Annotated in this window: 53 protein-coding genes (1 of these 53 running past the window's edge); 33 read left to right on the top strand and 20 right to left on the bottom strand. The window is 62.0% G+C overall.

What is annotated here, in order from left to right; translation table 11 throughout:
• Positions 1–68, bottom strand: the 5' portion of a protein-coding gene (locus FH061_RS05755; RefSeq protein WP_151633852.1) for a haloacid dehalogenase type II. 616 nt of this gene lie to the left of the window's left edge; the window shows 68 of its 684 coding nt (coding positions 1–68); the start codon lies at positions 66–68; its stop codon lies off the left edge, out of view.
• Positions 69–274: 206 nt separating this feature from the next.
• Between FH061_RS05755 and FH061_RS05750 the strand changes: the two genes are divergently transcribed.
• The 3 genes from FH061_RS05750 to FH061_RS05740 all read left to right on the top strand — a co-directional run bounded on the left by FH061_RS05750 (position 275) and on the right by FH061_RS05740 (position 2,336).
• Positions 275–1,144 (top strand): PhzF family phenazine biosynthesis protein, encoded by an 870-nt coding sequence (locus FH061_RS05750; protein ID WP_151633850.1) that lies wholly within the window; start codon positions 275–277, stop codon positions 1,142–1,144.
• A 159-nt stretch (positions 1,145–1,303) separates the two neighbouring features.
• Entirely contained in the window at positions 1,304–1,891 is a 588-nt protein-coding gene (locus tag FH061_RS05745; protein ID WP_151633848.1) for a hypothetical protein, read from the top strand.
• A gap of 19 nt (positions 1,892–1,910) precedes the next feature.
• The gene (locus tag FH061_RS05740; protein ID WP_151633846.1) at positions 1,911–2,336 is read left to right on the top strand and encodes a DUF7684 family protein; all 426 of its coding nucleotides are present in this window, start codon (positions 1,911–1,913) and stop codon (positions 2,334–2,336) included.
• Positions 2,337–2,477: 141 nt separating this feature from the next.
• Here the strand turns inward: FH061_RS05740 and FH061_RS05735 are convergent, their stop codons facing one another.
• Positions 2,478–3,440 (bottom strand): fasciclin domain-containing protein, encoded by a 963-nt coding sequence (locus FH061_RS05735; RefSeq protein WP_151633844.1) that lies wholly within the window; start codon positions 3,438–3,440, stop codon positions 2,478–2,480.
• Positions 3,441–3,781: 341 nt separating this feature from the next.
• Here FH061_RS05735 and FH061_RS05730 point away from each other — a divergent pair, with 341 nt between their 5' ends.
• Entirely contained in the window at positions 3,782–4,366 is a 585-nt protein-coding gene (locus FH061_RS05730; protein WP_151633842.1) for a hypothetical protein, read from the top strand.
• 158 nt (positions 4,367–4,524) lie between these two features.
• Here the strand turns inward: FH061_RS05730 and FH061_RS05725 are convergent, their stop codons facing one another.
• Entirely contained in the window at positions 4,525–5,088 is a 564-nt protein-coding gene (locus FH061_RS05725; protein ID WP_151633841.1) for a DedA family protein, read from the bottom strand.
• 358 nt (positions 5,089–5,446) lie between these two features.
• On the opposite strand from FH061_RS05725, the gene FH061_RS05720 reads away from it, so the two are divergent.
• From FH061_RS05720 to FH061_RS05685, 8 genes are all read left to right on the top strand, one after another.
• Positions 5,447–6,220, top strand: coding sequence for an ABC transporter ATP-binding protein (locus FH061_RS05720; RefSeq protein ID WP_151633839.1), 774 nt, complete (start codon positions 5,447–5,449; stop codon positions 6,218–6,220).
• A 2-nt stretch (positions 6,221–6,222) separates the two neighbouring features.
• Complete coding sequence (locus FH061_RS05715; protein ID WP_404822425.1) at positions 6,223–7,212, top strand: ABC transporter substrate-binding protein; 990 nt, start codon at positions 6,223–6,225, stop codon at positions 7,210–7,212.
• An 81-nt stretch (positions 7,213–7,293) separates the two neighbouring features.
• Positions 7,294–8,067: an ABC transporter permease gene (locus FH061_RS05710; protein WP_151633835.1), complete on the top strand. Its 774-nt coding sequence runs from the start codon at positions 7,294–7,296 to the stop codon at positions 8,065–8,067.
• Positions 8,068–8,083: 16 nt separating this feature from the next.
• The gene (locus FH061_RS05705; RefSeq protein WP_151633833.1) at positions 8,084–8,929 is read left to right on the top strand and encodes a type 2 periplasmic-binding domain-containing protein; all 846 of its coding nucleotides are present in this window, start codon (positions 8,084–8,086) and stop codon (positions 8,927–8,929) included.
• A 213-nt stretch (positions 8,930–9,142) separates the two neighbouring features.
• Positions 9,143–10,300 (top strand): AI-2E family transporter, encoded by a 1,158-nt coding sequence (locus FH061_RS05700; RefSeq protein WP_151633831.1) that lies wholly within the window; start codon positions 9,143–9,145, stop codon positions 10,298–10,300.
• Positions 10,301–10,536: 236 nt separating this feature from the next.
• A complete protein-coding gene (locus tag FH061_RS05695) occupies positions 10,537–10,854 on the top strand; it encodes a hypothetical protein (protein WP_151633829.1) in 318 nt (105 codons plus the stop codon).
• Positions 10,855–10,940: 86 nt separating this feature from the next.
• Entirely contained in the window at positions 10,941–11,294 is a 354-nt protein-coding gene (locus FH061_RS05690) for a CZB domain-containing protein (protein WP_192804928.1), read from the top strand.
• 132 nt (positions 11,295–11,426) lie between these two features.
• Entirely contained in the window at positions 11,427–12,335 is a 909-nt protein-coding gene (locus tag FH061_RS05685) for a queuosine salvage family protein (protein ID WP_151633826.1), read from the top strand.
• Positions 12,336–12,438: 103 nt separating this feature from the next.
• On the opposite strand, the gene FH061_RS05680 is transcribed toward FH061_RS05685, so the two are convergent.
• Positions 12,439–13,221 carry an Ntn hydrolase family protein gene (locus FH061_RS05680; RefSeq protein ID WP_151633824.1) on the bottom strand — a complete coding sequence of 261 codons (783 nt, stop codon included), beginning with the start codon at positions 13,219–13,221 and terminating at the stop codon, positions 12,439–12,441.
• A gap of 503 nt (positions 13,222–13,724) precedes the next feature.
• On the opposite strand from FH061_RS05680, the gene FH061_RS30315 reads away from it, so the two are divergent.
• The 4 genes from FH061_RS30315 to FH061_RS05665 all read left to right on the top strand — a co-directional run bounded on the left by FH061_RS30315 (position 13,725) and on the right by FH061_RS05665 (position 16,899).
• Entirely contained in the window at positions 13,725–13,895 is a 171-nt protein-coding gene (locus FH061_RS30315) for a hypothetical protein (RefSeq protein ID WP_192804927.1), read from the top strand.
• A 176-nt stretch (positions 13,896–14,071) separates the two neighbouring features.
• Entirely contained in the window at positions 14,072–14,800 is a 729-nt protein-coding gene (locus FH061_RS05675; RefSeq protein ID WP_151633822.1) for a Crp/Fnr family transcriptional regulator, read from the top strand.
• A gap of 615 nt (positions 14,801–15,415) precedes the next feature.
• Entirely contained in the window at positions 15,416–16,135 is a 720-nt protein-coding gene (locus FH061_RS05670) for an esterase/lipase family protein (protein WP_225984497.1), read from the top strand.
• Between the two features lie 464 nt (positions 16,136–16,599).
• Positions 16,600–16,899 (top strand): hypothetical protein, encoded by a 300-nt coding sequence (locus tag FH061_RS05665; protein ID WP_151633820.1) that lies wholly within the window; start codon positions 16,600–16,602, stop codon positions 16,897–16,899.
• 65 nt (positions 16,900–16,964) lie between these two features.
• Here FH061_RS05665 and FH061_RS05660 read toward each other — a convergent pair whose 3' ends face one another.
• Entirely contained in the window at positions 16,965–17,852 is an 888-nt protein-coding gene (locus tag FH061_RS05660; protein WP_151633818.1) for an apurinic/apyrimidinic endonuclease family protein, read from the bottom strand.
• A gap of 191 nt (positions 17,853–18,043) precedes the next feature.
• Here FH061_RS05660 and FH061_RS05655 point away from each other — a divergent pair, with 191 nt between their 5' ends.
• Entirely contained in the window at positions 18,044–20,746 is a 2,703-nt protein-coding gene (locus FH061_RS05655; protein WP_192804926.1) for a bifunctional diguanylate cyclase/phosphodiesterase, read from the top strand.
• A 42-nt stretch (positions 20,747–20,788) separates the two neighbouring features.
• Here the strand turns inward: FH061_RS05655 and FH061_RS05650 are convergent, their stop codons facing one another.
• From FH061_RS05650 to FH061_RS05640, 3 genes are all read right to left on the bottom strand, one after another.
• Positions 20,789–22,108, bottom strand: coding sequence for a hybrid sensor histidine kinase/response regulator (locus FH061_RS05650; RefSeq protein WP_151633814.1), 1,320 nt, complete (start codon positions 22,106–22,108; stop codon positions 20,789–20,791).
• Positions 22,109–22,234: 126 nt separating this feature from the next.
• Positions 22,235–23,656 carry an ATPase domain-containing protein gene (locus tag FH061_RS05645; protein WP_151633812.1) on the bottom strand — a complete coding sequence of 474 codons (1,422 nt, stop codon included), beginning with the start codon at positions 23,654–23,656 and terminating at the stop codon, positions 22,235–22,237.
• Positions 23,646–24,080, bottom strand: coding sequence for a hypothetical protein (locus FH061_RS05640; RefSeq protein WP_151633810.1), 435 nt, complete (start codon positions 24,078–24,080; stop codon positions 23,646–23,648). Before FH061_RS05640 ends, FH061_RS05645 begins: the two co-directional genes overlap by 11 nt.
• Positions 24,081–24,550: 470 nt before the next feature.
• On the opposite strand from FH061_RS05640, the gene FH061_RS05635 reads away from it, so the two are divergent.
• From FH061_RS05635 to FH061_RS05625, 3 genes are all read left to right on the top strand, one after another.
• Entirely contained in the window at positions 24,551–24,775 is a 225-nt protein-coding gene (locus tag FH061_RS05635; RefSeq protein ID WP_151633808.1) for a hypothetical protein, read from the top strand.
• A gap of 241 nt (positions 24,776–25,016) precedes the next feature.
• On the top strand, positions 25,017–25,877 hold the full coding sequence (locus FH061_RS05630) for a polyprenyl synthetase family protein (protein ID WP_151633806.1): 861 nt from the start codon (positions 25,017–25,019) through the stop codon (positions 25,875–25,877).
• A gap of 101 nt (positions 25,878–25,978) precedes the next feature.
• The gene (locus FH061_RS05625) at positions 25,979–27,223 is read left to right on the top strand and encodes a glycoside hydrolase family 1 protein (RefSeq protein WP_225984496.1); all 1,245 of its coding nucleotides are present in this window, start codon (positions 25,979–25,981) and stop codon (positions 27,221–27,223) included.
• A gap of 41 nt (positions 27,224–27,264) precedes the next feature.
• Here FH061_RS05625 and FH061_RS05620 read toward each other — a convergent pair whose 3' ends face one another.
• The 8 genes from FH061_RS05620 to FH061_RS05585 form a co-directional block, all read right to left on the bottom strand.
• Positions 27,265–28,077: a DUF1206 domain-containing protein gene (locus FH061_RS05620; RefSeq protein ID WP_151633804.1), complete on the bottom strand. Its 813-nt coding sequence runs from the start codon at positions 28,075–28,077 to the stop codon at positions 27,265–27,267.
• A 535-nt stretch (positions 28,078–28,612) separates the two neighbouring features.
• Complete coding sequence (locus FH061_RS05615; protein ID WP_151633802.1) at positions 28,613–29,557, bottom strand: phytoene/squalene synthase family protein; 945 nt, start codon at positions 29,555–29,557, stop codon at positions 28,613–28,615.
• Entirely contained in the window at positions 29,557–31,071 is a 1,515-nt protein-coding gene (locus FH061_RS05610) for a phytoene desaturase (RefSeq protein WP_151633800.1), read from the bottom strand. The genes FH061_RS05615 and FH061_RS05610 overlap by 1 nt, the downstream gene beginning before the upstream one ends.
• On the bottom strand, positions 31,032–32,201 hold the full coding sequence (crtY, locus tag FH061_RS05605; RefSeq protein ID WP_151633798.1) for a lycopene beta-cyclase CrtY: 1,170 nt from the start codon (positions 32,199–32,201) through the stop codon (positions 31,032–31,034). Before crtY ends, FH061_RS05610 begins: the two co-directional genes overlap by 40 nt.
• Positions 32,194–33,516, bottom strand: a complete 1,323-nt coding sequence (locus FH061_RS05600) for a glycosyltransferase (RefSeq protein ID WP_151633796.1) — start codon at positions 33,514–33,516, stop codon at positions 32,194–32,196. Before FH061_RS05600 ends, crtY begins: the two co-directional genes overlap by 8 nt.
• Positions 33,513–34,238 carry a fatty acid desaturase gene (locus FH061_RS05595; protein WP_151633794.1) on the bottom strand — a complete coding sequence of 242 codons (726 nt, stop codon included), beginning with the start codon at positions 34,236–34,238 and terminating at the stop codon, positions 33,513–33,515. The genes FH061_RS05600 and FH061_RS05595 overlap by 4 nt, the downstream gene beginning before the upstream one ends.
• Positions 34,235–34,705, bottom strand: a complete 471-nt coding sequence (locus FH061_RS05590; protein ID WP_151633792.1) for a sterol desaturase family protein — start codon at positions 34,703–34,705, stop codon at positions 34,235–34,237. The genes FH061_RS05595 and FH061_RS05590 overlap by 4 nt, the downstream gene beginning before the upstream one ends.
• A 361-nt stretch (positions 34,706–35,066) precedes the next feature.
• Complete coding sequence (locus tag FH061_RS05585; RefSeq protein ID WP_151633790.1) at positions 35,067–35,537, bottom strand: host attachment protein; 471 nt, start codon at positions 35,535–35,537, stop codon at positions 35,067–35,069.
• 286 nt (positions 35,538–35,823) lie between these two features.
• On the opposite strand from FH061_RS05585, the gene FH061_RS05580 reads away from it, so the two are divergent.
• Positions 35,824–36,549 (top strand): SDR family oxidoreductase, encoded by a 726-nt coding sequence (locus FH061_RS05580; RefSeq protein WP_151633788.1) that lies wholly within the window; start codon positions 35,824–35,826, stop codon positions 36,547–36,549.
• A gap of 219 nt (positions 36,550–36,768) precedes the next feature.
• Positions 36,769–37,530, top strand: a complete 762-nt coding sequence (locus FH061_RS05575; RefSeq protein WP_151633786.1) for a hypothetical protein — start codon at positions 36,769–36,771, stop codon at positions 37,528–37,530.
• A gap of 136 nt (positions 37,531–37,666) precedes the next feature.
• On the opposite strand, the gene FH061_RS05570 is transcribed toward FH061_RS05575, so the two are convergent.
• The 3 genes from FH061_RS05570 to FH061_RS05560 form a co-directional block, all read right to left on the bottom strand.
• Complete coding sequence (locus FH061_RS05570; RefSeq protein WP_151633784.1) at positions 37,667–39,193, bottom strand: M48 family metallopeptidase; 1,527 nt, start codon at positions 39,191–39,193, stop codon at positions 37,667–37,669.
• Positions 39,194–39,328: 135 nt separating this feature from the next.
• Positions 39,329–40,318, bottom strand: coding sequence for a CvpA family protein (locus FH061_RS05565; protein ID WP_151633782.1), 990 nt, complete (start codon positions 40,316–40,318; stop codon positions 39,329–39,331).
• Positions 40,319–40,357: 39 nt separating this feature from the next.
• Entirely contained in the window at positions 40,358–41,020 is a 663-nt protein-coding gene (locus FH061_RS05560; protein WP_151633984.1) for a GntR family transcriptional regulator, read from the bottom strand.
• Positions 41,021–41,308: 288 nt separating this feature from the next.
• Between FH061_RS05560 and FH061_RS05555 the strand changes: the two genes are divergently transcribed.
• The 9 genes from FH061_RS05555 to FH061_RS05515 all read left to right on the top strand — a co-directional run bounded on the left by FH061_RS05555 (position 41,309) and on the right by FH061_RS05515 (position 51,231).
• Entirely contained in the window at positions 41,309–42,283 is a 975-nt protein-coding gene (locus tag FH061_RS05555) for a Bug family tripartite tricarboxylate transporter substrate binding protein (RefSeq protein WP_404822424.1), read from the top strand.
• 27 nt (positions 42,284–42,310) lie between these two features.
• Positions 42,311–43,978, top strand: coding sequence for a malonate decarboxylase subunit alpha (mdcA, locus tag FH061_RS05550; protein ID WP_151633778.1), 1,668 nt, complete (start codon positions 42,311–42,313; stop codon positions 43,976–43,978).
• Between the two features lie 201 nt (positions 43,979–44,179).
• Positions 44,180–44,494, top strand: a complete 315-nt coding sequence (gene mdcC / locus FH061_RS05545; protein WP_151633776.1) for a malonate decarboxylase acyl carrier protein — start codon at positions 44,180–44,182, stop codon at positions 44,492–44,494.
• Positions 44,491–45,390 carry a biotin-independent malonate decarboxylase subunit beta gene (locus FH061_RS05540; protein ID WP_151633774.1) on the top strand — a complete coding sequence of 300 codons (900 nt, stop codon included), beginning with the start codon at positions 44,491–44,493 and terminating at the stop codon, positions 45,388–45,390. Before mdcC ends, FH061_RS05540 begins: the two co-directional genes overlap by 4 nt.
• Before the next feature lie 8 nt (positions 45,391–45,398).
• Complete coding sequence (gene mdcE / locus FH061_RS05535) at positions 45,399–46,115, top strand: biotin-independent malonate decarboxylase subunit gamma (RefSeq protein ID WP_151633982.1); 717 nt, start codon at positions 45,399–45,401, stop codon at positions 46,113–46,115.
• The gene (mdcG, locus tag FH061_RS05530; RefSeq protein WP_151633772.1) at positions 46,099–46,767 is read left to right on the top strand and encodes a malonate decarboxylase holo-[acyl-carrier-protein] synthase; all 669 of its coding nucleotides are present in this window, start codon (positions 46,099–46,101) and stop codon (positions 46,765–46,767) included. The genes mdcE and mdcG overlap by 17 nt, the downstream gene beginning before the upstream one ends.
• Before the next feature lie 14 nt (positions 46,768–46,781).
• Positions 46,782–47,711, top strand: coding sequence for a triphosphoribosyl-dephospho-CoA synthase MdcB (mdcB, locus tag FH061_RS05525; RefSeq protein WP_151633980.1), 930 nt, complete (start codon positions 46,782–46,784; stop codon positions 47,709–47,711).
• Positions 47,708–48,643, top strand: a complete 936-nt coding sequence (locus FH061_RS05520; RefSeq protein WP_151633770.1) for an ACP S-malonyltransferase — start codon at positions 47,708–47,710, stop codon at positions 48,641–48,643. The genes mdcB and FH061_RS05520 overlap by 4 nt, the downstream gene beginning before the upstream one ends.
• 722 nt (positions 48,644–49,365) lie before the next feature.
• Positions 49,366–51,231, top strand: a complete 1,866-nt coding sequence (locus tag FH061_RS05515; protein WP_151633768.1) for a hypothetical protein — start codon at positions 49,366–49,368, stop codon at positions 51,229–51,231.
• A 685-nt stretch (positions 51,232–51,916) separates the two neighbouring features.
• On the opposite strand, the gene FH061_RS05510 is transcribed toward FH061_RS05515, so the two are convergent.
• On the bottom strand, positions 51,917–52,816 hold the full coding sequence (locus tag FH061_RS05510; protein ID WP_151633766.1) for an alpha/beta hydrolase: 900 nt from the start codon (positions 52,814–52,816) through the stop codon (positions 51,917–51,919).
• 541 nt (positions 52,817–53,357) lie between these two features.
• On the opposite strand from FH061_RS05510, the gene FH061_RS05505 reads away from it, so the two are divergent.
• On the top strand, positions 53,358–55,736 hold the full coding sequence (locus tag FH061_RS05505) for a BACON domain-containing protein (RefSeq protein WP_151633764.1): 2,379 nt from the start codon (positions 53,358–53,360) through the stop codon (positions 55,734–55,736).
• A gap of 303 nt (positions 55,737–56,039) precedes the next feature.
• A complete protein-coding gene (locus FH061_RS05500) occupies positions 56,040–56,240 on the top strand; it encodes a hypothetical protein (protein WP_151633762.1) in 201 nt (66 codons plus the stop codon).
• Positions 56,241–56,623 lie beyond the last annotated feature (383 nt).

The raw sequence follows: 56,623 nt of genomic DNA, 5'->3' as shown, positions 1-56,623 counted from the left end.
AGTGCGCTGATCGAATAGACGTCGAACAGCGTGCCGTAGGCGTCGAACAGGATCGCTTGAATGGGCATGGAGTGGCAGTGTGTTAAATGGAAGTAAGGAAAGTGTATTTGTTATTAAAAGCGATAGGTGAAGGGAAAAGTGAATTCATTTTTGCGTTTTGGTTAAAAGTGATCTCATCTCTTCGTCTGAGGGAGGCCGGGGCGAGGGAGCCGGCCCAACCTATTTTCGGCCGGATCTTTAGAATGACGCCTTCCCGTTGTCTCTTGCCAGCCTCATGTCCACTTACGCCTACCGCCTGCTGAACGTCTTCGCCGAGTCCACCTTCGGCGGCAATCCCCTGTGCGTGTTTGAAGATGCGCGCGGCATGGATGCGGCAACAATGCAGGCGCTCGCGCGGCAATTCAACCTGTCCGAGACCACCTTTCTCCTGCCTCCCGACAATGCCGAGGAGGCGGCGGCCCGGGTCCGCATTTTCACGCCGGGCGGTGAAATGCGGTTTGCCGGGCATCCGGCGCTCGGCAGCGCCCATGTCGTGCGGGAACTGCTGGGCGCGGGCGACGATTTCCGCCTCGAATTCAAGGCCGGCGGCGTTCCGCTGTCCGCGCACGGCGATGTGTGGACCTTTGCCGCGCCCCATGCCGGGAAGCCGAAAACATCCGCGGTCGATCTGCCGGCCTCGGATCTCTGCGCATTGCTTGGCTTGCAGGACGCCGATCTGCTTGCCGCGCCGGCATGGGTCGATACCGGCGCCGATCAGCTGCTGGTGCCCCTGCGAACCACGGAGGCGGTGCGCCGCGCCCGGCCCGATGGCGGACGGATCGCGCAGTGGCCGGCCAACAGCGTGGGACGCAAGTCCGCTTATGTCTTCGCCTTCGATCCGGCGCGCGCCGGCGGCGTCCTCGCAAGGCAATTCTTTGTGGGAGCGGGCGGCGGCATCGCCGAAGACCCCGGCACAGGCTCCGCCTGCGCCAATTTCGGCGGATGGCTGATCGCCAACGCTTATCCGCTGCCGGCATCGCACATGATCAGTCAAGGCGAGGCAGTCGATCGACCCTGCAGGCTGCAGCTGTCGGTTTCCATCGATGGCGTCATCCGTGTCGGCGGCAGGGTTATCGAGATTGGCAGGGGCACGGTGAGCATCTGACCGCCTTGTCCGCAGGACCCGCCCTTGAAGAGAGGCAGTCCGGTGAAACCAGAAGATCGACGTCAGGGTGTTCCATCGGTCCCTTGCATGATTGCCGCGCAGTATGGCAACAGCCCTCATGTCCGCGCAATGCGGACGGGCAGGAATGGCTGGCGCAACATGTTGTCGAACCGGAATGCGAATTTTCCGGCCCTGTATCTGGCCTTCCAGCAAATGAAGCGCCTCACCGTACGCGGTAGACTTGCCTACGACCTGCCCCCGAGACGTTCCAGCAAGCCCTATGACAAGCGCTCGCTGGTAGCAACGTTGCCGGAAGACGATCTCGACCTGCTGTACCAGTGGTTCATTGAACGCCGCTACGGCCAGGCCCTGCGGCTGAACCGCCCGATCTTCGGCACGCATGTCACCATCGTGCGGCACGAGGAACATGTGCCGAACATGCAGTTGTGGGGAAAGTACGAGGGCGTCGAAGTGGATATCGCCTATGACGTCGAGGTGCGCCGGCACTTTGGCTTCTGGTCATTGCCGGTCTACAGCGAGGAGTTCCAGCAGATACGCGCCGAGCTCGGCCTGCCGCCGGAGCCGGACTTTCATATCACCATCGGCCGGCAGTTCGACTGGCAGCCGATTCCGCCGGCAGCGCGGCGTTACGCGCACCAGCTCCGCAAGGAGAGGGAGGAACGCGAGCGCGGTACAATCTCGTCGCCATCCCCGCAATTCCCGCAATTCCCGCAACCCGTTCGATGAATCACGCGAGCCACGTGTCATGCACAATCCGTCTCCCCATTATCTTCGCCTGCCGCCCGACGGCGACTTGCCGCCGCTGGAAAACAAGCCGCCGTTCAAGGCCATCCTCATCGTCGACGACGAGATTTCCGAGATGTGGCAATGGGAAGCGAGCCGCTGGCTGGTCGAGGCGGGCTGCCGCTATCTGATGGCCTGGGGCAGGGAATGCGAAGCGTGGAAGGAGTCGGTCGAGGATGCCTGCCTTGAAGCCTTCGATTATGGAGACGTGCCGGAAGACAAGCTTGTAATGGCCTCATCGCATGAAGATGAGGACTTGTCCGACGTGTTCTGGTTTTCCAAGCACCGCGCCCACCACCCGGCGCATGAATTGAAGCCGGTATGGCTACTGCATGTGGCAGCCGAGGCGAGGCAGGAGGAATTGCTCGGGGAGTACGAGGACGCATAGCGCCTGCCATGCGTCCATGGCAAACCGATTTTCCGGTCTCCCCGCGTCCAGCGGGACCGGAGCGTTCAGAGAGCGCTCCGGTTAGTCTGCCATGGCGTTGAGGTTGTCGCCATGGCAGCGTCGCGCTATCGCCGGCACATGCTACAGCGCCGGTATCAGCACCTTGTCGATCAGGTGAATCACGCCGTTGCTGGCGCGCACATTGGTTGCGGTGATGCGTGCCGGCGTCGATGTGGTATCGGTAATCGTCGGCGGCGTGCCCGCATTGAACGTGATTGCCTGGTTGGCCGCGGTGCCGATGGGCGTGCCGAACGGAATCTGCGACGCCAGCACTTGCGTGCCGAGCACATGATAGGTCAGCACGGTGGAGAGTTGCTGCGTACTCAGGCCGGAGGGCGCGGCGGCGAAAGCGGCGTTGGTGGGCGCAAACACGGTGAACGGGCCGGCACCCGACAGCGTGCCCTGCAGATTGGCGCGCGTGACAGCGCCAACCAGCGAAGACAGCTCCGGATTAAGCTGCGCCATCTGAACGATGTTCAGTACCCCCGGCGGCACCAGTACCTTGTCGATCGCATGGATGACGCCATTGCTGGCGGCGACATCGGTGGCGACGACATTGGCGTTGGTCAGGACGGCATCCCCCACTTTTACGCCGCCCGCAGTATTGACCGCGACCGACGCCGGCTGCCCTTCGAAGCTGTACAGCGTGGCCTGGTTCGACTGCGCGGCGGCGGTGAGTTGGGCGGCCGGTTTGTTGCCGGGCAGGACGTGATAGCTCAGAATGTTTTTCAGCGTCGCCGCCGGCAGGGCATTGACCATGGCGGTCGCGTTGGCAAATCCCAGCGCGGTGGCAAGATTGTTGAAGGCGGCGTCGGTGGGCGCCAGCACGGTGAGCTGTGCATTGGCATCCGACAGGGCCGATCCGAGTTCGGCCTTGGTCGCCGCGGCCAGCAGCGCGCCAAAGCCGCGATCCTGGGCCACCTTGTCGATGGTGGTCGCTGCCGCCGTCGTTGTCGTCACCGGCAAGTCATCGTTATCACTGCCGCCGCAAGCGGTAAGAAATGCAGTCGCCATCACCGCAAGCAGGTATGTTGCGCGTCTCATGTCACTCTCCTTGAACGTTAAAGCAGCGTCGATCGCGGCTGCCATGCTCGAATGATAGGAAGGTGCGCTTTGCTGCACTTGATGTCTGTCAAATGAAAATGTTATTTGTCCTAGACAAATGATGGTTGTTTTTCACGAGAATGGCGTTGTTATTGAATTACTTGCCGTATTTTCAAGCGGCTTGTAAAAAGTTGACTAAGACGAAACCGGCGATTTTCTGTCATGGACCGCACTTGCTTGAGTTTTCAGGCAATGAAAATGGACCAGCCGCCCGCAGGTGGGGAAATGGCACGGAGCTTGCTGCCGGCCTTGGCTTTGATGAATTTCCCGAGGAGGATCTCATGAGACTGAAACTGACATTGATCGCTGCATCCTTGAGCATGTCGTGCGCCGGCCTGGCATTTGCACAGCAGGGCCAGCAACAGCAGAAAGACGGCACGGAACAGCAGTACAAGGTGGCAATGGAGAAATGCGACAAGCTTCAAGACAACGCCAAGGCAATCTGCAAGGCCGAAGCGGAAGGGCAGAAGACGATTGCCCAGGCCCAAGCGAAGGTGAGCGAAAGAGATACGCCGAAAGCCCGGCTTGACATGGAGAAATCAAAAGCCGAGGCGCAATACAACATAGCCAAGGCCAAATGCGGCGACCAGGTCGGCGACGCGAAAAAGGCGTGCGAAAAGGAAGCCAAGGCCAGTCACGATCTCGCCGTCGCCCAGGCGGAACGGCGCTCGCTGGCACAGTCGTCGGGCGCAGGCACATCCGGCGCATCGACATCGGGCGCATCCGCCTCAGGCGGTTCCCCGGCGACGCAGCCGGCGCCTGCTCCGTCCGCGGCCACACCCTCACAGCCGCCGCAAGCGCAGCCGGGCGCCCAGCCTCCGCTTCAAGCGCCTGTCGAGGCCCAGCCGGCGCAGACGACGCAATAAGCTTATCTTCGCCATGCGCATATCCGGCTGCCATGGGGCATCCCATGGCATGAGCGGCATTTAAAGATCTTGCCGCATCATGGCCGACATCAACTGCCAGTTAATTAAATCCCTTAATTAACTGGCAGTGAAGGATAAGCCGTAAAGGAAGCAACCGATTACTGGTCGGGATCGTTTTTGCGCCGCTGCAAAACGACATAGGCAATGGTGCAGCTCAACAGTACGGTCGCTACGACAATGATCTGGGTGACATCCGAACTGGCGCCCAGAAGATGGATGCCATGTCCGGTCGCATAGCCGATGAATGCAAAGGCAACGGCCCAGACCAGGGCGCTGAACATGTTGAGCAGCTGAAAGGGAACAACGCCTATGCCGCTCATGCCTATCATGACCAGGCCGACGATGCGCAAGCCGTAGAGAAACCTGAGCGAGGGAACCAGCAGGACATGATGCCGCGCGATCAAATCATCGATGCGGTCCTTGCGTGTGCACAGGGAGGGAAAGCGCAACAGCAACGAAGGGCCGTAAAGACGGCCCGCGTAGAAGTAAGGCTGGTCCCCGAGAAAGCTTGCCGTTGCCGCAATTACAATAACTAAAGGTAATGCAAGATGGCCGTGATAGGCCGCCAGCCCGGCCGCAATGACAACGGCCTCGCCTTCCAGGAAGGCGCCGAGGGCAAGCGCAAAATATCCATACTGCTGAATGAAACCGGCTAGTGTCATCGGGTCCAATACCTTATTAATCAGGCTACATAGAGCATCGGCTGCGGGATTTAGTTGCAGACATTACTGCAATCGGTAAAGTTCGCATTGAGATAGGTCGTTGCATATTCGGAAATACTTCGATTGTTTTGATTGCTTATGACTTCAGCGCATAAGCAAAGCAGTTAAAAATTGTTGTCGTGTTTCGCTGTGGCTAATAGAGTAGCAATAGAAAAAAGCAATTAGAATGCACAACCGCATAATGCCTCGGACCTTAAACCCTTGACGTTTGTCTATCAGGTCTTTGCGAGCAGGTCTTCGTATCATCCAGGCGCTCTTCAACCAAGATGCAAGCGGTCCGAACGGGAAAAGTATTTCGATGAAACTCAACTTTGACAATATTTCCAAGCAGTACGGCGATCTGCATGTGATCGAGAATTTCAGCCGTGAATTCGAAGAGGGCCAGCTGGTTGCCCTGGTCGGCCCGTCGGGCTGCGGCAAATCGACGCTGCTGCACATCGCAGCCGGCCTGGAGAAGCCCAGCGGCGGCAATATCCTTGCGAACGGCCAGCCCGTGCGCGGCCCGCATCCCGAGCGCACGCTGATGTTCCAGGAAAATGCCCTTTATCCATGGCTGACGCTGGCACAGAACGTGGCGCTCGCGCTGGAATTCCAGAAGGTCGACAAGAAGGTCGCGCGGGAACAGGCATTCCAATGGCTCGACAAGGTCAACCTCAAGGGTTTTGAGGATTATTATCCGCACCAGGTGTCCGGCGGCATGCGTCAGCGCGCCGCGCTGGCCCGCGCCTTCATTTCCCATCCCAAGGTGCTGTTGCTGGACGAGCCTTTCGGTGCGCTCGATGCGCTGACCCGGATGACCTTGCAGGACTCCCTGCGCGACCTGATTCGCGAAGCGCGGCCAACCGTGTTGCTGGTGACGCATGATGTCGACGAAGCATTGTTCCTTGCCGACCGCATCCTGGTGTTCAGCAACCGCCCGGCCACGGTCTTGAAGGAGTTCAATCTGTCGCATCATGAAAAGACGCACGACCTCTCGGAGTTCGCTGCGATGCGCCGTCAGATTCTGGGCCTGCTCGGCATCCACGCCGAGCAGGACGATGTGGCCAAGTTACTCGAAGGAGCGGAAGTATGAAAATGACGAAAATGATAGGCGCCACCCTGGTCGCCTTTGCCCTCGCAAGCCAGGTGCAGGCAGCCGAGAAATTCAAGGTCGGCTATCTGCGCGTGATGGATGACGCACAAGCCATCGTGGCGCAGGAAGCCGGCTACTACAAGAAACAGGGCCTGGACGTGGAACTGGTCGAGTTCAAGTCCGGCACCGACCTGATCAAGGCGATCGTCGGCGGCCAGCTCGACTCGGGCGTGCTCGGTTTCACCAATGCCGTCGCCTGGGCATCCAAGGGCGCCGACCTGAAAGTGGTCGGCGGCGCGCAGCATGGCTACCATGCGATCCTGGCGCGCGAGGATGCCGGCATCGCCAAGGTGTCCGATCTGAAAGGCAAGACGCTGGCATCGCAGGCCGAAGGCAGCACCGCCGACACGGTGCTCAAGGGCGTGGTGCTGAGGGACGCGGGCCTCAAGGCCGATGACGTCAACGTGATGGGCGTCAGCCCGCAGGTGGCGGTGCAGTCGCTCGTTGGCAAGCGCGTCGATGCCGCCTTCCTGTTCGAGCCGCAGGCCAGCATTGCGCAGCTGATCGCGCCGGTCAAGCAGATCTACGAGATCGGCGAAGTCTGGCCCTTCCCCTGCATGGTGGTGATCACCTCCGGCGACACCCTCAAGAAGCGCAAGGACGCGGTCTGGAAGTCGCTCGATGCGCAGCGCGAAGCCATCGACCTGCTGCAGAAGAAACCCAATGACGCCGCCAAGCTGATTGCCGGTTACTTCATCTCCGAGCCGACGCTCAAGACCCTGAAGAAGGGCGAGATCCCGCGCGAGACCGTGATTACCGATGCCATCAAGAGCCAGACCTTCAGCCCGGTGCTGACGCAGAAGGAACAGGCGCGCATGCAGGAAATCGCCAACATCCTGCAGGAGCAAGGTTCGCTGAAGACGCGCGACGGCAAGCCTTTCGATGTCAACAGCGTGCTGGACCTGAGCTGGCAGAAAGACCGCAAGCTTTGATGCCGAAGCTTGCGCAATAACCCCTGACGAAGCACCCATAACGATGGCCGGATGTTCCGGCCATCTTCATTCAAAGCAATAATGAGCAATCGCACCCGCATCTCCGGTTACCGCAAGAAAGTCGCCTTCGTACTCGCGGTCGTATTCATCCTGTTCGGATGGCAGGTCGCCGCATGGTTCCTGCCCGATTTCCTGATGCCGGACGTGCCGACCGTCATCCTGCGGCTGTGGCAGGACATCCAGCAGGAAAATTTCCGCGCCGCGCTTTGGGGCAGCCTTGCCCGCCTCGGCGTGGGTTATGGTTCCGCGCTTCTCCTCGGCATCGGCTTCGGTCTCATCGGCGCGGTACTGTTCTTCTTCCGCGAAGTGCTGAAGTCGGCCATCATCATCCTGCAGTCGATTCCTTCGATTGCCTGGGTGCCGCTGCTGCTCATCGTGATGGGATTCGGCAGTCTGCCCATCATCGTGGTCGTGGCGATTGCCGCCTTCTTCCCGGCGGCGCTGTCGGTGATGAACGCCACCGAAAGCGTGCAGCATGTGCATGTCTCGGCCGCCCGCGTGATGGGCGCGTCGCGCTGGGATCTGCTCAAGCGGGTCTACCTTCCCGCGGTGATGCCGGAGCTCATTACCGGTGCGCAGCTCGCGTTCGGCAATGCCTGGCGTGCGCTGATCTCGGCGGAAATGCTGGTCGGCTTCGGCAAGGGCCTCGGCCGCTCGCTGTCGTATGCGGGAGAGACCGCCGACATGGTCGGCGTGATGACCAATATCCTGGCGATCGCCATCCTCGCGCCGCTGATTGACCAGCTGCTGCTGGAAAATCTGAAGCACCGCGTGCTGCGTTACCAGTACGTTTGAACAGGCGGACCTGACCATGACTGCACGCCGTCCGCTTCCGAACATGAGTTCCGCGCGCAAGCTCTGCGTTCTGGCGGCGGCAGGCCTGTTCCTGAATACGGCCCATGCAGGCAACCATACGGGAAGCGGGCTGGACGCCGCGATGCAGCGCAAGCAGCTCAATGCCGGCATCCGCTACGTGGAGCCGGAGTATAAGGGCGGAATGAAATTCCGCACGCCGGACGCCATCGATGGCGCGCTGGTGCAGGAGCTTGGCAAACGGCTGCGCCTGCCGGTGTCGATCACCCGAGCGGCGCCGGATGCCCAGGCGGCCGCGCTGGCGGCCGGCAAGGCGGATGTCATCCTCGCCGCCGTGCCCGACGATGCGCCGATCCGCAAGTCGGCCACGGTGATTCCGCTGGGTTACGCGGTGGGGCCGATGGCGATCATGCGTTCCGATACCGATATCAGGAGCTGGCCGCAGCTGAAAGGGCGCAAGGTATGCCTGTCCGAAGGCGGCCTGTATGCCGGCACTCTCGCCGCGCAATACGGCGCCATTGAAATGCTCAAGCGGGCGCCGGCCGATTCGCTGCTGGCCGTGCGTACCGGCGAATGCGATGCCGCCGTCCATGACAACACCATGCTCGAAGAGTTGATCAAGCTGCCCGAATGGAAAAAGTTTTCAGCGCGCCTCCCCGTAGTGGCGCCGCGCGCCAGCCTTGCCTTCATTGTGCCCGCGGGCGACGACAGATCGGCGGCAACCCTGACCCGCATCGCAAAGGAATGGTCGGCCAGCCGTTATCCCGATCATCTCGTCGCCAAGGCGGTCAGGCATATTGCGTTCGAGGTCTACCTGGACCAGGACGCGCCGGACTGCCATTAGAGCGGGTTTGCGCGATCCGTGCACTGACCTGCAACCCGTTCTAGTCTGTCGAAAATCCATCGATCTCATTCAGTACCTGAGGATCCGGGATCGGTACAAGACCTGGCCTTGATGAGCGCCATGCCATTGAGCTAATGCAAAGCCTGACTTTGCAGCGAGAAACAATTGCCCCGCTCGATGTCCAAGCTTGCATGCAAAGGCAGTGCATGAGCCATGTCACGCAAGGAGCCCATCATCGCAGCGTCAACCGAGGATTCCAGAACGAACGAGCCGGACTTGCCGGATCTCCCCGACGCCCGTCGCGCCAAGCCGCAGCAGCAGAGCAGGGAAGACCGGAGTTTCATGCATCGCACCGTGCTGTTCGATACCGTCAGCCTGCTGTTCGTCGCCATCGCGGGCATCGTCTGGTATGCGGCCGATGTGCTGATGCTGGTGTTCGCCTGCATCCTGTTCGCCATTCTGCTGTACGACATGAGCCGCCGCGTCAGGCAATGGCTTCATCTGCCGCACTGGCTGGCGCTTGGCGCGGTCGTGCTCCTGCTGCTCGTGGTCTTCGTCGGCGCCGGCTGGCTGATGGCGCCGCAGATTTCGGAGCAGGCGGGCGAACTGGCAAAGACAGTGCCGCAGGCGCTGAAGGATCTGCAGAAGCAGATGTCGCAATATCCCATGCTGGCGCAGCTGATGAACGGCATGCCGCCGGCGGAAGAACTGGCCGGCAAGCTGGGCGCCATGCTGCCGCAAGCCGGGCTGTTCTTTTCCGGCCTGCTCGGCGTGGTGGGCAACATTGCGATCATTGCATTCGTGGGTATTTATCTCGCATACCAGCCCGGCGTCTACATCAACGGCATCGTCACCCTGGTGCCGCCGCGCAAGCGTGAGCGCATTCGTGAAGTGTTCGATGAACTCGGGCGCACGCTTGGCCAGTGGCTGGCCGGCAAGGCGGTTTCCATGCTGGTGGTCGGCGTGGCGACCACCGCCGGACTGGCGCTGCTGGATATCCCGCTTGCGCTGGTGCTCGGCATTATCGCCGGGCTGCTCGACTTCATTCCCTATGTCGGTCCCATCATGGCCGGCGTGCCGGCGGTGCTGATCGCCCTCACGGAGGATCCCGTGCGTGCGGGCTATGTCGCGCTGCTTTTCCTGGTCATCCAGCTGGCCGAGGGCTATCTGCTGATGCCGCTGATCGAAAAGAAAACCGTGTCCCTGCCGCCGGCCCTGACGATCGCCATGCAGGTGCTGCTGGGGGCATTGCTCGGCATGGCCGGCGTCGCGCTGGCGACCCCGCTTGCGGCGGTGGCCGCGGTGCTGATCACCATGCTGTATGTGCAGGATGTGCTCGGCGATCGCGTCAAGACGCCGAGCGAAAAATGACATCCCTGTCATGTTGCCGCGCAGGCAAGCTGCCTGCCGGCTTCTTCCAGATCTTCCCCGTCTTCCATGTCCAGTATTCGGCCGCAAAAATCCAGCCGATATGGTCAATCGCGCATTGAATCCGCGCGCCAAATCTGCCATTATCGGAATTGCCCTTCAGAAATAGTGTCGCAGGCGACTGCGCAACCCACCTGAACGCGGCCCCGCAAGGGCGAAATGCAATGGTTTGATCAGGAATGAAAGACAGTTATATGGCACCCGCAGATACTCAGGCAATCACACTCAATACCCCGGTAAAGACCGCGGCCGAACTCGGCCTGACCGGAATCGAATTTCCGGGCGACTTCGTCGCACGCTTCATGGCGATGGATGCCAGCGGCTGCTGGTATGCGTTCGACGCCCGTCCCGTCTTCGAATATGAAGAATGGAAAGTCAGCGGCGGCAAATGGTACGAAATCGGTAATGACGACAAGGATGGCACGGTCCGCACTCCCGGTTTTGCCAGGGGCATGGCGGCGCAGGACGCGTTGTTTGAAATCGCATCGGCACAGTAAGCCCGATCCGCATTCAGACCCATCGGCATGCCGCCTTGACGATGCGGGGGCCGATGGTCAACCTTCAATGCTCAACGGAGGATGACGTGAATCTCGAAGAAGCGTTGGCGAAAGACGCCGAGATGAAGCCCAAGCTTCTCGCCGCCATCAACGGCAAATATGAACTCGACGCCAAGGGTGTCGCCAAGCTCGATGCCTGCATGCTTGGCAACTGGCTGCACGGCGAAGGCGAGCGGCGCTTCCGTTTCCTGAAGCATTACCGGCCGTGCATCGATGCCCATGCCGCCTTTCATGCGGAACTGGAAAAGGTCGTACGGCAGATCAATCTCGGCGAGTATGAACAGGCGCAAGGGATGCTGGCCAACGGCACGCCATGCACCAAGGCTTTCGTCGCACTTGTCGGCGCGGTGAGGCAACTGAAAGCGGAAGCAAGGCTGTAGAGCTGCAGACAAGAAAAGCATGGCGTCGCGCCGTGCCGGAGTCGGCAGCTGGTAGTCAGTAGTCATAATTGCGGCGCCGAGCATCGGCCGGTTAATGCTTCATTGATTTTTCATTGACGTTTTCGGATCAGGATGACAGACCAGCACAGCGCCAAGGAACGTCTCATCGCCCAAGCCCGGCTCGATTATCGGCCCGAGCTGGTTGCCATCGATCCGCAGGCCATCGAGCGCCTGCCGGTACGCGCCGACCGCTTCAGCCAGATGTCGATGGGACTTTCCGGCCGTGCGGCCGGCAGAACTGCCGCCGGGGCCGCCGCCTACAGCATCGCCTTCAACAGTCTCAACTTCATGTTCTGGACGCCGACGCCCCAAGGCATGTCGCGCTATCACTGGCGCGGCCAAAGCGGCACCAACGGCCTCAAGGCAGCGTTCGAGCATGCCTGGGGCGAGGAAACGACAGCCGCAGGCTTGCGCAGGCGTCTCTGCTCCGGCGATCCGGAGGCGGTCATTGAGCTGTTCGGCGACATCTCGCTGCCGAAGCGCAGGGCCCACTTCCTCCGGGAGGTGCTGTCGGAAGATCGCCTCGAGCAGGCGGCCGCAGACCTGGTGTCAGCCTCGGGCAGGCTCGGCGTCGACCATGCGCAGCAGCTTGCGCGACGCTTTCCTGTCGCATTCGGCCAGGACGCCTATCTCACGCGGGCACAGCTGGCAATCATGTGGTTCGCCGGCTATCTGGCCGAGCAGGACCGTGCCATTGAATGCGATGTCTGCGTCGCGGCCAATTACCAGATGCCGCGCATCATGCGCTCCATCAAGGCCTTGCGGTTCTCTGCGGAACTGGCCGCGAAGGTCGATGCCCATACTCTTCTTCTGCGCGACAGCACCGAAGAGCGTGCGATCCGCGCGGCGACGGTGCTGGGCGTGCAGATGATGGCACGGCACCTGGGCGTCTCCGAGTCCGCCATGGTCAATGTGCTGTGGGAGAACCGGGATGCCTGCGGCGCGATGCCGCATCATTTGACCATCACCACGGATTATTGAACGCATGAAAGCGGATTGCGGATGATGCGGCAAGCGGCTCGCCGGCAGACGCCGTGAACCAGGCTGTGTCTGACAAGCTACCGCGCGGTGGGCACGTCGGCGCTTACTCCCTGCGCTGTATCCACTGAAATCCTTCGTGCTTGCTGATGGCCGCGATCTCGATCGGGCCGCCCACTACCTTGGGACGCGATACCGAAAATTTGACGAAACCGATGGTCGTTTCGACGAGATAGCGTGCAAGGTCGATCGCATCCTGCATGGGCATGGCCTCGATGAACAAGAGTTCATAGAGCTCGGGAACGATGTTCTCCCGCAGCGCGGCGGCGGCTTCCGCATCCATGCCATGCTTGACCGCAAATTCGTTGAACCGGGTGCCCAGTCCGAACACCAGCCTGTCGAGCGCTTCGTATTCGCCATCCCAGCGCAGTCCGAACTCCTGTTCATGTTGTATGCAAGCCGGCGGCGGGCACACCTCGCCCATCATGTTGACCTCCCAGATCTCCGGCAGGGGACGGCCGCTGGAATAGCCGCATACCCGTACCTTGGTCCAGGTGGTCGCGCCATGCGGCACGGCCTTCTCCTCGAACAGGAATTGCCTCAACCGCACTGCAATGCGTTCGATATCGTAGTCGTTCGGATCGAGTATCCAATCCTGATGCGTGGGGGTGGCCCCGGCGAAGCGCCGCCCGAGATCCTTGAGCAGCGTCGCTACCGATTCATTGCCGATGCCGCCCGCGCCGGTCATCATTGCCGCAACCGGAATATCTTCATGCAGCTGGACGATCTTGCGCGAACTGTTGTAGACCATCCCGCTGGCAAAGGAACTCGCGCTGTCCGTGGCCATCACCACGCCGTCGTTGATTTTTACCGACACAAGCACCGTCATTGCCAATCCCTTTCTGTCAGGCTTGCGTACCCCTGAAACATCGCTGCCGCGACCGGCCACGGAATATTCGTGCAAAAGCCGCTATGCGTCTGCGATCATTGCCAGTGAGACCTTGCGTGCATGTTTCGGTTCTTTTATCCGTCTTCGCTGCGGGAACATGCTTGCGCTCGACCAGACCAGGCTGCCTTCGGGCATCGTGGGATCGCAATAACCGTCCCGCCAGGTCTTTGTCGAAGTCGGCTAGCCAGCTGCTGTCTCCGCATGCCATGTGATGCCGCTCCCTGCCCTGGTCGGTTAACGTTTCCCCGCGGCCGTCCCTTGGACAAAAGGCGCCTCGTGGGGCGAGGTAGAAGCGCATTTCTGTGTGCGCTTGCGCACAGACCGCGCGTTGCGCTGCTGCCATGTTAGCGAGGCGGATGGTTTTAATGCATTCGCACCCGGTTCTGCGGCAATCATGCCGCGCCAGTCGATCTGCTTCCAGATCCATTCAAAGGAATTTCCTCATGAGCGCTTCACATCAGCAGTCAGGTCCCGCGACGCAAGATAAGACATGGAAGCTCATGAGCAAACGGGAAAAAACCATTTTTTCCGTGAAGCTCGGCATTATGTTCGCCAGTTTCGGCTGGGTCTTCGGCAATACGCTGACGCCTGATCCCGTCAAGGTGGCCAAATAGCGCAGACGGTAAATTTGCCCGGCTTAGCGGGCAAGGCTGGCTCCATTATTCACCGGTAAATGCCGGCGGGTGTGCGGCAGTTGAAGGCAGTTGAAAAAAGGCAAGTGCAAGCGGAGGTTTCGTGTATGCTGACCAGGTGAATCCCGGAACATTCCCGGGCGCCTACAGGAACCCGCTTGCTCCTTCCAGCCAGCCCCGCGCAAAATCAATTGCTGGCCGCCTTGCCTGCCAATGTCGGCAGCCGCCTGCTGCCTCAGCTGGAACACGTTCCCATGGAGCTGGGCAAGGTGCTCTGCGAATCGGGAAGCCGCCCGCAGCATGTCTATTTTCCGACCACATGCATTGTTTCGCTGCTTCACAGCATGAAGAATGGCGCATCATTGGAAAGCGCCATTGTCGGCAACGACGGCATGATCGGCATTGCCCTCGTCATGGGCGGAAACACGACACCCGACCGTGCAGTCGTGCGAAGCGCCGGCCACGGATATCGCTTGAAGGCGCAGCATGTCAAGGATGAATTCGACCGGGCGGGTCCGTTCATGCATCTTCTGCTGCGATATACGCAGGCGCTGCTCACGCAGATAACCCAAAGCGCTGCATGCAACCGGCATCATTCCGTGAACCAGCAATTGTGCCGCTGGCTCCTCCTCAGCCTCGACCGCCTGCCGGCACGCGACATGGCCATTACCCAGGAAGCGATTGCCAACATGCTCGGCGTCCGGCGCGAGGGCGTCACCGAGGCGGCGGGCAATCTGCAGCATGCGGGTTTGATCTCCTGCCGCCGGGGGCATATCTCGGTTCTTGACCGACCGGGCCTGGAAGCACGTTCTTGCGAATGCTACGCCGTTGTGAAGCGGGAATCCGACCGTCTTCTTTCCATATCCGCGTCAGTCGGAATGGCATGAACATCTTTCCGTGATGCATGCCCAACCTGTTATGCGCCTGGGCATACGCTGCGGTTATCCGATATGCCGACCGGCGTGGCAACGGAAGTGAGATTGAAGATAATCGCACTTCTTGCTTTCCGCGATGCATCCCCGGGGCGCCAACCCGCCAAGAGGCTGGCGATAGCTTTAATCAATGGCGCAATGCACAAAACCATGGAACGCAGCCCGCTTGAAGCGACTCCTATTCGCAGCGATGGCAATTCTGCAATGATCCGACCCGAAGGAGCGCAAAGGAAAAACCCTGACGGGCATGATGCCCGACACCGCAGCCCTGTGGCGCAGAGACACAGGGAAGTGCCAGACCGGCGGATGACTTCAAGTCGTTTGCTGATCACGGCGCGCCGGCGATCCCGTGAAGGCTGACCTGATCAGAATTGCCGGTCGCGATTCAATTCCTGTCATTGAAGCCATGACGATTCGCCGTCGAAGGAGTGGTTCAGGCAACATCCGCAATCCAGGGCCAGTCATGAAGCTGGTCTCGGGGCGGAAAGAATAAAACACGGCGGTGATGCTATTCGCTTCGGTGGAGTCTTTCATGCCTTTGGCAAGATCCGAGCTTGCTGCCGGACAGGAATGGCATCAACAAAGTTAATCCATTGTTCAAGAACCAATATGATTTATCCAAACTCTGCATCGGTCTCACCGTTACTCTTTGCCCTCGAACCTTATCAGGCATTTTGCAATTATCTGGCGGGGCAGATGAATCTTCCTGACACGGTAGTCCATGGAGATGGTCATCCGGTTCTGGTGATACCAGGTCTTGCGGCCAGCGGCATGGCCACTGTCGACATGCGTATTCGATTGCAGGATCTGGGTTATGCCGCCTATGACTGGAAGCATGGCATCAACGGCGGCCATGGCATTGATCTGGACGGATGGTTGCGGGTGCTGGGCAAGCAGGTGCAGGAGCTGTATGAAAGGCATGACTCGCCCATCTCGATTATCGGCTGGAGCCTTGGCGGCATGTATGCGAGGGAGCTCGGCCTGCTTCATCCGGCGCTGGTCCGCCAGGTGATTACGCTTGCGACACCGTTCGGGATATTGGGTGAATCTCCGCGCCCTTGCGCCGGCGCTGAAGGGGGATCGGTGCGATACACCTCCATTTATTCGCAGACGGACGGCATCGTCAGCTGGGAAAAATGCATCGGGCCGGAGACAAGCCAACACCGGAATATCGAAGTCAACGGCGTCAGCCACTTCGGCATGGTGCACCATCCGGACGTGCTCAATGTCATCGCATCCCTGCTGCAGGAGCCCCTCATTACTGATCACCCCCATCGTTACAGGAGCTGAGGTACGGCCATTGCATGGCCTGCCGGCGTTTGCATGCAGGACGGAAAGCTCTACGGGGGCCAGCAAGAGCGAGTCACCTGTTTGCCGGAAAGTTGCTTTGCGCCTGTGATGCTCGGCGCACCTTCCTGGGCGTGCGCTCGCGCGCCTCAACACAATGCAAATTCGAACCGCTGTGATGCTTGTCAGACACGGCCCAATGTCGTTTGCCCGGATATCCCGCAGATATCCATCGCCGAGCTGCCGGACTGTCTTTGCATGCGCCAGCACACGTTCCGGGAATGAAGTTTTTCATCCATGAAACAAGTTGGCCAAAGCTGTTGCGCGCATGCCGCAGCTGAGTATAAAACATGTCGTCGCGCCTTCAACGCATGCGACGCGCATCGCGAAATAAGGCATGATCTTTTCGTAAGGAGGACGGTGCGATGGATACGGTTAGCACGAAAAGTCTCGCCGAGCATCTGACGATGCTGGCGACCATGTTGAGCGCGGATGCCATGAAACTGAGTGCCCTGGGCGTGGAATCGCGCCGTGATCTGGCGAAGGAAGCGGCGGCATTGAAATTACTGGCCGAACGATTGTGGCTGACGGCGGGTGAAGTGCCACTGGCCAGTATCGAGCCGAAAAATGAATTGCGCCTGGGAAGAGATCGCCGCACTCCGCCAAGAGATCGTGCTTTCAGCCCACAATTGCCTTCCGCGGGGGACGGCATCAATAGCGCTTCGGAACACAAGGTGCAGTGTTATCAGATTGTCGCCAGGGGTTGATGCGCACGGCTTGACTTGCGCTCCCGGCCATACTCCGAACCTCTCGCGAGGCTTCTCAAACACCACTAGAGCCGCGCCGGATTCGCCTGGCGGATTTTTTGAATCGCCAGTTCCTTGAACTTGGCTTCGATTTCTATCCATGGTGCCTGGGCATAGGACGAAGGCAGCACGTCGATCAGGTCGGAATGGTTGCGATCGTTGAAGGCCGTGCGGCCATTCGAGATATGCACCAGCTGCTGCGCCGGGTCGGGCCAGGTTTCGCGCGCCCTGAGTAGCATTGCCTCCACGCTCGGGTCTTCGTAGCTGGTCAGGCCTTCCTTGATGACATGATGATGCGCATCGAACACCATCGGCACGCCGCTGGCCATGCAGATTTCGTAGATCTCCTGCGCGCCATACGCGTATTCGTCATTCTCGAGGCCGAGGCGCAGCCGTATGGCGTCCGGCAATCTGCCGATGCGCTCGATCAACGCTTCTCCCCGCGCCGATTTGCCGCCATGGACTTCGAGCAATGCCCACGGCGAACGCGGCTGGTTGAGCAGATCCATGATGTCGGCATGCATCTGCAGAATCTTGATGCTGTTCTCCACCACATTGGCGGAGTCTGAACTGAGCACCACGAACTGATCCGGATGCATGACGAGCCGGATGCTGTTGCGGGTCGCCCATTCCCCGACGCGCCCAACCACCCCGGCCAGCCTGGCAAGCACTTCGCGACCGACATCTTCATCCGAGAATGGAAACAGGGAGGAAGGCATCCGGTACAGCCGTATGCTTTCCTGCACGCAGTAGCGCAGTGCGGTATCGAGCCGCTGAAGATTGTCGCGGTAAATTTCCTCCAGCAATTTCTGCTGTACCTCATGGGATTGCTGCAGCAGGCGCTTGCGCGTGATGGTGCGATAGCGCACGTCTTGCGAGTGGGTAATGCATACCAGACCGAGATGCGAAGACATAGTCATGACCGGAAGAAATTTGACATGGTTAGATGAAAGCGGGCGCCACATGTTCCGGCCGCATTGGTGCTGGTTGCACTATCTGAACGCTTTTCTGCAGCTCTGTGGAAAATCAAGTGATGGCGCTAATACATAACCGTGACCTAAAGGCGCTGGTAAGGTTAGGCTTCCGGTTCAGTGGAGTGCTGCCCATGGCATTTTCCGGCTTGCTCGAAACCACCGCCGCACGCTTGAAGGATGTGTTCGGCGATCTTCGTTTCGTCAAACGAAAACGCGGGCTGCTGCTGTTCTGGCCGATCAAGTCCTGCATCCTTGCGGTGATCGGATGGACCATGCTCTTCGGCTATCTTGAACGGGAGCAGGCGAGGATGGAGCTGAATGCCGTCAATGAAGCCGGCATCCTCGGCCGGGCTTATGCCAATCACCTGTTCCGCGCGCTGGAAGCGGTCGACCAGCTCACCCTCTATGTCAAGTACGGATGGGAAACCTCGAACGGAAATTTCCTGCCCGGCAATTTCAGGCATCCGCGCCTGCAGTCGGTGGAGTCAGGCTTTTACATCAGCCTTATCGACCGCGACGGCAATCTGCTGACCAGCACCATTCCATCGGCCGCGCGCGTCAATATCGCGGAAGAGCCTTATTTCCGCGCGCACCAGGAAACCAGCGACCTGTTTTATATCGGTACGGCCCGTGTAGGCAATTTTTCGGGGACGCCGGTGGTGCCCTTCTCGCGCCGCCTGTCCGGAGAAGATGGCAGCTTCAAGGGCATAGTCCTGGTATCCGTCACGCCTGACTATTTCACTTCCGCTTACGACGAGATCACGCTGAAGACGCGCGGCTTCTTCGCCATCCTGAGCGCGGACAAGAAGGTCAGGCTGGCGCGCATCGGCGAGACCATCTTTCTGCCGGACGAAGAAAGTCAGGCCATGCTCCGGCAGCCCGATCTGGAGAAATGGAACGACGGCCGGCGTCTTGAGGGAAAGGAATGGTTCGTCGACGGCCGCAGCCGCTATGTCGGCTGGCAGGCGACCTCCGATTACGGGATGATCACGATGGCCGGCCTGGATCAGGAAGCCGTGCTGGCGCCGTACCACGAATGGCGCCGGACCGCCATCAGGAATGCGGCCGCAGGCACCGGGTTGCTGGCCTTGATCACTCTCGTTGCGATGGGCGTGTCGCTGCATCTTGCGTGGCGCAAGTACCAGGTGGAAATGGTCCAGGCAACCTACCGGACCGCGACCGAAGTCGGCAATGAAGGCTTCGTCATCGCCCGGCCGGTTTATGACGAACAGATGCGGCTCGCGGATTTTCAGATCATCGATTGCAACGACAGGGCTGCAAGGCTGTTCGATGTCAGCCGCAGCGTCTTGCTGGGCGCGAGGATTTCCAGGCTCTATCCGGGCGAAGCCACCGAGCGGGCGATGAAAATCATGACCCGGGCCATGAAGCAGCGTTTTTATGAAAGCGATGTTAACCTGCATGCGCTGCGGCTGAACGGTCCCCAGTGGATCAACATCCGGGTGTCGCGCCCGGACAATGACCTTGCGATCACCATGCGCGATATCAGTGAAATGAAGGCGCATGTGGCCGAACTGGAGAAGCGGGGCAATGAAGATGCGCTCACCGGCCTGCCCAACCGCCATTGGCTCAATGTTTTCCTTCCCGAAGCGGTGCAACGTGCGGAGCGGGAACAATCGATGCTCGCCTTGCTGTTCCTGGACCTCGACGGTTTCAAGACGGTCAACGACACCATGGGACACGACGCGGGCGACGAAATCCTGCGCAATGTGGCGCGCCGGCTTGAGGACGCCGTGCGTCCTCAGGACAGGGTTGCCCGTATCGGCGGCGACGAGTTCCTGGTCATCCTCGAATCGCTCGACCATGCAAACGATGCGGCACAGGTGGCCGAGCGCATTCTTGACTCATTCCGCTCCGCGTTCAGGATTGCCAAGGGCGTGTACGGTGTTGGCGTGTCGATCGGCATCAGCGTTTTTCCCAAGGATGGCGTCGACGCCACCGTCCTGCTCAACAATGCCGACATGGCGATGTATTCGGTCAAGACCTCGGGGAAACGAAATTATTGTTTTTTCGATGCCGAATTCTCGGAGCGGCTGCGCTCGCGCCATCAACGCGAAATGGAATTGAGGCATGCGATCGAGCATGATCAGCTGGTGATGCATTACCAGCCGCGCGTGTCGATGGCCAGCGGCATCACCACCAGCATGGAAGCCCTGGTGCGGTGGCATCATCCGACCCGCGGCCTGATTGAGCCGAATGAATTCATTACCCTTGCCGAAGAGGCCGGTCTCATCGCCAGGCTGGGAGAGCAGGTCATCGACAAGGTTTGCGCGCAGCTGGCATTCTGGACCAGGCACGGCAGGCAGGCGGTGCCGGTATCGGTCAATATATCCGCGATCCATTTTCACAACGCCGATCCGGTGCAGGCGCTCGCCTCCTGCATTGCCCGGCACGGCATCGATCCCCGACTGATCGAAGTCGAGCTGACGGAATCGTCGATGATGGGCGACAGCGAAAGCGTGTCGGCTGCCATTCGCTCGATCCGCGACATGGGCATCACGCTGCTGGTGGATGATTTCGGGACCGGCTATTCTTCGCTGTCGCAATTGCAGCGCATGGACTTCGACGTGCTCAAGGTCGACCGGGCCTTTACCGCGCAACTTGAACAGTCCAGGGAGGGCACCGTGTTCTATACCGCCATCATCACCATGGCGCATTCGCTTGGCATGAAAGTGGTGGCCGAAGGCGTGGAGTCGATCGAGCAGGCCAGGACGCTCAAGGCGCTGGATTGCGATGAAATCCAGGGCTTTTTCGTCTCAAGGCCCCTGCCGCCGTCCGAGATCCAGCCGATTGCGCCGAGGGTGTCGTTCGCATAGAGCGCTTTTGTCCTGACCAGACAGGCTGTGCTTGATAAGCGGTCACGCCATTCCGCCCTGAGCGGCAATCAGCCCGAGCACGGTTTCCGTTTTCACCGGCTTGACCAGGTATTCATTGAATCCGGCGCTGAGCGCGCGCGCCCGGTCTTCCGGCTGGCCGTAGCCGGAGATGGCGATGGCATAGGGCTGGCGTCCTCCGTCATGCTGGCGGATCTGGGCGATCACGCCATAACCGTTCAGTCCGGGCAATCCGATATCGCAGAGGACGATATCGTAGCTGTTGCTCTTGGCCAGCGCCGCGCCGCTCAAGCCATCGAGCGCGACGGTGACCCGATGGCCGCTCAGTTCCAGGAGCAGCTGCAGCGTGGCGCTGGTATCCGGATTGTCTTCGATCAGGAGAATGCGGCAGCAGGCGGCCGGCGCGATGAGCGGCGGCGCGCCCGATTCGGCGGCGTCCTGCGGACTTGGATGCGCGACCGGCAACAGGATCTCGAACTCGCTGCCCATGCCGCGGCCCATGCTGCGGGCAATGATCCTGCCGCCATGCATCTCCACCAGCGCCTTCGCCACCGACAGTCCGATGCCGAGCCCGCCCTCGGTACGGGCCAGCGTCCGCGGGCCTTGCCTGAACAATTCGAATATATGGGGCAGCAATTCCGGCTCGATGCCGATGCCGCTGTCCTGCACCACCAGATGCACGGTGTCGCCCTGCTGTTTCAGGCACACGGTGACGGTACCGGCTTCCGGCGTGAACTTGGAGGCATTGACGAGGATATTGCTCATGGCCTGCGACAGGCGGATCAGATCGCCTTCGACGATCACATCGTTTTCCAATGGCTCGGCCACCAGATGCTGGCGGCGCTGATCGATCGTGGCGCGCACCACTTCCAGCGACCGGCTCAGGATGTCATTTACCGTGATCCTGGATTTTTCCAGGCTGACCTTGCCGCTGGTGATGCGCGAGGCATCGAGCAGGTCGTCGATCAGCCGCGCCATATGGGCGACCTGCCGGCTGATGACGCCCTGAATCTTCGGCAGGAGGGGATGGGCGGAAGTGATCTTTTCAAGCAGGCTGGCGGCATTGCCGATCGGCGAAATCGGATTGCGCAGCTCATGCGCCAGCATGGCCAGAAATTCGTTCTGCTGACGATTGCGCGCTTCCGCCGTCTCCTGCAGGACTTGTGCCTTGACGGCGGCGAGCACCAGATGCTGGTTCGCCTCCCGCAACTGCGATACCAGAGTGACGAGATCCTGTATTTCCTCGCTGCCGCTTTGTCCGGCGCGAATGGCTTGCACGACGCTGTCGATGGCGTGCCTGACGCGTTCGTCATCCTGCGAACTCGAATTCAATGCTGTGTTCATTGCCTATCCGCTGTGTGGCTTCATTTTTTGGGAACCCGATACGGCGCGGTGCTTCGCCTTCCTTGCCTGCAGAGTGCTACCGATTGCAAGCCATGGAAGAGCTTGCAATCGGGGTTGTGATTGGTATCAGATGGGATCTCCCAGTTCGATGCCGTTCTCCAGGGTCTTGAACCGGCGCACTTCGTCGCTATGGCGACTGCCGCGCAGCTTGGGAACGGAAATGAGCTTGATCAGCTTGTGATTGATCTCGGTATAGCGCATCGAGATGATCGCATCCACGATGAAATCGCCCTGGGTAAACCCGGTGTCCGACATCGATGCGATATGCCTGATCATCATCACGGTCACGCCGCGCGCATGCAGATGCGACAGCATGCGGTAAAGCGATTCGAACATGTGAGGCCTGTATTGTGGCGCAATCGCCAGTTCCAGCGCCGACAGCGAATCGATCACGATGCGGGTTGCCCCGGTGCGTTCCACCGCGTCGAGCATGGCGCCGACCAGTTCCTCGACCGACAGGTCCAGCGAGGTCAGAACGATTTCGGTGACGCTGCCCTGGTCGATCAAGGCCTTGAGCGGCGTGTTGAACGAGGGCGACAGGATATGTTCGAACGAAACGATGATGCCGTGTTCGCCGTTCCCGGCCCCGGCATTCAGGAAGGAAACTCCCAGCACGGTCTTGCCCGCGCCTGGCGGGCCCGTGACCACTGCGGAACAGTTGGCCGGCAGGCCGCCGTCCAGCATGGAGTCAAGACCCGCGCAACCGGTGGACAGGCGCCTCGGTGCGCCGGAAGACGCCGCGAATGAAGTGACCGGCATGACGCGACCGGAAGGAACCGCCCTGCCGAGCAGGCGCGGGAAAACATGCAGGCCGTCCCCGGTGATCCGGAAGCGATGCAGGCCGGTCAGATGCGCGGTGCCGCGCATCTTGACCACGCTGATCTTGCGCACCATTTCATCCTGTTCGAAGGTCTGGCTCAGGTGAATGATGCCGTCGGCAACGGTGAAGATGGGATTTTCCTCTTGCGCCGCCTCGGCGTATTCGCCCAGCAGGAAAGTGGTGGCCTGCCAGGTGGCAAGATGGACGCCCAGCCTCTGCACGAAGTATTGCAGGCTGGCCGTGCTTTGCACGATGTCCTTGGTCGCCTGCACTACCGATTTGAAGGAATCGACGAAGATCAGCTCCGGCCCGAAATCGCGGACTTCCTTCAGGATGCGCTCGAGCACGCCATCGAAGCCTTCCCGCTGCAGGTCGTCCGCCAGGTTCAGATAGCGGATGGAAGAGCCGACCTTGCCGAGGTCGAAGAAGGAATACTGCTGCTGATAGCGCAGCATCTTGAGCGGCGGCTCGCCCATCACGGTAAAGAACAGTGCCTTGCGGCCGGGGTTGGCCAGGGCGAACATGATCTGGTGCGCCAGCGTTGTCTTGCCGCTGCCCGGCGCGCCGGTGATCACGTTGAATGAATACCGGGCGACACCGCCATCCAGCAGGGCATCCAGTCCGGGCACTCCGGTCGGCAATTTCTCGAGCGTTACTTTATTTGTCATTCTGAAACTCCCTAGTGCCGCGCTGGGCGCTGTATTCGTCCCAGGCGCACTGTAGGATATGTCCCACCAATGCTTCACCGATCATTGCCGCGACCAGTTCGATGAACCGGGTCAGCAAGGCAGTGTTGCACCGTTCCGCAATGTCATACTCCAGACCGAGAAGGTCCTGTCTGAGTTTCTGAAGGAAGTCTATTTCCTGTCCGAACTCGAAGGCGGGTAGGCCCCGACACTCCGACTGCGAAAAATGAACGGCGCGAGCATACAAGGATTCAAATCCCATCTGTCCGATAAGCGGTGTTAATTGATTTGCCAATCTTTCCCAAAGCCAGACGGCCCGGTCCGTGACGGCACTCGTGTTACCTGTTGCCGGCGAATCTAGGGCCAGTAGCTGGGAGATAAGCTTCGTACGGTCGTCAGTCGTCATCAGCAGTGTTGTTTTGCATTAGTTGAAAGCGATTGTGATAAATAAACAATAGCCATGCAATGTCGATAAGAAACATTGCAATGCTTGCAATGCATTGTTTTACTGGATTACGAACAGATCTGAAGTGGCCGCGATTTCACGGCTTCCGGCCAAGGCAGCGGGTTTGGGCTTGTATGGCTGGAATAGATCACAGGTGCGGTTCAGCCGGGATTATAGACATCCGCCAGTCGTCGTGCTCATGTTGCGCAACAAATAATTCCCTTGCGCCCTCGTATTTTTCGATGATTTTTGTCCAATGTTTGTCATGAACAAAAAACCTTTTGGATAAGCGGTGTCTAAGTTTCAAGTGTCGCGCACCGCATCCGGTTATCCGTTCCTGCCGACGGTTTCAACCGCCTGCATCGCGCCGCCACGAAAAACAGCCGGCATCGGCGGCAGCTGTCGCCGGCATGACCATGAGGAAGAACCCAATGCAGACCAATGACAGCCAGAACGGCCAGCAGAAGCAGGATGCCAAGCAAGCGGTGACCCCGCCGTTGCCCCCGGAACAGGAATCGAGCGGCCGCGGCACCGGTACCGGCAATGCCACCGGCTTCGTCGATCCGGCCCATGCCACCGAGGTGGAAAAGAACCGCGATGCGCGCAACAGCGGCGATCCGAACGATCTTGGCGCGGCCGGCGATTACAGCCGCTGACCGGAAGCCGCTGCGCCCGCAGCGGCTGAATCCGCGCAGCGTCCCCGCGCGTACAAGAATGAGCGGGGCGCTTGCCGCGCTTCGCGGACACCGAAAAAGTTTTTGCCAGGAACGCCTCTTATCAGGCGTCAACGATTGATTGAGTGCTTGCGACAGGGTGAAGGCCTGCAGCTATGATTTTCGACAGGGACGACAGGAGGGAAACCGGTATGCCCATTATTGACAAGCGGATTCCGCATTCATGCTAGCCAGCGACATTGCTGTCAGCGCCGAGCACGATTGGGTGACGGAGACCCGGCTGCTGATCAATTCCCATCTTGACGACCTGCTCACCTCGTCTCATCCCTCGCCCGTGAATGCCGCAATGCGCTACAGCGTGCTGGCCCCCGGCAAGCGCATCCGGCCATTGCTGACCCTGGCGGTCACCGACTTTCTCGGCGGCGCGCACGATGCGGCGATGCCGGTGGCCTGCTCGATCGAAATGATCCACTGCGCCTCCCTGATCCTGGATGACCTGCCCTGCATGGACGACGACCGCGAGCGCCGCAGCCGCCTGTGCACCCATATCGAATACGGGGAGAGCCTGACGATACTGGCGGCGGTGTCGCTGCTGACCCAGAGCCAGTGCATCGTTGCCTCGCATGACATGCTGGCCGGCGATCTGCGGCTCAAGCTGATTCAGCTGCTGTGCACCACGGTCGGGCCGAACGGCCTGTCGCTCGGCCAGTACATCGACCTGAAATCGAAGGGCGACATTCCGAATCCCGCCGCCATTGCCGACATGCATCAGCTCAAGACCGGCATCCTGTTCCAGGCCGCGGCGAAAGCCGGTTGCCTGGTCAGCCATGCCACGCCGGAGCAGGAAGACAAGGTAATGCGCTTCACCACCAATCTCGGGCTCGCCTTTCAAATGCTCGACGATATCAAGGATGCGAATGACGACGGCACCAATATCGTCGCCCGCATCGGCGTGCGCAGCGCACGCCGCAAGGTGCAGGATTATTTGCAGGCCGCCCATGCGGCCATCAATGGCGAAGCCAATGCGTCAGTGCTGCAGAACCTGGCGCATACGTTCTTTCGCGGCGTGACGGCCGCCGTCTAGATCGATTCCGCCTGTGCTGGCCGTGCAGGCATTGCAGGCACTGCAGCAACTTAAGCCGTCAATCGGGGTCATTGCTATTCCACCTCGTGCAGGAGCCATTCATGGCCAAGCATCCCGGCATCTTTCCCACCTTCTTCATGTCGGGCTTCGAATGCTCGACCTTCCTGTGGAAGGACCGCAAGCGCCGCAATCTGGTCGCGGAAACCCGGCATGACCTGCATGCAATGCAGGACTACCGCCTGCTGCACGACTTCGGCATTGCCGTGGCCAGGGAAGGCATTCCATGGCCGCTCGTCGATCGGCATGGCCAGCTCGATTTTTCCGTGGTGGATCCGTTCATCCAGGCAATGCAGGCCAACAAGGTGGTCGCGATCTGGGACCTGTGTCATTACGGCTATCCGGATGATCTCGATCCTTTTTCGCCGGCATTCACCGAACGCTTCGCCGCGTATTGCCGGGCCGCCGCCGAATATGTCGTGCCCAAACTGCCCGGCCCGCATTTCTTCACGCCGATCAACGAGATCACCTTCTTTTCCTTCTGCGGCGGCGAGTGGGGCTGGGTGGCGCCGTATCGCAATAGCCGGGAGGACCGGATGCAATTGCGTGTCGCCCTCTGCCGTGCGGCCATCGCCGGCGCCAAGGCCATTCGCGAGGTGGACCCTCAGGCGCGCATGGTCAACATCGACCCGCTGGTGCACGTGGTGGCTCCGCGCGACCGGCCCGATCTCATCGATGCCGCCCGTCATGAAACCCAGGTCGATACCTATCTCGCCTGGGATATTCTTTGCGGCCGGGAGCATCCGGAACTGGGCGGGTCGCCGGAGATTCTCGATATCGTCGGCGCCAACAATTATTCATTCGGCCAGATGGAATACCGCGAGCACGGCCCGCATGCCGCGCTCGATCCCCACGACGACCGCATCGTGCCGCTCTGCGAACTGCTCGGCAACGTATGGCAGCGCTATCGGCATCCGATGATCATCGGCGAAACCAGCGGCATGGGGCAAGGCCGTTCGGAGTGGCTCAAGGATGTGATGGAGGAGGGACTGGCCGCGGTGGCGCGCGGCATGGATCTGCAAGGCATCTGCCTGTTCCCCGCGGTCGACATGCCCGACTGGCATACCGGGGAATGGCTGCACAACGGGATATGCGATCTGGTGGAAGAGGGCGGCGAGCTGCGAAGAGTGCCGGACGCGCCCTACGTTCAGGAGCTGCGCCGCTGGCAAAAGGAACTCAATCGCGTCGTCGCGCTTGATGAAGATCCGTTCAGCGACCCGGTCGAGTTGCAGGATGTGGTTGACGCCGCGCATCGGCTCGACAAGAAGCCGGATGACAATTGGTCATGAACGCCGCTCCGCATTGGCTGCGAGCGGCGCCGCAACGACTGTCATCGCCTTCCCGGCCCGGTGATCGAGGTGTCTATCCGGCGATACGCCGCTTCCAGCAGACTGTAGACGCCGAAGGCGAACAGCCCCGCGGCCACGATACCCAGCAACCAGGGGCCATAGGAATGGTCGCGAAGCGCCTGCAGCGCTTCGGACGTGCCGTCTATTTCCCCGCCTTTCGCCAGCCACGCCGCCTTGATCAACAGCCAGCCGATAATCAGCCAGACCACGCCCCGGGCAATCAGTCCGAACTGGCAAACCGGCCTAGCCCAGTTCCGCTTGTCGGCCGGAATGCTCATATATCTTTCAAAGCGGGCGGTGGCGCCTTTATAGATATGCGCAAAGCCCGTTGCGATCACGCCGAACCCGGCGATGCCGAGCGCGATCTGGCCCAGGTTCGTCGTCATGAAACTGCTTCCTCCATCTTGCAAGGAGCCACCGCCGCCGGTACCCATCAACAGCTTGCCGGCCCAGAAGGCCAGCAGGATATGCGTGACGGCGCTGAGGAATAAACCGAATCGCACAGCCAGGCCTTTGCCTGAAGACCCATGGCCGTCAGGATCCTTGAAACATTGGATCAGGCGCCAGGTGGAATAGCCAAGCAAGCCGACGACGAGCAGGAAAATCATCACGCTCCCGAAAGGCTGCTCAAGAATCTTGAGTATGGCGCCTTTCGAATCGGTGGTCTTGCCTCCCCGCTCTCCAAAAGCGGCAAGCAGTGCCAGACCGCCGATCACCAGATAAATCACGCCCCTGGCGCTGTAGCCCATCCGAGCCCATCTTTTGAGCTGCTGATCAAGTTCGACCTTGTTCATGTTCCGGCCTTTATTCATGTTGATGGAGCGGGAATACGGGATGCGTAAGGCGGACGTCCGCTGTCATTGCTCCTGAATGGGGATTCAAAAAAGAAGATCGACATCCCTTCTCCGCGCTATCGGACAGGCGATGTCATCGCTGACGAATCGTGCGAAGTATCCTGACCACGATGCGAATACGAAGGTGGCAATACGAGGATACTCCTGGCAACACAGGTCGCCTTTGCACACCCGCAAGGCAAAGGGAGATAGTAATGCGGTCAGGCAGAATGGATTTCGGCCTGGCAAGTAGTCTGCCGCCGGATATCAACAGCTCGCACCAATCAACACGGCCGGCACTGGATGGCCCGCCTTTGTCCGGGAATGGTCCTGCCAGCCTGCCGCCGGCAAATGCGCCATTCGGCTGCATTCTCTTCGACGCCTGACGCGCCTTCTGATCCGGAGAATTCATGGGCCCGGTCCATCGGACCCCCGAGTCAAGTCAAGTTATGTTATGACTTGAACCCGGCATGCAGCCGACGGAAAGCCGCCCGCGTCAGGCCTCGTTGCCGGCGCGCGTCCACAAGCCGGCACGCGACGGCGCCATGTCCGCGCTCTGCCTGCGGCTGAGCGCATGGGTTGCCATCACGCTGCCATGGCACAGCCGCCACAGCTTGCGGCTGCCCGATACCTGCGTGCGCCCATCCCAGGCATGGGTGCCGGCCTTCCTGACCTGCAGCCCGATATCGCGGTAGATCAGCAATGCGCTGGAAATCGCCCAGGCGCAGCGCCAGGGCAGGTGCGCGATGCCGACGCGGGCAGAGTCGTAATACCGCTCGGCCAGTTCCACCAGCTCGCTGGCCAGTGCATGCAGGCTGTCCCGATGCGCGGGCAGCTGCAGTTCTTCCCTGGGTATTCCCTTCGCCGCGAGCCATTCCTCGGGCAGATAGCAGCGGCCGATGCTGAGGTCGTCCATCACGTCGCGCGAGATGTTGGTCAGCTGGAAGGCGATGCCGAGGTCGGATGCGCGATGGATGACATCTTCATCCTCGGCGCCCATGATGCGCGCCATCATCACGCCCACCACGCCGGCCACGTGATAGCAGTAGCGCAGGGTATCGTCGAGGGTGATGAAACGCGCCTCTTCCGCATCCATCGCGAAGCCGTCGAGCAGGTCGAACAGATGGCGCCTGGCGATGCCATGCTTGCGCACCACCTGCTGCAGCGCCGCGAAGGCGGGGATGTCGCTGCCATGGCCGGCGCAGACGCGTTCGGTTTCCTGCCGCAGCAGCCCAAGCTGCAGGAGCTTCTGTTCCGGTGTCAGCGCCTGCAGTCCATGGCCCAGCGCCTGGCCGTCGATCACGTCGTCGCAGTGGCGGCACCATGCGTAGAGCATCATGACGCTGGCGCGGGTCTCGGCATCGAACAGCATGGCGGCCTTCGCGAAGCTCTTCGATCCCTGCCGTATGGTGGTTTCGCTGTAAGCGGCCAGGTCCTGCATCAGGCGGCCCTCCTTGCCGGATAGTCATCCAGGATGATGCGGGCCGTCGCCTTGGCCGAGCCGACCACGCCCGGGACGCCCGCGCCGGGATGGGTGCCGGCGCCGACGAAGTACAAGCCCTGTATCTGCTGGTCCTTGTTGTGGGTGCGGAAATAGGCGCTCTGCCACAGCACCGGCTCGAGCGAGAAGGCGGAGCCGACATGGGCATTGAGCTCGTCGCGGAAGTCGCACGGCGTAAAGATGCGCGAGGTGACGAGATCGCGCCGCAGGTCGGGGATGTAATGCCGTTCCAGGTAGTCGAGGATGCGGTCGCGGTAGCGCGGGCCCTCGGCCGCCCAGTCAATCTCCGCATGGCCCAGGTGCGGCACCGGCGCCAGCACGTAGTAGGCGCTGTGCCCCGGCGGCGCGAGCGAGGGATCGGTGACCGTCGGCGCATGCAGGTAAAGTGAAAAATCCTCCGGCAGCTCCTCGCCGTGGAAGATGTCCTTGAGCAGTTCCCGGTAGCGCGGCCCGAACAGCACGGTGTGGTGCTGCAGATCCTGGCGTACGCCGCGCAGGCCGAAATAGATGACGAACAGCGACATGCTGAAACGCTTCTTCTTCAGGCTGGCCGCCTTGCGCCGGGCGAAGCCGTCGTTGCGCAGCAGCTTGTCGTAGGTGTGCACCACATCGGCGTTGCTGGCGGCGAACAGGCAGGGCAGGCGTTCACCGGACTGCAGCCTGACCGCGGTCACGCGGCCCTCTTCGACGCAGATCTCGTCGACCGGCGCATTCAGCCGCAGCTCGCCGCCCAGGTCCTCGAACAGCCGTATCATGCCGCGCACCAGCGCACCGGTGCCTCCTTGCGGAAAGAACACGCCCCATTGCCGCTCCAGCGCATGAATCAGCGCATAGATGGACGAGGTCTCGAAGGGATTGCCGCCCACCAGCAGCGAATGAAAGCTGAATGCCTGGCGCAGGTGCGGATCCTGGATGAAGCGGGACACGATGCCGTAGACGCTGCGGTAGCTTTCCAGCCGGATCAGCTGCGGCGCCACGCGGATCATGCTGCGGAAATCGGGGAAGGGCACATGGCCGAGACGGACATAGCCTTCTTCCAGCACCGCCTTCGAATAGTCGAGGAACTTGCGGTAGCCGTTCACGTCCTGCGGCGACTTCAATCCGATCTGGCGGTCCAGCTCCTGCTGGTCGTTGACATAGTCGAAACGGTAGCCGTCTTCCCAGCAGAGCCGGTAGAACGGGCTCACCGGAAGCAGCTTCGCATAGTCGCCGAGGTTCCTGCCCGACAGCGCAAACAATTCCTCCAGCGCGGTCGGATTGGTGATGACGGTCGGGCCGGCATCGAAGGTGAAGCCTTCGTCCTCATAGACATAGGCGCGCCCGCCGGGCTTGTCGCGGCCTTCGAGGACGAGGGTCGGTATGCCTGCCGACTGCAGGCGGATGGCCAGGGCGAGGCCACCAAATCCACTGCCAATCACGACGGCTTTGATGATGGTTCCTTTCGAAGATCGCATAGCGCCCGCAACGCGGCCGCCACGGGCACCGGCGGCTTGCCGGACAGGATGCGGAGTTGATCGAACCGTGTCAGCCGGGCGGCGTAGAAGCGCTCGATCAGCTGTTGCGGCAGGGTGTAGAAACGCTGCAGTATCCGGTAGCGCTGCGCCGGCTCGCCGGCGAAGAACAGCATCCGGTTCAGCGCGCGCAGGAAGCGCTGGGTGCGCCACTGCTCGACCGAAACCTCCCGGATATGGCGATACAGGGTGTCCGCCTGCAGGGCGTTCTCATCGAGCGCCGCAATGCCGTCGGCCAGACGCACGGCGAACAGCAGCGAATAACCGGTGGTCGCGTGGAACAGCCCGGCGCGCAGTCCGCTGCGCGGCACGGCGTCGGGCTTGTCATCCCAGTAGCGCTCGATATCGCCCGACAGCGCGATCGGCAGCACTCCGGTTTCCTCGCGCACCACGCGCTCGATCTGCCAGCCGCGGCTGGCGGCATAGGCATCGAGATTCAGGCGCAGCGCATCCGCATCCAGTGCGGGCGAGGTGCTGTAGTAGGTGTCTTCGATCAGGATGCGGCGCTCGTCGAACGGCAGCGTATAGACGAAGCGGTAGCCGTCGCGCTGCGCGACGGTGGCATCCATGATGATCGGCATCGCCTGGCCGTGCGGGCGGCTCAGCTCGACTTCGCGGCCGAGGAATTTTTGCCAGGCATGGCGCATGTGCGCGGACGATTCATGGCCGCGTCCGTCGATGACCGCCCGCGCCGCATGGTGCCGGCCATTGATGACGGCGCCGTCGGCATCGATGCGGCCGACCTCGGCATCGAGCATCACGGATTCGCCCAGGTCCTGCATCAATACCTGGCGGAAGCGCTCGGAGTCGATGCTGTAGCAGGCGGTGTGCAGCCTGCGGCCATGCGAGGGAAAGCGGACTTCGTAACCCGGCCACCGGCGCACCACCAGCGGAGCAATCCAGGCATGCTGGGCCGGGGTCAGGTCTTCCTGGTAGAACGACCAGGTATGGTTGCCGCCGAGGGCGCCGTCCCGTTCCACCAGCAGGATGCGCAGCGCCGGCCGCAGTTGCCTGAGCCGCCATGCGATGAGGCCGTTGGCGAGTCCGCCGCCGATCAGGATCAGGTCATGCATGGCCGAGCTGCTCCTCGATCTCATCGCAGGCCCTGGCCACGCCGTCTTCCCGGTGCGTTTCGCGCGCCGCGGCCGCGGCCCGCTCCCGCCTGTGCGTATCCGTCAATGCCCTGCGCAAGGCATTGCGCAGCCTGCCCGCGCCGGTACGCCTGCCGGGAATGACCTCGGCCACGCCCAGCTTGGCAAGGCGCATCGCATTGTCGAGCTGGTCATGCGCATGCGGCACCACGATCTGCGGCTTGCCGGCCTGCAGCGCCTTGAACGAAGTCGCCACGCCGCCGGAATGCACGATGACGGCGGCATGCGGAAATACCTGTTCGAAAGCGGCGTAATCCACCCGCATGGCCCAGGACGGCAACGGGTCCGGCAGCGCACTGCCCGCGGCCAGTCCGCCCATGACCAGGAGTGCGCGCGCGCCGAGCGATTCCGCCGTGCGCAGGCTCGTCTGGTAGAAATCGCCGGCATCATTGCTTGCCGCGGACGACAGCGTGAACACGACGAGCGGTCGCGATGACTCCCGCAGGAAGCGCTGCAGCTCCGGCGCCATCGCCTGCTCCTGCCGGTACAGCGCGGTGCCGGTCTGCACCGCCGGCTGCGGCCAGTCCGGCTGCGGCTTGCCGAGCAGGGGCGAGAACATCGCCAGTACCCGGCTCGGCGAATGCTGGCCTTCGTACATCGGATGATCCGGCCGCGCTATGCCGAGTTCCTGCCTGAGGTCGAGCACGGGACGCACCCATTCCTCGGTGTGCTTCCTGACGTAATGAAAGACCCGGCCATGCAGTTCCGGCGAGCGGCCGCACAGCCAGGACAGGAAAGGCAGCGGCAGATAATTCGGCCGTTCATGCAGTGAGAAGAAGGACATCGGCTGCAGCACCGCCGACACCCAGCGGATGCCGGTGCTGGCCGCCACCAGCGGCGCGGCCAGCGCCATGAGCGACTGGCTGACCAGCAGGTCGGCATCCCTGGCGGCCCGCGCCAGGTCGTCATAGCTGGTCCGGATCGCCGGCCCGAGATAGTGCCGGTACACAAATTCGCCGCCGGTCTTCGGATGCATGTAGCGCGCATGAAAGGCTGGCGTGTCTTCCGGATCGGGACGCATGTGATGAAAGTCCAGCCCAGCTTCATGCACATGGCAGCGATGAACGGCGCTGGTGGCCAGCGTCACCCGATGGCCGCGCCGCTTCAGTTCGGCGCCAAGTGCGAGAAAGGGATGCAGGTCGCCGAGCGAGCCGGTGGTCGCCAGCACGATGTGGCGGGCGGCGGGGCGAACCACCGGGCTGCCCGAGGGGCGCGGTGCCGATGCGATGCCGTTCATCGTCTGCGCGCTCCGGGCAGGCGCCACCACGGCAGTCCGGGCTGCAGGTGATGCTCATGGTGGTAACCGAAATGAAAGCAGCTCAGCAGCGACCACAGATATCCGAATTCATTGCTGCGCGCCCGGTGATGGTCGGCAAAGGGCGGCGTGCTGCCGTCTTGCGCATGGCGGTGCGGAAGAAAGGTGCCGAAATAAAACAGCTGGAACGATGACAGCAGGCCGGGCAGCGCGAAGAACAGCAGGATGTTCTGCAGCTTCGCCCCGAGCAGAAGATAGACGAGCGCGCGCGCAGCAATGCCAAGCATCTCGCGCCGGCCGAGATAGGTCTTCATGAAGCGGCCGTACCAGGCCAGCGCGCGGTGCGGCGTTTCCGGCGCGAAGTCGGGATCATCGGTGGAGCCCGGGTGGCGGTGATGCGACTGGTGCTTGGGCAACAGCCGCCGGTAGGAAAAGCCGGCGTACAGCCACAGCGCCAGCGTGCCGATCGCATCGCCCGCGCGGCGCTGTCCCGGCCAGAGCGAACCATGCATCGCATCATGCGCGACGATGTACAGCCCGACCGACAGCCAGATCAGCAGGATGACCATCAGCAGGGCGGTCAGCCATTGCGCGCCGTTGCCGAGATCAATGAAGAATACGCCGGCCACATGCAGCGCGGTCCACGCGGCCATGATCAGCAGCGCCAGCGCCGTGCCTATGCGGCCTTGCGTGGAGGCGCTCATCTTCGCGGACCATTGCGGCGCAGCTGCGCGCGTATCTTGTCCGGCGGCGGCGCATACAGGAAGCCGAAGGACACGCCATTCTCGCGCGTCTTGACGGCATGATGCAGGTAATGGGCGGTCATCAGCCGCTGCAGGTAGGCGTTGCGCGGCTTCCATTTGAAGGGCAGCCTGCGATGGATGATCACATCATGCAGGATGCCGTACAGCAAGCCATACAGAGTGATGCCGAAAGCCACCCACCACAGCGGCGCATGCTTGTCGCCCAGTGCGAACAGCAGGATGGTGGCGCCGGTAAATACCACCGCGTACAAATCATTCTTTTCCCAGACCGGTTTTTTGCCCGAGTGGTGATGCGATGCATGCCATCCCCAGCCGAAGCCATGCATCACATGCCGATGGAATAGCGTGACCGCGACTTCCATGACCAGCAGGGTCGCAACGACGATCAGCAGGCGATAAAGGATCATGCAGGAAGCCTTGAGCGCAATGAAAGAAGGGAAACGAACATGCCGGCCTCAGTCGGGCCGCATGCAGGTACGTGCATGTATGTGCACGTACCTGCATTCGACAGGTTGCTGCCGACATCGTGCGGGAATTTACCGCAGCCCTGTTTGATCGCGTTCAATGTAGACGCGACTTTGTCTTGGACAGATGGAGAAGGAAGTGGTTGCCGCCAGTTGTATGCAGGAAGATAGTAGGGAAGATCCGGAGAGGAATCAGGGCGGTGGCAACCGCCACCGCGTATTGGAGGGGAAACGCAGGCTGGAAATGCAGGCTGGATACGCGGCCGACGCAACCGGCGCAGTCGCATTTCCTTGCCGTCACTGTTTAGCTCTTGTCCTTGTAGGTCTGGATCTGGTCGAGCAGCTGGCCCGGGTTGAACTGGGTATAGTCCTTGTCAATCTCCAGGTTGACGGCGGATTTCACCTGCGGATCAAGCACCTTGCGCAGCATGCCGAGGAACTGGGGCGCCGCCACCACCGACAATTTGTCGAAGCGGCCGTCGCGCTGGTTCTCCAGCAGATAGCTGGCGATATCCCTTGCAAACAGTTCCGCCTCGCGCACATCCGGCGTGGTCGGCGGCTCATAGAGCTTGTTCGGCACCGCGCCGCCGGTATTGTGCATGCTCTTCGTGCCGGCGGTCGGGCCGCGCTTGTCGGACTCGGTGGTTTCCACCATCCTCAGGCGCGACGCCTCGTTAACCATGTCGTTGATTTCTTCCAGAGGTTCGGTCAGATTGCCTTGCGAAAAGAACCTCGCACGGCTTGCGTTAGCGGAAAGGATCCAGGTAGCGTTCATATCATCCTCATGAGTCCATTAATCAGTAAGGGGATTCGATGCGCGGGTCAACGGAATGTTCCAGCGATGTCTTTCCATGGTGGCGAGGCTTGCCGAGGGCAAATCTTGCGCCCGGCAACGACGTCATCATGCACACATGCACGCGCCCTGCCGGCCTGCAAGCCACGGCCAATTTGGCTAGACTCGGAAAATCGGATTTCCGAAAACGAAGCCGCGGCTTGCGTCATGAAGGGCATCGGCGCCGCCGGCGGGCGGGTGACCAAGAACATCACTGGAGAGAGTCAACATGTTGAAGGCAATACTGACCGGCCACAGCCGCGGCCTGGGGGCCGCGATCTGCAATGAACTGCTGGGGCGGAAAATTCCCGTGCTGGGCATTGCCCGCCAGGCGCTCGGCAATGCCGACGGACACGCGGACTTGCTGGAGCAGGTCAGTCTCGACTTGTCGGATCCGGCGGCGCTGGCCGGCTGGCTGGCGGCGGGCGAACTGTCGAGGCGGCTTGCCGGATGCAGCCGCGTCCTGCTGATCAACAATGCCGGCCTGGTGCAGCCGGTCGGTCCGCTCGGCGTGCAGGACCCGCTGGCGGTGGCGCATGCGGTCAGCGTCAATGTGACGGCGCCGCTGATGCTGGCCGACGCGGTCTGCGCCCAGGCGGACGCGGGCGAGGTGCGGGTGCTGCACATCTCCAGCGGCGCCGGCCGCAGCCCCTATCCCGGCTGGAGCGTCTATTGCGCGACCAAGGCCGCGCTCGACCATCATGCGCGCGCCGCGGCCCTGGACGGCGTGGCGGCGCTGCGCATCTGCAGCCTGGCGCCGGGCATCATCGACACCGACATGCAGGCCGCCATCCGCGCCACGCCGCTGGAACGTTTCCCGCTGCGGGAACGCTTCGAAGGATTGAAGCGCGACGGTTCGCTCGCCAGCCCTGCGGAATGCGCGGGCAAGCTGGTCGATTTCCTGCTGGACGAGCGTTTCGGCGCCGAGGCGGTGGCGGATTTGCGGACGCTGTGAAGCCGCCTATCGTCTTCTGGCAGGCACATGGAAATCGCTTGGCTCGCATTCCTGATTTTTGTGCAGACGCATAAACCCCCTTCCGGCAGATATTCCATTTATGGATCCGACCCGAAAAATGGCGCATTTCTCGGGTCGGATCCATAGGTCGAAGCGGGAACGCCGTTACGAAAAGATGATCCGAGAGTAACAACGCCGATTGAACTCTTACTCAAAGCCATGAAATCATTCTGGAACCGGATCAGGCGCCCGCGCAGCGGCTTGCGCGCCGGCAGCCGCTACGCCGCAATCGCCCAGCTGCCGGAAGGGCTCGACATGCCTTGGCTGGATCGCCTCTCCAGGCTGCATCCCGGCTCCGGCGCGGATTCGAGGGCAATGCCGCATGTGGCGGACGCCCTGCTCACGTATTTCGACTGCCTCTCCCGGACCGACCGGCCCTGCGCGTTGCCGTCGCTGGCGGCACAGGTGCTGTGGGATGCATGGGCTTCCCTCGACAGGGATGGACTGGACCGCCTGCGCGCGCATCACTTTCCATCCGCCGTCACCGACCACGCGCCGCGCATGCGCTCGGAATGGGAGCAGGCCGCGGCCAATTGCCTGGTCCAGGCCCGGATCATCGCCGGCCTGTCGCCGGCGGCTCCGGTGCTGCCGGCATTGTTTCTCCTGGACCAGCAGCTCGCCTTGCCCGGAGGCCACGGCTGGCTGGTCAGCGGCGGGCGTATCGGCTATGTGAAGCTCGATGCGCGCGGCCTGATGTCCGGCGGCGCCAGCTATCCGGAGGCGATGACGCCGGCAGGCCTGCTGCTGGCGGGATTGATTTCATCCGCGGCGTTCAATGATTTCTTCGCCACCGCGTACGCCGGGGAGCACATGCCGGGCGGGAACGAGGCCGGTGGCGGCGGAGAGGGAGGGGGCGCAGGCGGAATGGGCGGGGATGGCTGCGGCGGCGATGGGGGAGGCGGAGACGGCGGCGGAGACTAGAGCGGAGTGCAGGTGAATGGTCGGTCGCCTCGGCTTGCCCTGGGCACATGGCCGCGTTGTTCGTTGCTGGTGTGGCCCGCCACACGGCGCTCCTCCCGCCTCGCCCGAACCGCACCGACGCTTCGGTCCATAGGCATTACGCGTGTTCCACTTCCTGCGGCACCAGTTTCTCCCACCAGTCCCTGGCCCGCGCTTCCCCGCTTCTTTCTCGCAGATAGTCGTAACCGGCCTGGGCCGCGCTTTCCATCAGCCGCTGATCGTGTTGCGCGGCAGTGACCAGATAGTCCAGGCCGCGGTCATTTTTTTCATCGAGCAGGATGCGGCCGTAGGAGTAGGCCGCCTTGGGAAACGGGCCGCCGGGTTGCTCCAGCAGATGCTCCAGTACCGGCTTGGCGGCTTGCCGCGACTCGAACTCCGCCTTCAGCAAGGCAAGCTCCTGCAGATCGTGCAGGGGCAGCGCCTGCATTTGCCCGGCTGACAGTTCCTGCAATCGCTGCCTGGACCGGACGGCGTGGCGGTGCCGCGATTCCCATTCCTTTTTCTCCGCATCCCACCAGGCCTGGTCAAATTCCTGGATCAGCCGTTTTGCCATGCCGGCGCCCAGCAGCGCTTCGGCGGCGGTCATGTCAACCGGCGCCGGCAGTTGCGGAGACTGGCCGGTGGCTTCGACCCGGTCGCGCAGCGCGGGATGCGTATCATGCCATCCCGATTTCTCGCGCCATGCCTGCGTCAGTCTTTCCGCCGTCGCCCATTCGGGATAGGCCGCCTTGAATGCGGTGCGCATCGATGCGTACGGCGCCACGGCGGGACGCGGCGCGGTTCGGGCCTGGCTGTAGATGCCCTGCCAGAAGGATTCATCGAACCAGCGTCCGAGCAGGATATCGCGCACCAGGCCGCTTGCGTTGGCTTGCGCACCGACCAGCCGGGTCGCCGCCTGGTCGGCGATGTACTCGTTCTGGCGCGAGAGCGCAAAGGTATAGGCATAGTAATAAGGCATGAAGCGGTCGAGCGATGCGGCCAGAAACGCATGTGCCCAGCTGCTGTCGCGGGAATCGTCCACCTGCTCATGCAAGGCGCCGAAGGTACGGCGCTGCCGGTACACCCAGGCGCCCAGCTTGCCGTGGCTGTTGCTGAGGTGGCCGTATTCATGCGCGACCGTGGCCAGCATCTCGCTGGCGGGAACGCCCAGCATGTAGGGCAGGCCGAGCATCAGGTAATTGGTGTGGCCGCCGAAGAAGCCCCAGCGCGGCAACTGGGCGACGGCGGCGTTGAACCGTTCGTCCACCAGCACATGATGAATCGGCGGTCCCTTCAGCTTGCGGCGCATCTTGTCGAGGACCTCGAACAGCTGGGGCGCTTCTTCGCGCGTGATGCGCCTTCCTTCGGGTACGGGAAGCCGCATGAAGAACATGCGCAGCACGGTAAGGAAGACCGGGACCAGCGTCAGCCCGAAAATCGCAATCGTGAACATGCTGGCGCGATGTCCGCTGCGCGCCCAGTCGAACGCAATGTAGATGAAGGCGGCGAGCGCCGCCAGCACGAGGAAGAGCGCCGCGTAGGCGGCGACGCTGATCAGCAGCACCCTGGTCTGGAATGAAGCCGGATTGTTTTCCGCTTGCGCCTCGAGCCTTTCGACGAGGCCTTCATAGACATGACGGTCCACGCACTCTCCCTGCTTTTTTATGTTGGCAGCAAGGATAGCGCAAGTCCGCGCGATAAAGCGGTATTCGCTTCGGACCGGAGCTCGGCCGCGCCATGCAGCCGCTCGGTTGCCGCTCGGTTGCTGCTTAGTTGCTGCTCAGTTGCTGAACTGCTGCGTCACCATGATGCCCCGCCGCCCCGCATCCATGATGCCGATGCCGACCTTGCCGAACTGCGGCCGCAGGATGTTGGCCCGGTGCCCGGGCGAATTCATCAGCCCGGTATGCGCCAGCTTCACCGTCGGCGCGAAGGCCAGGTTTTCGCCGGCGAGGCGAAAGGAGATGCCTGCGGCCCGCATCCGGTCGAAGGCGCTTTTTCCTTCCGGCGAGTGATGCGAGAAATAGCCGCGCGCCAGCATGTCGGCCGAGTGCGCGCGTCCCACCGCGGTCAGCTCCGCATGCATCGTCAGCGGCTTCAGGCCGGCGGCGAGCCTTTCCCGGTTCAGCAGTTCGAGCATGCGCGCTTCCAGTTCCGGCAGCGGTTTCGTCTCCTTGATCCGGAACGGCAGCTTCACCATTTCCGACGACTGCGGCTGCACGGTCAGCATGTTCATGGTCTTGCCGATCGCTTCATCGAATACCGGCAGAAGCGCGGCTTCCACCACTTCGGCATAGCCCGCGAAGCGGTTGGCGAGTTCGCTGTCGCGTGCCTGGCGCTGCATGTCCTGCGGCAGGGGAACCGACAGCAGCAATGCGGCGGCCACCATGGCATGGATCAGGCCGTTGGCGAAGCCGGGCGCGACGCCCAGCGCCTTGTTGGCGGAATGCAGGTGGGCTTGCCGGGGCAGGCGCGAGCGGTGCGACAGGTGCGACAGGTGCGACAGGAGCAGCGCGGCCAGCAGCCGCACCGCCAGCAGGCCGGCGAAGAAGATGGCAAGGAAAGCGGCCGGCCGGCTCCAGGCAGCGGGCCAGCCGGAAACGCCCGCCAGCCATCGGGCCGCCGGCGCATACAGGTGCAGTCCGAGCAGCAGGCCGGCCAGCCAGGCGGCAAGGTCGGCGCTCTCCTGCAGGAAGCCGCGGCGCCATCCCATGGCCATGCTCAGCAGGATGAGCGCGCCGAGCAGAAGATCGATCCAGTTGAGTTCCATGGATGGATTAACGCCGGTATCCGTATCGCGGCTGCCGCATCACGCAGCCTTGTTCGACAGATGCGCGAGCGAAGCGATCAGGTCCGCGAAGCGCTGCCCCTGAATCATGATGTGATCGCGCAGCAGCGCGGCGGTGCGTTCGCCGTCGCCGGCGATGATGGAATCGACGATGTCCTGGTGCTCGGAGAACGACGTCGCCACCCGGTCGCGCACGCGCAGCTGCAGCCTGCGGTAGGGGCGCAGGCGGCGGTGCAGGTTGCGCGCCTGCTCGGCTAGGAAGGCGTTGTGGCTGCCAGCGTAGATCTGTTCGTGGAAGGCTTCGTTGCGGTAATAGTATTCGTCGGAGTCGCCCGCTTCATGAGCCTCCCTGCAGGCGTCGTGCGCCTTCTGCAGCTGCGCATGTTCCTCGGTAAACATGCGGCGTGCGGCGAGGCGGCCGCACATCGCCTCCAGCTCCGCCATCACCTCGAACATTTCCACCAGCTGCTGCGGCGCGATTTCCGCGACAACGGCGCCGCGGCGCGGGCGGATCACCACCAGCCCCATCGAGGCGAGCTGGATCAAGGCTTCCCGGATCGGCGTGCGCGAGACGCCGAAGCGGGTGGCGAGTTCGGTTTCGTCGAGGTGCTGGCCGGGGCGCAGTTCGCCGACCGCAATCTGTTCTTCGATGGCGTCGCGCATGGAATGGGAACGGCTTGTCATCTGGTCTTTACTGTTTTTCACGGATTTTTCTCGATCGCATGCCGGCAAGGCTAGGCAGGCGGGACGTGTTGTTCTTGCGGCAACCTATCAGTTGGTCCCCTGCAGAGAGAACAGTTGCACTACTTGCCTCACGGTAGTTTGACATTTGTCAGGCATTATGTATCCTTGGAGGGGCTTTGTGTATACAAGAGAGCTGCTGCAAGTATACGATAAAGTCCATAACAAGCCCTAAAAAGGGAACCGCAGTTACCACGCTGACAAACCAACCTTCTATTGGTGGAGACAATGATGATGTTCAAACACGCTTTCTTCCTCGCTGCCGGACTGGCCATATCTTCCTTTTCCGGCTTGTGCGCGGCCGATACCTGGCCGAGCAGGCCGGTCACCATCGTCGTGCCGTTCCCCGCCGGCGGCGGCACCGATGCTTTCGCCAGGCCGCTGGCGGCGCAGCTGACCAAGCAGCTCGGCAAGACCATCATCATCGACAACCGCGGCGGCGCGGGCGGCAACCTCGGCGCCGGCGTGGCGGCGAAAGCGGCGCCCGACGGCTATACCTTCTTCATGGGCGGCGCCCATCATGCGATTGCACCCTCCATCTATCCCAAGCTGGACTACGACATCCAGAAAGATTTCATCCCGGTGGCGCTGGTCGCCACGCCGCCGCAGGTGATTGTCGTCAATCCGCAGCGGGTGCCGGTGAAGGATCTGGCTTCCTTCATCGAATACGCCAACAAGAACGCGGGCAAGGTCAACTTCGGCTCGGCCGGCAACGGCACTTCGCATCATCTTGCCGGCGAACTGTTCAAGATCCAGACCAAGACCGCATTGACCCATATTCCCTACCGCGGCGCCGGCCCGGCATTGCAGGACCTGGTGGCGGGACAGGTCGACATGATGTTCGACGGCCTGGGTTCCTCCGCTTCGCATATCAAGGCCGGCCGCATCAAGGCGCTGGCGGTGGCATCCGCCAAGCGCGCGCCGGGTTTCCCGGATGTGCCGACCGCCGCCGAAGCCGGTGTTCCCGACTATGTGGTCTCGACCTGGTACGGTCTGTTCGCGGTCAAGGGCACGCCGCCGGATGTCGTCGAACGCATGGCGGCGGAAGTGAAGAAGGCGCTGGCTTCGCCGGAACTGCAGGCCAACTGGCAGAACGCCGGTTCCGAAACACCGACCCTGTCGAAGGGAGAGTTCGGCGCCATGCTGGCGAGCGAGATCGCACGCTGGAGAACAGTGGTCAAGGCCGCCAACGTCAAGATCGATTGAGTTTAATTTTCAACGGGAGAATGCAGTATGGGAGCGCGTGATCACGCCTGGAACCGTCAGCAATGCAATCGGGCGGACCGCCTGGCGCGCGCGCATTCCGCGCTCGCCGGCGGGCTGTCCGGCAAGGTATGCGCGGCCGAACGCATCGCCGACCTGCTGCATGCGGTGCTGGAACCCGGCGACCGGGTCTGCCTGGAAGGCAACAACCAGAAGCAGGCCGATTTTCTCGGCAAGGCGCTCGCCGGCCTCGATCCGTCGCGCGTCAACCAGCTGCACATGCTGCAGTCGGTGATCGCCCTGCCCGAGCATCTCGATGTGTTCGAACGCGGCATCGCCTCGCGCCTGGATTTCTCCTTTTCGGGGCCGCAGGCGGCGCGGCTGGCGCGCCTGGCGGCGGCCGGCAAGCTCAACATCGGCGCGATCCACACCTACCTCGAGCTGTTCTCGCGCTACTTCATCGACCTCACGCCGCGCGTGTCGCTGGTCGTGGCCGAGGCGGCCGACCGCGCCGGCAACCTGTACACCGGACCCAATACCGAGGACACGCCGGCCATCGTGGAGGCAACCGCCTTCAAGAGCGGCATCGTGATCGCCCAGGTCAACCGCATCGTGGACACGCTGCCGCGGGTCGACATTCCCGCCAGCTGGGTCGACTTCGTGGTGCAGTCGCCGACGCCGTATTACATCGAACCCTTGTTCACCCGCGATCCGGCGCAGATCTCGGAGATCCAGGTGCTGATGGCGATGATGGCCATCAAGGGCATTTACGCGGAGTACCAGGTCGAGCGGCTCAATCACGGCATCGGCTTCGATACCGCCGCCATCGAACTGCTGCTGCCGACCTATGCGCAGTCGCTCGGATTGAAGGGAAAGATTGCGCGCCACTGGGCGCTGAATCCGCATCCGGCCCTGATTCCGGCGATCGAAGCCGGCTTCGTGGAGTCGGTGCATTCCTTCGGCTCCGAACTCGGCATGGAGGAATACATCCGTGCGCGGCCCGACATCTTCTTCGTCGGACCGGACGGCTCGATGCGCAGCAACCGCGCGCTGTGCCAGGCGGCCGGTCACTATGCCTGCGACATGTTCATCGGCTCGACGCTGCAGATCGACCTGCAGGGCAACTCGTCCACCGCCACGCTAGGGCGGGTGGCCGGATTCGGCGGCGCGCCCAACATGGGCGCCGATGCGCGCGGACGCCGCCATGTCAGCCCGGCCTGGCTGAAAGCGGGCGCCCAGGCGCGCGAAGGCAGGAACGTCATGCCGCGCGGCCAGAAGCTGGTGGTGCAGATGGTGGAAACCTTCCGCGAACACATGCAGCCGGCCTTCGTCGACAGGCTCGACGCCTGGCAGCTGGCCGAGCAGGCAGGCATGGCGATTCCGCCGGTGATGATCTACGGCGACGACGTGACGCATATCCTGACCGAGGAAGGCATCGCCAACCTGCTGCTGTGCCGCAGCGACGAGGAGCGCGAGCAGGCCATCCGCGGCGTGGCCGGCTACACCCCGGTCGGCCTGGGGCGCGACCGGCGCATGGTCGAGAACCTGCGCGACCGCGGCATCATCCGCCGCGCGGAAGACCTCGGCATCGACAAGCGGCTTGCCACGCGTGATCTGCTGGCGGCGAAGAACATGAAGGACCTGGTGCGCGCGTCCGGCGGGCTGTATGACCCGCCGAAGCGGTTCAGGAACTGGTGAGCAGATATGCATTGCATCCGTTAAGGGAAGCTGCGCCGCACAAGGAAGGCTCCTGCTCCTTCAAGGGCGGCCGGCGAGGCGGGACGGTGGAAAAGGGATGGGCGTCATCGAGCCGCATCGAACCATCCGCACACCGCGCCGGGCGTCCCTGACGGAAGCGACCGGAATCCGCAACCCCATCAACCACCATCATCAAACCCTATGGAAACCCTGACATTCCGCTTCGAAAACGGCAACCGCCGGAACACCGCGCAGCCGCAGCTGGTCGGCGTGGTCGGCTCGGGCAACCTGGAAGTGCTGATCGAGCCGGCCGCACTGAACGGCGCCTGCGAAATCGAAATCAAGACCGCCGCGGTCGGCTTCGGCGCCATCTGGCAGGCGGTCATGAACGACTTCCATGCGCGCTGGCCGCTGGCCGATACCCGCATCTCCATCAACGACATGGGCGCCACGCCGGCGGTGGTCAGCCTGCGCCTCGATCAGGCCGCCGAATCGGCACTGGAAGGACAGTCATGAGCAGCTATCTCGAAGCCAGCGCCCGCGAGCGCATCCGCATGCTGCTCGATGCCGGCAGCTTCACCGAATACCTGCCGCCGGCGGCGCGCTTCATCAGTCCCCACCTGGCCCAGCTCGACGCGCCGGTCGCCTTCGACGACGGCGTGGTCATCGGCGCCGGAAGCCTGCAGGGCAGGCGCGTGATGGCCGCGGCGCAGGAAGGCGGCTTCATGGGCGGCGCGGTGGGCGAAGTGCATGGCGCGAAGCTGGTCGGCCTGCTCAAGCGCGCGATTGCCGAGCGCGTCGACGCCGTCGTGCTGCTGCTGGAAACCGGCGGCGTGCGCCTGCATGAAGCCAATGCCGGATTGATCGCGGTATCGGAAGTGATGCGCGCGCTGCTCGATACCCGCGAGGCCGGCATTCCCGTCATCGTGCTGATCGGCGGCGCCAACGGCTGCTTCGGCGGCATGGGCATCGTGGCGCGCTGCGCCAATGCCATCATCATGTCGGAAGAAGGCCGGCTGGCCATGTCGGGCCCGGAAGTGATCGAAACCGCTGCCGGCGTCGAGGAATTCGATTCCCGCGACCGCGCCCTGGTGTGGCGCACCACCGGCGGCAAGCACCGCTACCTGCTGGGCGACTGCGATGCGATCGTGCCCGACGACATCGCCGCCTTCCGCGCCGCCGCGTCGGATTCGCTGCAGCGCCTGGCGAAGGACAGCGTGGCGCTCACGCTGCAGGAGCTGGAAGCGGAGCAGGCAATGCTGGAACACCGGCTCGCCGCCTTCGGCCGGCACAGCGAACCGATGCAGGTCTGGGCCGATCTCGGCATCGCGCAGCCGGCCCAGGTGCCGATGCTGGATGCCCAGGCGTTCACCGAACTCGCAAAACCTCGTCGCACAGGAGCAAACGCATGAGTACCGGCATGAACTGGCAGGAACTGGCATCGCAACTCTTCCCCGGCGGGCATGACATCCGCGAATCGGAGCACTTTCTTTCGGGCACCGCCCGCGCGGGCGAGCAGACCGTCACCGTGATCGGCACCACCGGACATACGCCGATCGGCGTCGAGATCGCGCTGGCGCAGGCAAAGGCGGTGCTCGACACCGTGCGCAGCCATGAGCGGCGGCCGATCGTGATCCTGATCGACACCCAGGGCCAGCGCCTGCGCCACCGGGATGAAATGCTCGGCATCAACAGCTACATGGCGCATCTCGGCAAATGCATCGACCTGGCGCGGCGGTGCGGCCATACCGTCATCGGCCTGGTATACGACCAGGCCTTGTCGGGCGGCTTCATCACCAGCGGCCTGATGGCCGATGCCTGCTATGCATTGCCGCAGTCCACCATCCGCGTGATGGGCCTGCCGGCGATGGCGCGCATCACCAAGGTGGCGGAAGAACGGCTGACGGAGCTTGCCAAGGACAATCCGGTGTTTGCGCCCGGCGCTCATAACTACCTCGCCATGGGCGGCGTCGAAGCCATCTGGGAAGGCGACCTCGCCGCGCAGCTGCAGCAAGCACTCGCGTGCGCACGCCCGGAAGACCGGCGCAATGAACTGGGCGCGCAGCGCGGCGGCCGGAAATGGGCGCAGCGCGTGGTGCAGGCCGTGCTGTCCGACAGCCATGCTCGCGCGGCATAGCCTGGTCTGGCTGCATCCCGAGGGATGGCAGGAGGCGGAGTCCGCCGCCGCTGACGAATGCATCGCCGCCGTCCGGCAGTGGCGCCAGGCCGACTGGCCGCTGATCGCGCGCAGGCCGGATGCCGATGCCGGCGGCGAGGAATGCTGCCTTGGCCTGGCGCTGCCTCCCGATCGGGAAAGCGCCGCCAGGCGACGCATCGGCTTGCGGGTGGCGCGCAGTGCGGTGCGGCGTGTCGAGAATCCTCTTCCGGTTGCGCAGGTGATCAACTCTGCGCCCGGCGCATGGCAGTCGTCGCTGTCGCGGCTCGCCGATCAAGCCGCGTCGGCCGGGCTGTCGCTGCGGGTCTATGGCTCGCTCGCTTTGCAGGCGCTCACCGGCCAGGCTTATCTCACGCCCGCTTCCGATATCGACCTGCTGTTCGCTCCCGAAAACCTGCGGCAGCTCGATGAAGGCATGCGCTTGCTCGGCGCCGCATCGGAGCGGCTTCCCCTCGATGGCGAACTCGTCTTTCCCGACGGCCAGGCAGTCGCATGGAAGGAGTGGGCAAACGCCGCGGCGGCCAGCGATGCAATGCGGGTGCTGGCGAAAGACAACCGCGGCGTGCGGCTGGCGAAGATGGCGGAGCTGCGTGCGCAGCTGGAGGCGGCATGACGAGCGCCGGCGTGATGACTGCCCCGGCGGCCGATGCGGCCCGCTCTGCATTGCTCGTCATTCCCTCTGTAAGAGCAACGCAGCGACGGCGCGAGTTCTGCCTGCGGGCCGCGCGCATCGCGGTATCCAGTCTCTACGATGAACTGACCCTCTATCCCAAACCCGGCCTGGTATCGCTGGTGGACAACGGCAGCCATGACGACATGAATGCGGACACCTTCTTCCGCAGCCTGTTTTCCCTGCGCGGCTACTTCAGCCGGATCACGGAAGCTGGAATGGAGGGCGCGCCGTTCCCCGTGCTGAGACAGCTCGGCATCGATGCGGAAAGCCGCATGCTGTCAGCCACCGGCGGCATCAATACCCATCGCGGCGCGATCTTCGCACTCGGCTTGCTGTGCGCCGCCGCCGGTGATTGTCACGCGCGCGGCGTGCCGCTTGGCGGCGACAACCTCCGCGCCGCGCTCGTCTCCAATTGGGGCCGTGATCTGGCAATGCACGCGCGGCCGCATACCGGCGACTCGCATGGCTTGCAGGTGGCGCGCCAGCATGCGGCATCCGGCGCGCGCGAAGAAGCCGCGCTCGGCCTGCCGTCCGTCTTCAACGTGGCCGTGCCCGCCTTGCAGGCCACCCTGGCTGCCAGCGCCTGCTGGGAAAGGGCGCGCATCGATGCGCTGTTCGCCCTGATGGCGCATATCAGCGACACGAACGTGTATTTCCGCGGCGGCAATGAAGGGGCCCGCCTGGTCAGGGAGAGCGCCGCCGGATTCCTGTCCCGTGGCGGCACGGCGGCGGCGGACTGGCGCGAGCATGCGATCGCCTGCCATGAGCGCTTTGTCGCGGCCCGACTGTCGCCGGGCGGAGCGGCGGACCTGCTCGGCGCCGCCTGCCTGGTGCACAAATTCATGCGGCATGCGCACGAGGGCGGAGCCGCGGTCGCATCATGAGCCGGCGTCTTGCGATTCTCTGTCCGGGGCAGGGCGCCCAGCATGCGCAGATGTTCGACGTGCTCGGCAATGGCGGGCCTGCGGCCCTGCTTGCGGATGAATGGCGGCTGCGGGAAGCGCTAGGCATGCCGCCGGAACAGGCGCTCAATGAGGCATCACGGCTGTATGCGAACCGGAGCGCGCAGCCGCTGATCGTTGCCGCCTCGCTCATGGCATGGGAGGCGGTAAGGAATGTCTTGCCGATGCCATCACTCGTGGCGGGCTACAGCATCGGCGAGCTGACCGCCTATGCCGTCGCGGAAAGCCTGGCGGCGCAGGATGCCATCGCACTCGCCGCCATCCGCGCCACGGCCATGGATGCGTGCAAGGAGCCGGGGCAGCCGCAGGCGATGCTGGCGGTATCCGGCATTGCCTTGCCGCTGTTGCGGGAGATGCTCGCGCCCGCTGCGATGTCGATCGCCATCGAAACCGGAGAAGACAGCGCGGTGGTCGGCGGCCTGCGCCAGGATGCCGATGCCGTGCGCGAGTCGGTTGAGCAGCGCGGCGCGCGCGTGACCGCGCTGCCGGTGGAAGTGGCTTCGCATACGCCGCTCATGCATGCCGCGGTCGCGCCGTTTCTTGCGGAACTGCGCCAGCGCAAATTTTCCAACCCGCACCTGCCTGTCGTCTGCGGCATCTCCGCCGAAAACATCCGCGACAAGGAACGGGCGATCGATACGCTGGCGCGGCAGCTTTCGGAAACCATCGTCTGGCAGCAGTGCATGGACAACTTCGCGGAGGCCGGCATCACGATCGCGCTCGAACTCGGGCCGGGCAATGCATTGTCGCGCATGCTTAGCCAGCGCCATCCGCAGATCGCCTGCCGCGCCGCCTGCGAATTCCGGTCGGTCGCGGGCGTTGCCAGCTGGGTAGGCAGGCACTTCGGCGAATAGGTTCGGTCGGTCCAACCTATTTTCGGGCCGGATCCCTAATTTGGTTTGGTTTGACCCTGTCGGCAGCCGGACCAGCTGCGATAGCGGGGTTCCGGCGACCGCGCAATGGCGAGAATGGCGAGTACCGACTCGTACGACACGCTGCGCCGGTGCCGATGGCCACGCCACTGTCATTGTAAAAACTCCGGTCCATCTTGACTGGAATGGCTACGCCGGAGAAACGGGCAACATCGAACACTGTCCTGCGGCACGTGTTCCAAACGTCCGCTCAAACTCAGCATCGCCGCTTTGCGAGTTCGCTGGCATGCCGGCGGCGCGTCTTGACTGACCATGCATCGCCCGCGCATGCGTCTGCGAAGTCGAGGTATGCATCGGAGCGTGCATATGGTCATATCTAAATGGACATATCTAAATGTTCGAAGGGTGACGCCATCCGTTTCATTCACAGGCTTTCCACTGCACGACGCGGCAAATAGCCCAGGTTCCTTTGAGTGCTTTCCCGAACAGTCACTTGCAAATCCGCGGTTCCGCGCGAATGAAAGATTTTGTAACTTAGAAACTTTCGTGGTCATTTCTTCAATAATCTCTGCGTCTCCGCCAGCAACCCTTGCCGTCGCGACGAGTTGACATGTCGACGTCTGCTGCCGGCTTCCAATGGCGGCACGCGGTTGCGCTGCCGCTTCGATTGCATCTCAGCCCCTTGAACAAAGAAGGATGAACTCATGCCAGATCGACGAACACCTCTCATCCCCGCATCCAATATCCTGCTCAGTCCGGCGCAGGCCAAGCGACGCCGTCTCCTGATCGCCGGCGGCTCCGGTCTCATGCTCGGCGCGTGCGGCGGCGGCACAGGCGATGAAGCGCAAAGCACTACCGCCTCATTGCTCGAGACCGGCGCGCCGGAAATGAGCCCCGCGGCATACATCACGAACGCCGCGGATTGGGAACGGCTGCGCGACCGCGAGAAGGCGGTCATGATGGGAGTGCTCAATCAAAGCAACTACCGCCGCCCTGCTTCCAATTTGCCGCAAGCCCTGGCAGAGGCAGTGCAGGCATCGCTGCAGGACGGACGCCCGATCAAACTTCTTCCCGGTGTCACCGAGCTGGACCAGGTGCTGGATCTGCGGACCTCCGGACCAAAGCGCAAAGTAACCATCTTCAGCGATGGCGATCATTGCTTCAGGGGCCGTCATCCGGTGCAAACCAGGCTGCCGCTGCAAATCTACAACTGCTGTTTCGAGCAGGCTTCACGGCAGATCGTTTCCGCCTACGTCAACGATCTTCTACTCTGGTTCAACACTTTCAGCAATTCCAAGTCCGAATCAGTTTTCTTGCAGGCGCTCGCACTTGATGAGGGGTTCAATCGTCTGAGCATGCGCTGGAATGACTTTAGCGGCCACAGGTATGCGCTGATGGCCAATGACATGAACGATTCGCTGATCGAACACAATCGGTGCAGGCAGTCGGTCGGCCGCAATTTCCAGTGCAACGGCGGCTACGGAAACCATTTCATCAACAACGTCATTCATGGCGGAGTCACCGGGATCGCAAATCTCATTCACGGCATACCGAAGCCGGGCAGCGAAGAACATTCGCGTGCCTACAACCAATCGCACCTGGATACCGTCATCGAAGGCAATATCCTGACCGATATCACGGAAGAGGCCATCGGCTTCGACGCTTTTGGCAATAATGCCTATTCCCATCCGGTCGTCGATCAATTCACCCTGGCGCGCTACTATGGATCGCACGGGAAAATCGGCACCAAGGAAAGTCCGTCGATCCTTGTTCCCCGCAATCCCGGAGGGGCCAGCGCCGGCCCGATTCCCGAGGACGAAAACGTGTACCGCCATTACTTCGTCGTGTGGCTGACCGGTCCGCTGGCCGGTAAGTATGCGCAGATTCATCGCTCCTTCGTGCATGGCTCAAGCGGCCTGGTCGGATTCTCCCTGCGCAGTCCGCGCTGGGCGGCGAACCAGATACGGAGCGCTTCGGACCCGGCGCTGCGTCCGGGTGAACTGACCCAGGAAGACTTCGGCGCCATTCAGGACAATGTCATGGTCAACATCTGTTCCCTTGCCGCCAACTTCCGTATTCGCTACAACCGTATCGAGTGCAGTTCTTTTGCGTCCAAGTTCACCACGGCCATCTCCATGTGGGGCGGATGTTCCGGTTTCACGGTGGCAAACAACACGCTGGCAGACGTCGGTGTGCAACCCGAACGCCGACGCTTTGCCGGAATCCGTCTCTCACATCTCGCCGGATTCCACCCCAAGGTCAACAAGGCGGGTGTCCGCACGGCTTATGGCAGCCACACCCTCTGCACCTCTCCGGTCGCTTATGCCCGCGTCGAGAACAACGCCCTCGGTGGACTTGGCATTCGCATGCACAATGAGCCCTACTCCGGGGCAGGCGGCATCGTGCGGGCAATTCACCAATCTGCGGTATCGGGAAACACCAATGTGTTTGGCGGCGCGCCGGAGATCGCGAACTGGACATATCGCATCAGTAGTACCGAGCATGCGGTGATACATCCCGCGATGCCCACGTTCGTCAATAACGCGGCGAATGTATCGGGCAACAGTTGACGCGGCGAATGCTCGGAACAGGCAAGCCAAGGGGCGCCGGCCGGGAGGGCGCTGTCGTGATGAGTTCGTGGCTGGAAACAGCCTCGCCGACTGCATGACAATCCATCCGGACCGGGGTGCCTGAAGCTAGTGGTGCGAGTTAACAATTTGTTGATCAAATGGCGGATGAGAGTCATGCCGATACTGCGTCAGCAATGCGCGCAGCGAATGACAAAGGCGCGTCGACGAAGACAGTGCAGATGAACGGCAAGGAGGTGCGAAGCGGCAAGCGCCATCTTGATCGACGCTCCAGATATTCCCGCGCCATCGCCCCATACTATCGCTGCCGGTCGTCACCGCATCATCCCCGGTTCAACTGTAGCGGTTTCGTCTTGACCAGGCAGGTCAAGGCGAAACCGCTCTAGGCTGTGTTTGATAAGCCGCTTGCTGTAATCTGGGTCCGGATTCGCTCCTGCGGTGCTCGGCGTACTGTCCGTACGCGTGCGCTCCTCGGCGCGACTTCGAACCGCTCGCGGCGCTTATCAAACACAGCCTAGCGACGATAAGCCTCATGCCGGGATTGTCGCTCTCGCCTCAGCAGTATTTGCATGTCGCCTGGCGAACCCGCCATGAATCCGGATTCGCCAGCGCAGGTGCAAGCCGCATGGACCGGTACATCAACAATTCAACAACAAACGAGCAGCAGCTATGCCAGTGCCTGTACGCCGGTCGGTGCGGCTGGCATCGCAGGTGAGGGGTGCCGGTTCTGGCGCGCGAACATCCAGCATCGGAGAAAGGCGGCGATGCGCTGCTGCGTTTCCTCCAGATGGGGAATGTTGAAATGATCCGAGCCGCTGACCGTATGGTCGCCATGCACTGAACTCAGCTTGGATGCCAGCAGGTCCGTATGCACGCCCGGCACCACCGTGTCCTGCTCCGCACGCAGGATCAGCACGGGGGCCTTGATCCTGGCGGCATACTTCACCGATTCGAAGCGATGCCGGAGCACCAGTCCGATCGGCATGGTCCTGAAGCGCCGCTTCGCGATCGACAGGATGGAATCGTAAGGCGTGATCAGGACCACGGCCGCCACGGGATGATGCGCAGCCACCTGCAGCGCCACGCCGGAACCCAGGCTGCGGCCGATCACGGCGATTCTCCCGGGGTCGACCTGCGGGCGGGCCGCCAGCCAGTCGAACAGCATCTTGCCGTCTTCCACCAGGTGGCGCTCCGCAGGCACGCCGTCGGAATTGCCGTAGCCGCGGTAGTTCACCGCCAGCACCGTCATGCCGGGAAACATCGATGTCGCATCACGCACCACCCATGACACCTCTTCGGAGCGGCCGCCGAAGTAAATGACCGCCGGATGCACGCCCGGTGCCCTCGGTGTCAGCAGCCAGCCGCACAGGCGCGTGCCGTCGGCGCCGCGCAATACCACGGAACGCGTGCGATGGCCGGCGCTCTTCGGCCGCTCGCCATCGCCGAGGCGAACGGGATTGAAGATCAGCCGGTGCTGCCTGGCCGACAGCGTGGCCAGCATGCCGAGCCAGAGAGTGCCGGCCACGCCCGCGATGCCGGAAATGATGCGCTTGGTGTGTACGTTCATGATGCCCATCCAATGTCAATGACGCTGATTGCAGGCCGGTTGATGCTCATCCCAGCTTAGATGCCTGAACGCCTCGCGTTTTGCGCTGACGCATAAGCATAAGCATAAGCATAAGCCGCTGCGCGCGGTCAGCCGGATGGCGCATGCTCCAACCGCGGCGCTATAACAGCTTGCATGAACAGCTTGCATGAATGGCCGGCATCGGCATTGAGCGGGAGGGATATCCGCTGAATATGCGCATACATACAGGCAAGCGGCGATGGTGGATCTTTTGAATAGATGAATGAGCAAGAGACGATGCCAATTAATAATGCCTTCCGCAATTCATGTTGGTGACTTACAACGAAACTTGTCAAGCGCATTACAGGTTTTCATTAATCGATGTTCGTCACTTCACTTTCATCGATAGACTTTCGGTCTTTGCGAACGTCGTTGGACTTTGCGATTTTCCGTTTCTTCGTTCATCCATTTTCTTAAGCATGGGCATGTCGCACATAGAAATAGTTCATGCCTGGCAACTCAATAATAAATAAGTATGTTCATGAAAAAATATGTACTTCTGGCGTTGTTGTGCGCATTGTCCGCATGCGGTGGCGGTGGCGGTGGCGGCGGAAGCAATGACGGCGGCAGCGGCAGCGCCCCGGTTGCCAAGCAAGGCACGGGACTGCAGATTAATCTTAATACCGCTCCTTTAAGCTTCAAATTCAGCGAAGGCAGTAATCCCATTCCCGTGGTGGTCAATGCCACTGGCAGCGGCGAGATCAATCAGGATGTTTATATCGGCGCATCGGTCACCGGAGCCGGTGTCGTCACCCCGGTCGACGTTGCAGTGAATCCGCAAGACAGCAGCGCCAGAATCATGATCAGGCCCCAGACCGGATTGGCAGCGGGCACCTACAGCGGGACGGTACAGGTTGTGGCGTGCACCACGAAGGCCTGCACCCAGCATCATGGAGGCTCGCCATTCAACATTCCCTACAAGATCGCCGTAATGGGCACACTGAAGACAAATACCGGTACCGTGGATCTGGCTTCCGCTGAATCGGGAAGTAGTGCCGCCGTGCGAGTGCCCGTCACGCTGCCGGCGGGGGCGGATGGATTGCAGGCGGGCATCACCTACCACAGCTATCAAACTGGCTGGCTCAGCGCGGAAACATCGACAGACGGTGTGAAGCTGCAGGCATCGGCTGCCAGTCTGCGGGCAGGCACCTACAAGGCCAGCCTGGCATTGAGCGCCAACATGGCGGCGGGAGCCTTGACCATACCTGTGACACTGACAGTCTCCGACGGCCTGGTGGTGCCGGCCCAGAGCACATTGCGCTTCGATAGTGAAACGACAGCTGCCGCGGCAAGCCAGAGCGTGCCCGTCAATATTGCGCCCGGCGCCACGGCCACCCGATGGAACGCCGTCAGCAGTCAGCCCTGGCTTCGGCTTGACGCGGCAAGCGGCGACTTCAATACGCCGCTCACCTGGCGCATCGATGCTTCCAGCTTTGCGCAGCTGGCCAATAACGCCTCTTACAAGGCAACCGTCAGGGTCCAGGCGGACGGCGTCACCGAGCGCAATCTTGTGGTCAACGTGGAGAAGCGGCTGGCGCAGATCAAATACACCGATCTGCTGGCATTGACGCCCGGCGTCGCGGGAGAGGTCCTGGTCTTCGGCAGCAATTTCGACACGCTTGCCAAGCCCGAGGACCGCGTCCGTGTCAACGGTGTTGCGCCATTGGCCGTGACGCGGGTCAATGCCGGCCTGTTGCGCCTGTCGCTGCCGGCCATGGAGGCGGGCGACCATGTGGTCAGCGTGGGCAACGCCGCCGGACTTCCTTCTCCGACCGGCACGGTCACGTCCCTCGCGCCGCGCAGCTATGGCTATCAATCCGTTGCGGCGGCCGGCCGCAAGAGGCAGCTGGTATGGGATGCGGTTGGCCAGAATGCCTATGTCGTCAACATGGATCTCAAGAGCGTCATGCGTTACAGCCTGTCCAGCGGCGTACTCGCGCTGGCGGCTTCCCGCAGCTTTACCGCGATCGACAGCATCGGCCTGACGCCGGATCGCAGCGCGCTGTTGCTCAAGGAGGGAACGTCGCGCCTGCATCATCTTGCGCTGAGTGATCTTGCCACCCTCAAGACCATCGACCTGTCCGCAAATGGAAGCTGCTGCACCGGCAGCAACAAGGGGCAAAACCTGCCTGTCATGGGTGATGGCAGCGTGTTCATGCGCGACCACGGCTGGGTCGATCCGGAAAGCGGCGCTGTCCGCGCGCTGAACATCAACACTTACAATGTCGGCTCGCTTGCCGATTGGGCTGCGGTCTCCGGAAACGGACTGCGCATGCTGTGGCCGGACTCGGGTCTTTATAGTCCGCACAGTCCGATTTACCGCTACGAACTCACGGACAGCGTCTTCCAGGCCATCACGCCGGGCAACGACGGCACGTATTTCTATCGGTATGCGGTCAACCGGGACGGCAGCCGCTGGCTGTTCAACGACAGAGTGTATGGTTTCGACCTGACGGTGAAGGGCAATGTGCGCGTGCCCGACGGATGGTACGGCAATTGGGTAGTGATGTCGCGCAGCGGCGCCCGCTCTTACTATTACGCCCAGAGCGCTTCCAGTACCGACAAGGCGCGCATCTATGTGTTCGACACCGGCGCCACGCTGACATCAACGCTGGACTTTCCCGTCATTGGTTATATCGAAGTGGATGACAGGCCGAACTGTTCCCAGATCATGAACAGCGACTCCCATCAGAACTGCTTCCCCTTCGAAACAGGCGCCACGCTCACGGACGATGGACAGACGCTGATCCTGGCCGGAGACCGCAGCATGGTCGTGCTTCCCATTCCGGCCGAATTCCGCGCTCCGCCGCCGGGCGCTGCCACGCCGGCGCCAGTCCTGATGATGCAAAAATCCCGCTAGCGGGATAAGTTGAAAATGGGTTGAAGACGGATTGGCGACATCATGCCGGTACAAGGAAACAAGCACAGCAAGGCCGCGCCTTTGTCATTCGTTGCGCGCATTGTTGACGCAGTATCGGCGTGATTCTCGTCCATCATTTGACCAGTGGCGTGTGAACGGGCCCCAGGCAAGACGTTCCCAAGAGTAACGGTCCCGAGCAGGAACATGTTGTCTGCGCATGAACTAAATTGCAAAGCTTCTGCCTATCCTTGACGATCTCATTGACGTTGCCTTTGCAGATTCCTCATTCACAGGAGGGCATTCATGAACACGCAGCAAGACAAGCATCAGGAACACCAAGCGCATCAAGCGAAACAGGTGGCGCAGCCGGCCGATGAATCGCTCAAGAAGCACGGCGACCAGTTGGAAAAGCCGTTGCATGATGCCATCGCGCCCGATAGTCAGAGCAACCAGGACAGCCAGGACAGCCAGGACAGCCGGCGCAGGGAAGGCGATCGGCAGTGAGAAGTGCGGACCGGCCTCATCGTCCGACACCTGGCCGCCCAAACGGAAAGCTGATGTGCGTCGCATTGTCGGCAATCCTTTTGCTTGCCGGTTGCGGAGGCTATGCGCGCAATTCCGCAGGAGCGTCCGGCATCGAGGCGTATGGCAGCATTGATGCAGGCGTGCAGCGCGAACGCTCGCGTTGAGGGTAAGGGCTGTCCGCTCCCTCCTGACCCCGGATCCCTTGCTCCAGGCTCGCCGCGCCAAGCCTTGCCCGCATCGCCGCCGACGGAAAGGCCAGGTATTCCCATGACCCGGAATGACTGCGAAATTTGCCGTCGATCCGTTCGATGTGTTCCCTCCTTGGGCAACGACTTGCGGTAGCAAGTATCATGTGAGGCAAC

Source organism: Noviherbaspirillum aerium (genome assembly GCF_008929045.1).
GTDB lineage: Bacteria > Pseudomonadota > Gammaproteobacteria > Burkholderiales > Burkholderiaceae_D > Noviherbaspirillum > Noviherbaspirillum aerium.
Note: the sequence above shows the minus strand (reverse complement) of the source record. Positions and strands in the feature narration are given on the sequence as shown.

What these genes read in the sequence shown, in the direction of transcription:
- FH061_RS05630 (WP_151633806.1), top strand. Translation starts at nt 25,017, where the DNA reads ATGCTAGCCAGCGACATTGCTGTCAGCGCCGAGCACGATTGGGTGACG.
- mdcA (WP_151633778.1), top strand. Translation starts at nt 42,311, where the DNA reads ATGGGAGCGCGTGATCACGCCTGGAACCGTCAGCAATGCAATCGGGCG.
- FH061_RS05540 (WP_151633774.1), top strand. Translation starts at nt 44,491, where the DNA reads ATGAGCAGCTATCTCGAAGCCAGCGCCCGCGAGCGCATCCGCATGCTG.
- FH061_RS05680 (WP_151633824.1), bottom strand. Translation starts at nt 13,221, where the DNA reads ATGACGGTGCTTGTGTCGGTAAAAATCAACGACGGCGTGGTGATGGCC.
- FH061_RS05705 (WP_151633833.1), top strand. Translation starts at nt 8,084, where the DNA reads ATGACTGCACGCCGTCCGCTTCCGAACATGAGTTCCGCGCGCAAGCTC.
- FH061_RS05685 (WP_151633826.1), top strand. Translation starts at nt 11,427, where the DNA reads ATGACAGACCAGCACAGCGCCAAGGAACGTCTCATCGCCCAAGCCCGG.
- FH061_RS05610 (WP_151633800.1), bottom strand. Translation starts at nt 31,071, where the DNA reads ATGCGATCTTCGAAAGGAACCATCATCAAAGCCGTCGTGATTGGCAGT.
- mdcB (WP_151633980.1), top strand. Translation starts at nt 46,782, where the DNA reads ATGACTGCCCCGGCGGCCGATGCGGCCCGCTCTGCATTGCTCGTCATT.
- FH061_RS05750 (WP_151633850.1), top strand. Translation starts at nt 275, where the DNA reads ATGTCCACTTACGCCTACCGCCTGCTGAACGTCTTCGCCGAGTCCACC.
- FH061_RS05730 (WP_151633842.1), top strand. Translation starts at nt 3,782, where the DNA reads ATGAGACTGAAACTGACATTGATCGCTGCATCCTTGAGCATGTCGTGC.
- mdcE (WP_151633982.1), top strand. Translation starts at nt 45,399, where the DNA reads ATGAACTGGCAGGAACTGGCATCGCAACTCTTCCCCGGCGGGCATGAC.
- FH061_RS05695 (WP_151633829.1), top strand. Translation starts at nt 10,537, where the DNA reads ATGAAAGACAGTTATATGGCACCCGCAGATACTCAGGCAATCACACTC.
- FH061_RS05650 (WP_151633814.1), bottom strand. Translation starts at nt 22,108, where the DNA reads ATGAACACAGCATTGAATTCGAGTTCGCAGGATGACGAACGCGTCAGG.
- FH061_RS05555 (WP_404822424.1), top strand. Translation starts at nt 41,309, where the DNA reads ATGATGTTCAAACACGCTTTCTTCCTCGCTGCCGGACTGGCCATATCT.
- FH061_RS05600 (WP_151633796.1), bottom strand. Translation starts at nt 33,516, where the DNA reads ATGAACGGCATCGCATCGGCACCGCGCCCCTCGGGCAGCCCGGTGGTT.
- FH061_RS05505 (WP_151633764.1), top strand. Translation starts at nt 53,358, where the DNA reads ATGAAAAAATATGTACTTCTGGCGTTGTTGTGCGCATTGTCCGCATGC.
- FH061_RS05660 (WP_151633818.1), bottom strand. Translation starts at nt 17,852, where the DNA reads ATGTCTTCGCATCTCGGTCTGGTATGCATTACCCACTCGCAAGACGTG.
- FH061_RS05500 (WP_151633762.1), top strand. Translation starts at nt 56,040, where the DNA reads ATGAACACGCAGCAAGACAAGCATCAGGAACACCAAGCGCATCAAGCG.
- FH061_RS05640 (WP_151633810.1), bottom strand. Translation starts at nt 24,080, where the DNA reads ATGACGACTGACGACCGTACGAAGCTTATCTCCCAGCTACTGGCCCTA.
- FH061_RS05580 (WP_151633788.1), top strand. Translation starts at nt 35,824, where the DNA reads ATGTTGAAGGCAATACTGACCGGCCACAGCCGCGGCCTGGGGGCCGCG.
- mdcC (WP_151633776.1), top strand. Translation starts at nt 44,180, where the DNA reads ATGGAAACCCTGACATTCCGCTTCGAAAACGGCAACCGCCGGAACACC.
- FH061_RS05670 (WP_225984497.1), top strand. Translation starts at nt 15,416, where the DNA reads ATGGCATCAACAAAGTTAATCCATTGTTCAAGAACCAATATGATTTAT.
- FH061_RS30315 (WP_192804927.1), top strand. Translation starts at nt 13,725, where the DNA reads ATGAGCGCTTCACATCAGCAGTCAGGTCCCGCGACGCAAGATAAGACA.
- FH061_RS05655 (WP_192804926.1), top strand. Translation starts at nt 18,044, where the DNA reads ATGGCATTTTCCGGCTTGCTCGAAACCACCGCCGCACGCTTGAAGGAT.
- FH061_RS05565 (WP_151633782.1), bottom strand. Translation starts at nt 40,318, where the DNA reads ATGGAACTCAACTGGATCGATCTTCTGCTCGGCGCGCTCATCCTGCTG.
- crtY (WP_151633798.1), bottom strand. Translation starts at nt 32,201, where the DNA reads ATGCATGACCTGATCCTGATCGGCGGCGGACTCGCCAACGGCCTCATC.
- FH061_RS05575 (WP_151633786.1), top strand. Translation starts at nt 36,769, where the DNA reads ATGAAATCATTCTGGAACCGGATCAGGCGCCCGCGCAGCGGCTTGCGC.
- FH061_RS05725 (WP_151633841.1), bottom strand. Translation starts at nt 5,088, where the DNA reads ATGACACTAGCCGGTTTCATTCAGCAGTATGGATATTTTGCGCTTGCC.
- FH061_RS05510 (WP_151633766.1), bottom strand. Translation starts at nt 52,816, where the DNA reads ATGAACGTACACACCAAGCGCATCATTTCCGGCATCGCGGGCGTGGCC.
- FH061_RS05740 (WP_151633846.1), top strand. Translation starts at nt 1,911, where the DNA reads ATGCACAATCCGTCTCCCCATTATCTTCGCCTGCCGCCCGACGGCGAC.
- FH061_RS05710 (WP_151633835.1), top strand. Translation starts at nt 7,294, where the DNA reads ATGAGCAATCGCACCCGCATCTCCGGTTACCGCAAGAAAGTCGCCTTC.
- FH061_RS05635 (WP_151633808.1), top strand. Translation starts at nt 24,551, where the DNA reads ATGCAGACCAATGACAGCCAGAACGGCCAGCAGAAGCAGGATGCCAAG.
- FH061_RS05620 (WP_151633804.1), bottom strand. Translation starts at nt 28,077, where the DNA reads ATGAACAAGGTCGAACTTGATCAGCAGCTCAAAAGATGGGCTCGGATG.
- FH061_RS05745 (WP_151633848.1), top strand. Translation starts at nt 1,304, where the DNA reads ATGTTGTCGAACCGGAATGCGAATTTTCCGGCCCTGTATCTGGCCTTC.
- FH061_RS05735 (WP_151633844.1), bottom strand. Translation starts at nt 3,440, where the DNA reads ATGAGACGCGCAACATACCTGCTTGCGGTGATGGCGACTGCATTTCTT.
- FH061_RS05560 (WP_151633984.1), bottom strand. Translation starts at nt 41,020, where the DNA reads ATGACAAGCCGTTCCCATTCCATGCGCGACGCCATCGAAGAACAGATT.
- mdcG (WP_151633772.1), top strand. Translation starts at nt 46,099, where the DNA reads ATGCTCGCGCGGCATAGCCTGGTCTGGCTGCATCCCGAGGGATGGCAG.
- FH061_RS05720 (WP_151633839.1), top strand. Translation starts at nt 5,447, where the DNA reads ATGAAACTCAACTTTGACAATATTTCCAAGCAGTACGGCGATCTGCAT.
- FH061_RS05520 (WP_151633770.1), top strand. Translation starts at nt 47,708, where the DNA reads ATGAGCCGGCGTCTTGCGATTCTCTGTCCGGGGCAGGGCGCCCAGCAT.
- FH061_RS05700 (WP_151633831.1), top strand. Translation starts at nt 9,143, where the DNA reads ATGTCACGCAAGGAGCCCATCATCGCAGCGTCAACCGAGGATTCCAGA.
- FH061_RS05595 (WP_151633794.1), bottom strand. Translation starts at nt 34,238, where the DNA reads ATGAGCGCCTCCACGCAAGGCCGCATAGGCACGGCGCTGGCGCTGCTG.
- FH061_RS05515 (WP_151633768.1), top strand. Translation starts at nt 49,366, where the DNA reads ATGCCAGATCGACGAACACCTCTCATCCCCGCATCCAATATCCTGCTC.
- FH061_RS05625 (WP_225984496.1), top strand. Translation starts at nt 25,979, where the DNA reads ATGGCCAAGCATCCCGGCATCTTTCCCACCTTCTTCATGTCGGGCTTC.
- FH061_RS05590 (WP_151633792.1), bottom strand. Translation starts at nt 34,705, where the DNA reads ATGATCCTTTATCGCCTGCTGATCGTCGTTGCGACCCTGCTGGTCATG.
- FH061_RS05645 (WP_151633812.1), bottom strand. Translation starts at nt 23,656, where the DNA reads ATGACAAATAAAGTAACGCTCGAGAAATTGCCGACCGGAGTGCCCGGA.
- FH061_RS05665 (WP_151633820.1), top strand. Translation starts at nt 16,600, where the DNA reads ATGCTGGCGACCATGTTGAGCGCGGATGCCATGAAACTGAGTGCCCTG.
- FH061_RS05615 (WP_151633802.1), bottom strand. Translation starts at nt 29,557, where the DNA reads ATGCAGGACCTGGCCGCTTACAGCGAAACCACCATACGGCAGGGATCG.
- FH061_RS05585 (WP_151633790.1), bottom strand. Translation starts at nt 35,537, where the DNA reads ATGAACGCTACCTGGATCCTTTCCGCTAACGCAAGCCGTGCGAGGTTC.
- FH061_RS05715 (WP_404822425.1), top strand. Translation starts at nt 6,223, where the DNA reads ATGACGAAAATGATAGGCGCCACCCTGGTCGCCTTTGCCCTCGCAAGC.